General features: G+C 50.4%; 57 protein-coding genes and 2 pseudogenes. 37 read left to right on the top strand and 22 right to left on the bottom strand.

All coding sequences use genetic code 11. The features are described from left to right. The first annotated feature begins 1402 nt into the window (after positions 1–1402). Positions 1403–1843: a hypothetical protein gene (locus tag AC1XDK_RS25665; RefSeq protein WP_483352865.1), complete on the top strand. Its 441-nt coding sequence runs from the start codon at positions 1403–1405 to the stop codon at positions 1841–1843. 451 nt (positions 1844–2294) lie between these two features. Here the strand turns inward: AC1XDK_RS25665 and AC1XDK_RS25660 are convergent, their stop codons facing one another. Both AC1XDK_RS25660 and AC1XDK_RS25655 read right to left on the bottom strand, forming a co-directional pair. Then, positions 2295–2864 (bottom strand): SprT-like domain-containing protein, encoded by a 570-nt coding sequence (locus AC1XDK_RS25660; protein WP_483352864.1) that lies wholly within the window; start codon positions 2862–2864, stop codon positions 2295–2297. 24 nt (positions 2865–2888) lie between these two features. After that, on the bottom strand, positions 2889–3278 hold the full coding sequence (locus AC1XDK_RS25655; RefSeq protein ID WP_483352863.1) for an SWIM zinc finger family protein: 390 nt from the start codon (positions 3276–3278) through the stop codon (positions 2889–2891). A 223-nt stretch (positions 3279–3501) separates the two neighbouring features. Here AC1XDK_RS25655 and AC1XDK_RS25650 point away from each other — a divergent pair, with 223 nt between their 5' ends. From AC1XDK_RS25650 to AC1XDK_RS25630, 5 genes are all read left to right on the top strand, one after another. Continuing rightward, complete coding sequence (locus AC1XDK_RS25650) at positions 3502–3696, top strand: hypothetical protein (RefSeq protein WP_483352862.1); 195 nt, start codon at positions 3502–3504, stop codon at positions 3694–3696. A gap of 163 nt (positions 3697–3859) precedes the next feature. After that, entirely contained in the window at positions 3860–4198 is a 339-nt protein-coding gene (locus AC1XDK_RS25645) for a hypothetical protein (RefSeq protein ID WP_483352861.1), read from the top strand. Positions 4199–4347: 149 nt separating this feature from the next. After that, positions 4348–5253: a S8 family peptidase gene (locus tag AC1XDK_RS25640; protein WP_483352860.1), complete on the top strand. Its 906-nt coding sequence runs from the start codon at positions 4348–4350 to the stop codon at positions 5251–5253. Between the two features lie 133 nt (positions 5254–5386). Continuing rightward, positions 5387–6391, top strand: coding sequence for a DUF8098 family protein (locus AC1XDK_RS25635; RefSeq protein ID WP_483352859.1), 1005 nt, complete (start codon positions 5387–5389; stop codon positions 6389–6391). Then, positions 6391–7050 (top strand): hypothetical protein, encoded by a 660-nt coding sequence (locus AC1XDK_RS25630; RefSeq protein WP_483352858.1) that lies wholly within the window; start codon positions 6391–6393, stop codon positions 7048–7050. Before AC1XDK_RS25635 ends, AC1XDK_RS25630 begins: the two co-directional genes overlap by 1 nt. Before the next feature lie 276 nt (positions 7051–7326). Here AC1XDK_RS25630 and AC1XDK_RS25625 read toward each other — a convergent pair whose 3' ends face one another. Next, positions 7327–7629 (bottom strand): DUF3892 domain-containing protein, encoded by a 303-nt coding sequence (locus AC1XDK_RS25625; protein WP_483352857.1) that lies wholly within the window; start codon positions 7627–7629, stop codon positions 7327–7329. A 153-nt stretch (positions 7630–7782) separates the two neighbouring features. On the opposite strand from AC1XDK_RS25625, the gene AC1XDK_RS25620 reads away from it, so the two are divergent. Beyond that, on the top strand, positions 7783–8019 hold the full coding sequence (locus AC1XDK_RS25620) for a DUF2188 domain-containing protein (protein WP_483352856.1): 237 nt from the start codon (positions 7783–7785) through the stop codon (positions 8017–8019). Between the two features lie 85 nt (positions 8020–8104). Here AC1XDK_RS25620 and AC1XDK_RS25615 read toward each other — a convergent pair whose 3' ends face one another. Then, entirely contained in the window at positions 8105–12211 is a 4107-nt protein-coding gene (locus AC1XDK_RS25615; protein ID WP_483352855.1) for an Eco57I restriction-modification methylase domain-containing protein, read from the bottom strand. Positions 12212–12303: 92 nt separating this feature from the next. Here AC1XDK_RS25615 and AC1XDK_RS25610 point away from each other — a divergent pair, with 92 nt between their 5' ends. Together AC1XDK_RS25610 and AC1XDK_RS25605 are read left to right on the top strand one after the other, a co-directional pair. Then, entirely contained in the window at positions 12304–12576 is a 273-nt protein-coding gene (locus AC1XDK_RS25610) for an HNH endonuclease (protein ID WP_483352854.1), read from the top strand. Positions 12577–12579: 3 nt separating this feature from the next. Further along, complete coding sequence (locus tag AC1XDK_RS25605; protein ID WP_483352853.1) at positions 12580–12855, top strand: NUDIX domain-containing protein; 276 nt, start codon at positions 12580–12582, stop codon at positions 12853–12855. Here AC1XDK_RS25605 and AC1XDK_RS25600 read toward each other — a convergent pair. The 4 genes from AC1XDK_RS25600 to AC1XDK_RS25585 form a co-directional block, all read right to left on the bottom strand. After that, positions 12763–14112, bottom strand: coding sequence for a DUF6414 family protein (locus AC1XDK_RS25600; RefSeq protein WP_483352852.1), 1350 nt, complete (start codon positions 14110–14112; stop codon positions 12763–12765). The two genes, AC1XDK_RS25605 and AC1XDK_RS25600, sit on opposite strands and share 93 nt — an antisense overlap. A 3-nt stretch (positions 14113–14115) precedes the next feature. Then, positions 14116–15333 carry an ATP-binding protein gene (locus tag AC1XDK_RS25595; protein WP_483352851.1) on the bottom strand — a complete coding sequence of 406 codons (1218 nt, stop codon included), beginning with the start codon at positions 15331–15333 and terminating at the stop codon, positions 14116–14118. Positions 15334–15509: 176 nt separating this feature from the next. Beyond that, positions 15510–15911, bottom strand: a complete 402-nt coding sequence (locus tag AC1XDK_RS25590) for a GIY-YIG nuclease family protein (protein ID WP_483352850.1) — start codon at positions 15909–15911, stop codon at positions 15510–15512. Positions 15912–16380: 469 nt separating this feature from the next. Then, positions 16381–17292, bottom strand: a complete 912-nt coding sequence (locus tag AC1XDK_RS25585) for a hypothetical protein (RefSeq protein ID WP_483352849.1) — start codon at positions 17290–17292, stop codon at positions 16381–16383. Between the two features lie 745 nt (positions 17293–18037). On the opposite strand from AC1XDK_RS25585, the gene AC1XDK_RS25580 reads away from it, so the two are divergent. Genes AC1XDK_RS25580 through AC1XDK_RS25560 form a run of 5 tightly spaced genes read left to right on the top strand, consistent with a single transcriptional unit; the run spans position 18038 to position 20468 of the window. Beyond that, complete coding sequence (locus tag AC1XDK_RS25580) at positions 18038–18529, top strand: hypothetical protein (RefSeq protein ID WP_483352848.1); 492 nt, start codon at positions 18038–18040, stop codon at positions 18527–18529. A 56-nt stretch (positions 18530–18585) separates the two neighbouring features. Further along, positions 18586–18966 carry a hypothetical protein gene (locus tag AC1XDK_RS25575; protein ID WP_483352847.1) on the top strand — a complete coding sequence of 127 codons (381 nt, stop codon included), beginning with the start codon at positions 18586–18588 and terminating at the stop codon, positions 18964–18966. After that, positions 18963–19295: a hypothetical protein gene (locus AC1XDK_RS25570; protein ID WP_483352846.1), complete on the top strand. Its 333-nt coding sequence runs from the start codon at positions 18963–18965 to the stop codon at positions 19293–19295. The genes AC1XDK_RS25575 and AC1XDK_RS25570 overlap by 4 nt, the downstream gene beginning before the upstream one ends. Further along, positions 19292–19681 (top strand): hypothetical protein, encoded by a 390-nt coding sequence (locus AC1XDK_RS25565; RefSeq protein ID WP_483352845.1) that lies wholly within the window; start codon positions 19292–19294, stop codon positions 19679–19681. The genes AC1XDK_RS25570 and AC1XDK_RS25565 overlap by 4 nt, the downstream gene beginning before the upstream one ends. Beyond that, the gene (locus AC1XDK_RS25560) at positions 19674–20468 is read left to right on the top strand and encodes a hypothetical protein (protein ID WP_483352844.1); all 795 of its coding nucleotides are present in this window, start codon (positions 19674–19676) and stop codon (positions 20466–20468) included. The genes AC1XDK_RS25565 and AC1XDK_RS25560 overlap by 8 nt, the downstream gene beginning before the upstream one ends. A 591-nt stretch (positions 20469–21059) precedes the next feature. On the opposite strand, the gene AC1XDK_RS25555 is transcribed toward AC1XDK_RS25560, so the two are convergent. Further along, complete coding sequence (locus AC1XDK_RS25555) at positions 21060–21671, bottom strand: response regulator receiver protein (protein WP_483352843.1); 612 nt, start codon at positions 21669–21671, stop codon at positions 21060–21062. A gap of 303 nt (positions 21672–21974) precedes the next feature. Between AC1XDK_RS25555 and AC1XDK_RS25550 the strand changes: the two are divergent. Further along, a pseudogene (locus tag AC1XDK_RS25550) lies at positions 21975–22145 on the top strand (TFIIB-type zinc ribbon-containing protein); the annotation flags it as partial. Between the two features lie 243 nt (positions 22146–22388). On the opposite strand, the gene AC1XDK_RS25545 reads toward AC1XDK_RS25550, so the two are convergent. Continuing rightward, the gene (locus AC1XDK_RS25545; RefSeq protein WP_483352842.1) at positions 22389–23549 is read right to left on the bottom strand and encodes a Fic family protein; all 1161 of its coding nucleotides are present in this window, start codon (positions 23547–23549) and stop codon (positions 22389–22391) included. 373 nt (positions 23550–23922) lie between these two features. Here AC1XDK_RS25545 and AC1XDK_RS25540 point away from each other — a divergent pair, with 373 nt between their 5' ends. From AC1XDK_RS25540 to AC1XDK_RS25515, 6 genes are all read left to right on the top strand, one after another. Further along, the gene (locus tag AC1XDK_RS25540) at positions 23923–24360 is read left to right on the top strand and encodes an SWIM zinc finger family protein (RefSeq protein ID WP_483352841.1); all 438 of its coding nucleotides are present in this window, start codon (positions 23923–23925) and stop codon (positions 24358–24360) included. Positions 24361–24489: 129 nt separating this feature from the next. Continuing rightward, entirely contained in the window at positions 24490–24981 is a 492-nt protein-coding gene (locus tag AC1XDK_RS25535) for a DUF7995 family protein (RefSeq protein ID WP_483352840.1), read from the top strand. A gap of 66 nt (positions 24982–25047) precedes the next feature. Further along, a complete protein-coding gene (locus tag AC1XDK_RS25530; RefSeq protein ID WP_458190042.1) occupies positions 25048–25326 on the top strand; it encodes a ribbon-helix-helix domain-containing protein in 279 nt (92 codons plus the stop codon). Beyond that, a complete protein-coding gene (locus AC1XDK_RS25525) occupies positions 25319–25582 on the top strand; it encodes a type II toxin-antitoxin system RelE family toxin (protein ID WP_483352839.1) in 264 nt (87 codons plus the stop codon). Before AC1XDK_RS25530 ends, AC1XDK_RS25525 begins: the two co-directional genes overlap by 8 nt. A gap of 146 nt (positions 25583–25728) precedes the next feature. Next, complete coding sequence (locus AC1XDK_RS25520) at positions 25729–26010, top strand: DUF7389 domain-containing protein (RefSeq protein WP_483352838.1); 282 nt, start codon at positions 25729–25731, stop codon at positions 26008–26010. A gap of 37 nt (positions 26011–26047) precedes the next feature. Beyond that, positions 26048–26707, top strand: a complete 660-nt coding sequence (locus tag AC1XDK_RS25515; RefSeq protein ID WP_483352837.1) for a helix-turn-helix domain-containing protein — start codon at positions 26048–26050, stop codon at positions 26705–26707. A gap of 30 nt (positions 26708–26737) precedes the next feature. Here the strand turns inward: AC1XDK_RS25515 and AC1XDK_RS25510 are convergent, their stop codons facing one another. Together AC1XDK_RS25510 and AC1XDK_RS25505 are read right to left on the bottom strand one after the other, a co-directional pair. Then, on the bottom strand, positions 26738–27250 hold the full coding sequence (locus AC1XDK_RS25510) for a DUF8154 family protein (RefSeq protein ID WP_483352836.1): 513 nt from the start codon (positions 27248–27250) through the stop codon (positions 26738–26740). Then, positions 27243–27938: a nucleotidyltransferase domain-containing protein gene (locus tag AC1XDK_RS25505; protein WP_483352835.1), complete on the bottom strand. Its 696-nt coding sequence runs from the start codon at positions 27936–27938 to the stop codon at positions 27243–27245. The genes AC1XDK_RS25510 and AC1XDK_RS25505 overlap by 8 nt, the downstream gene beginning before the upstream one ends. Positions 27939–28258: 320 nt before the next feature. Here AC1XDK_RS25505 and AC1XDK_RS25500 point away from each other — a divergent pair, with 320 nt between their 5' ends. Both AC1XDK_RS25500 and AC1XDK_RS25495 read left to right on the top strand, forming a co-directional pair. Then, complete coding sequence (locus AC1XDK_RS25500) at positions 28259–29194, top strand: ImmA/IrrE family metallo-endopeptidase (protein ID WP_483352834.1); 936 nt, start codon at positions 28259–28261, stop codon at positions 29192–29194. Between the two features lie 516 nt (positions 29195–29710). Further along, positions 29711–29806, top strand: a pseudogene (locus AC1XDK_RS25495) (DNA-binding protein); the annotation flags it as partial. A gap of 264 nt (positions 29807–30070) precedes the next feature. Here the strand turns inward: AC1XDK_RS25495 and AC1XDK_RS25490 are convergent. Continuing rightward, a complete protein-coding gene (locus tag AC1XDK_RS25490) occupies positions 30071–30469 on the bottom strand; it encodes a sacsin N-terminal ATP-binding-like domain-containing protein (RefSeq protein ID WP_483352833.1) in 399 nt (132 codons plus the stop codon). Positions 30470–31071: 602 nt separating this feature from the next. On the opposite strand from AC1XDK_RS25490, the gene AC1XDK_RS25485 reads away from it, so the two are divergent. The 5 genes from AC1XDK_RS25485 (at position 31072) to AC1XDK_RS25465 (ending at position 37063) form a co-directional block, all read left to right on the top strand. After that, positions 31072–32379, top strand: a complete 1308-nt coding sequence (locus AC1XDK_RS25485; RefSeq protein WP_483352832.1) for a Cdc6/Cdc18 family protein — start codon at positions 31072–31074, stop codon at positions 32377–32379. Between the two features lie 197 nt (positions 32380–32576). Continuing rightward, complete coding sequence (locus tag AC1XDK_RS25480; RefSeq protein ID WP_483352831.1) at positions 32577–32903, top strand: DUF6788 family protein; 327 nt, start codon at positions 32577–32579, stop codon at positions 32901–32903. Positions 32904–33761: 858 nt separating this feature from the next. Then, positions 33762–35087, top strand: coding sequence for an orc1/cdc6 family replication initiation protein (locus AC1XDK_RS25475; RefSeq protein ID WP_483352830.1), 1326 nt, complete (start codon positions 33762–33764; stop codon positions 35085–35087). A gap of 637 nt (positions 35088–35724) precedes the next feature. Continuing rightward, a complete protein-coding gene (locus tag AC1XDK_RS25470; RefSeq protein ID WP_483352829.1) occupies positions 35725–36597 on the top strand; it encodes a ParA family protein in 873 nt (290 codons plus the stop codon). Continuing rightward, entirely contained in the window at positions 36590–37063 is a 474-nt protein-coding gene (locus AC1XDK_RS25465) for a DUF7970 domain-containing protein (protein ID WP_483352828.1), read from the top strand. The genes AC1XDK_RS25470 and AC1XDK_RS25465 overlap by 8 nt, the downstream gene beginning before the upstream one ends. A 115-nt stretch (positions 37064–37178) precedes the next feature. On the opposite strand, the gene AC1XDK_RS25460 is transcribed toward AC1XDK_RS25465, so the two are convergent. From AC1XDK_RS25460 to AC1XDK_RS25445, 4 genes are all read right to left on the bottom strand, one after another. Beyond that, positions 37179–37577 (bottom strand): HEPN domain-containing protein, encoded by a 399-nt coding sequence (locus AC1XDK_RS25460; RefSeq protein ID WP_483352827.1) that lies wholly within the window; start codon positions 37575–37577, stop codon positions 37179–37181. Beyond that, positions 37570–37935 carry a nucleotidyltransferase domain-containing protein gene (locus tag AC1XDK_RS25455; protein WP_483352826.1) on the bottom strand — a complete coding sequence of 122 codons (366 nt, stop codon included), beginning with the start codon at positions 37933–37935 and terminating at the stop codon, positions 37570–37572. Before AC1XDK_RS25455 ends, AC1XDK_RS25460 begins: the two co-directional genes overlap by 8 nt. Before the next feature lie 119 nt (positions 37936–38054). Next, positions 38055–39884, bottom strand: coding sequence for an MBL fold metallo-hydrolase (locus AC1XDK_RS25450; protein ID WP_483352825.1), 1830 nt, complete (start codon positions 39882–39884; stop codon positions 38055–38057). Continuing rightward, positions 39881–40768: a hypothetical protein gene (locus tag AC1XDK_RS25445; protein WP_483352824.1), complete on the bottom strand. Its 888-nt coding sequence runs from the start codon at positions 40766–40768 to the stop codon at positions 39881–39883. The genes AC1XDK_RS25450 and AC1XDK_RS25445 overlap by 4 nt, the downstream gene beginning before the upstream one ends. Positions 40769–40982: 214 nt before the next feature. Between AC1XDK_RS25445 and AC1XDK_RS25440 the strand changes: the two genes are divergently transcribed. Continuing rightward, the gene (locus tag AC1XDK_RS25440; RefSeq protein ID WP_483352823.1) at positions 40983–41123 is read left to right on the top strand and encodes a hypothetical protein; all 141 of its coding nucleotides are present in this window, start codon (positions 40983–40985) and stop codon (positions 41121–41123) included. 341 nt (positions 41124–41464) lie between these two features. Here the strand turns inward: AC1XDK_RS25440 and AC1XDK_RS25435 are convergent, their stop codons facing one another. Beyond that, positions 41465–42529, bottom strand: a complete 1065-nt coding sequence (locus AC1XDK_RS25435; RefSeq protein WP_483352822.1) for an inorganic phosphate transporter — start codon at positions 42527–42529, stop codon at positions 41465–41467. Between the two features lie 339 nt (positions 42530–42868). On the opposite strand from AC1XDK_RS25435, the gene AC1XDK_RS25430 reads away from it, so the two are divergent. The 4 genes from AC1XDK_RS25430 to AC1XDK_RS25415 all read left to right on the top strand — a co-directional run bounded on the left by AC1XDK_RS25430 (position 42869) and on the right by AC1XDK_RS25415 (position 45868). Continuing rightward, positions 42869–43918, top strand: coding sequence for a TSUP family transporter (locus AC1XDK_RS25430; RefSeq protein ID WP_483352821.1), 1050 nt, complete (start codon positions 42869–42871; stop codon positions 43916–43918). A 63-nt stretch (positions 43919–43981) separates the two neighbouring features. Continuing rightward, positions 43982–44434, top strand: coding sequence for a universal stress protein (locus AC1XDK_RS25425; RefSeq protein ID WP_483352820.1), 453 nt, complete (start codon positions 43982–43984; stop codon positions 44432–44434). Between the two features lie 115 nt (positions 44435–44549). Continuing rightward, on the top strand, positions 44550–45593 hold the full coding sequence (locus AC1XDK_RS25420; protein ID WP_483352819.1) for a TSUP family transporter: 1044 nt from the start codon (positions 44550–44552) through the stop codon (positions 45591–45593). 92 nt (positions 45594–45685) lie between these two features. Then, a complete protein-coding gene (locus AC1XDK_RS25415; protein ID WP_483352818.1) occupies positions 45686–45868 on the top strand; it encodes a hypothetical protein in 183 nt (60 codons plus the stop codon). A 135-nt stretch (positions 45869–46003) separates the two neighbouring features. Here AC1XDK_RS25415 and AC1XDK_RS25410 read toward each other — a convergent pair whose 3' ends face one another. Next, positions 46004–47029, bottom strand: a complete 1026-nt coding sequence (locus tag AC1XDK_RS25410; protein WP_483352817.1) for a TSUP family transporter — start codon at positions 47027–47029, stop codon at positions 46004–46006. Positions 47030–47543: 514 nt separating this feature from the next. Between AC1XDK_RS25410 and AC1XDK_RS25405 the strand changes: the two genes are divergently transcribed. Continuing rightward, positions 47544–47741: a hypothetical protein gene (locus AC1XDK_RS25405; protein ID WP_483352816.1), complete on the top strand. Its 198-nt coding sequence runs from the start codon at positions 47544–47546 to the stop codon at positions 47739–47741. A 248-nt stretch (positions 47742–47989) separates the two neighbouring features. Here AC1XDK_RS25405 and AC1XDK_RS25400 read toward each other — a convergent pair whose 3' ends face one another. After that, positions 47990–49105 carry a glutamate-cysteine ligase family protein gene (locus tag AC1XDK_RS25400; RefSeq protein WP_483352815.1) on the bottom strand — a complete coding sequence of 372 codons (1116 nt, stop codon included), beginning with the start codon at positions 49103–49105 and terminating at the stop codon, positions 47990–47992. A 291-nt stretch (positions 49106–49396) separates the two neighbouring features. Here AC1XDK_RS25400 and AC1XDK_RS25395 point away from each other — a divergent pair, with 291 nt between their 5' ends. Both AC1XDK_RS25395 and AC1XDK_RS25390 read left to right on the top strand, forming a co-directional pair. Then, positions 49397–50458: an inorganic phosphate transporter gene (locus AC1XDK_RS25395; RefSeq protein ID WP_483352814.1), complete on the top strand. Its 1062-nt coding sequence runs from the start codon at positions 49397–49399 to the stop codon at positions 50456–50458. Between the two features lie 861 nt (positions 50459–51319). Beyond that, positions 51320–51769, top strand: a complete 450-nt coding sequence (locus AC1XDK_RS25390; protein ID WP_483352813.1) for a universal stress protein — start codon at positions 51320–51322, stop codon at positions 51767–51769. 190 nt (positions 51770–51959) lie between these two features. On the opposite strand, the gene AC1XDK_RS25385 is transcribed toward AC1XDK_RS25390, so the two are convergent. Beyond that, complete coding sequence (locus AC1XDK_RS25385) at positions 51960–52835, bottom strand: universal stress protein (protein WP_483352812.1); 876 nt, start codon at positions 52833–52835, stop codon at positions 51960–51962. A 26-nt stretch (positions 52836–52861) separates the two neighbouring features. Further along, positions 52862–54787 carry an SLC13 family permease gene (locus AC1XDK_RS25380; RefSeq protein ID WP_483352811.1) on the bottom strand — a complete coding sequence of 642 codons (1926 nt, stop codon included), beginning with the start codon at positions 54785–54787 and terminating at the stop codon, positions 52862–52864. Positions 54788–55019: 232 nt separating this feature from the next. On the opposite strand from AC1XDK_RS25380, the gene AC1XDK_RS25375 reads away from it, so the two are divergent. Next, positions 55020–56063: an inorganic phosphate transporter gene (locus AC1XDK_RS25375; RefSeq protein WP_483352810.1), complete on the top strand. Its 1044-nt coding sequence runs from the start codon at positions 55020–55022 to the stop codon at positions 56061–56063. The last annotated feature ends 193 nt before the right edge of the window (positions 56064–56256 follow it).

The following is a 56256-nucleotide window of genomic DNA, read 5'->3' as shown; positions in this document are numbered from 1 at the left end:
CCGGCCCAAGCCCCGCCGCCCCACCCTCCGCTCCGTGCTCGCTACGCTGTGCGCGCAGCCACGACCGACGTAATAGTTCGTTGCGTTCTGCACTAGCGGGTGATAGTCAAATCCGGTGAATGCTGAACGACTGTCGAGTGTGCTGCGATGAGTTGTAAGGGTGCTGGTTTAGACACTCACGGTCAACACAAGGATGGCGGGACGATCGTCATGGACTTGGTAGGGATTGAGGCGCCACAGTCAGCCGAGAGCACGAATCCAGCGGCGTTTAAGTGTGTGCCGTCGTCCCAGTAGGGCCGTCAGTTGCTCAGCCAGAATGACGTGGATAGGGGCACCCACAGGTGGAGAGCCGAAGAAAAGACGCGGTGGTCACATTACACTAAAACAAGGTGAGTGTGAACAGGGGGACAGTCCAACCGAGGACACACGAGGAGAGGAACCAAGAGTGAGACCGTGGGACGGTCAGGCCATGTCGGACCCAGAAGAAACAGAGAAAAACGAGAAGGGGGACAGTCCAGTAATGTAACCAACGGAGCAAGCAATGGAATGGGCTGACTGAAAGCAGGACGATAGCAGAGACGACGACTGCAAACTGAGGAGCGGCGGCGAACAAGGACCGAGAGCGCTGGCGTCCAGGACTACACGAAGACCGAAGCAACCATACCAGGTGAGAAGCGGCGAATCACAGCTTGAGCAGCACGACCAGCAACGACAGAGCCGGCAGTGCGAGTAAAACCACTCCGGAATTCTTCCAAATCATCGCGAGCAGCGGGACTCCGGACACCGAGTGACGACCACGAGAAGTAGGTGGAGCGACCATGCAGGACAGTCACTGGGTGTGACGACGTCAGACGGTCTACCTCTGGCGAGGATAGGCCCGACAAGATGCTGTGCGTCTAGCGTGAGGGTGCCAACCCAAACACCCGACGAGCGACACACGTCCACTAACAGCGTGATGCAGTGCCAGCACCAGCATGTCGCGTCTAGGTCCTGGTCAGCATAATCTGGGTGCCGAACCAGAGCGCCCCACTGGGGTGCCAGTGTGTGCGACACACCAGAGTTTCAGTGAGCACAACAGCGCAAGGCAGACTGACGACAGCGGCCAGCACCGTACTCCAGCACGTTGGACTGTCCACGAGCAACAGGTTACTGTGCACACCAGCCAACACTCAACAGGGGACTGTCAGCATTGGCAGCAACACGGCCAGGATTCCAGCATGATCCGGGGGGACTGTCCAAGACCACGTCAGGCGGGTGTGTGACGTATTTCTAATAGTATAGTGACATGTAACAGTGTGGTGTAATTTCCCATGTTTCAATCACAAAACTTATTCTGATTGAATTATATCCTAGTGTCATGAATCGACGACAATTCTTAGGCGCGACAATGGTAACGAGTGGTATGGCACTTTCTGGTTGCATAGGTGAGTCAGAAGCAACGTCATTGGAGCAGGCACCTGAATCCGCTCTCAAGATGTCCGTGACAAAGGATACTGCGTCTGAGCAAGTAATGGAAGGTTCTGGGCATCTCGAAGAAGGTGAGTTTGCAGGGAACAATTTTTGGGCAAAAACCGGTTTCAGGCTTGAATGGGAACTTGAGGTTACAGAGGGTGGTCCGATTGACGTGTGGGTGATGACGCAAGACCAGCTAAAGCCGTTCAGAAAACAGGGAGAAGTATCCTACTTCCGTGGAGTGAGTAAATCAGAGGTAAAGTCTGGAAAGGCGTCTGGTGTAATGCAGCCAGATAAGGATATGATTATCTTCGAGAACTCGGGTGCTTTCAAGACTGAACCGAAGGGTCCAGTAGATTTTGACGCGACGATACGCATGTCGTTTCAGTAAAATGTCTCTATCGAACTGACACAAACGGACGTCGTTTCTATGTCTGTAAGTCGAGGTACGACCACAAGGCAGAAAGGAAATAACCTACGTGATCGAAACGCAGCATCCCCACGTCATTCACTCCTTAGGCTCCGACTCTATTGAATCTCTGGCAGGCGTTTATCGGCGACGTGATGGTTTCACGCTGCTGGTGGGTGTGTTTTGATTCATTGGGATCTGACGCTATCGTCCCGGATTTCCCCCTTCGCTCGACCCCATTCCTATGCACTCTGTTCTGGATCGGTGAGAGGGTCATTACAGGGAATATTCAGCGTTAGTATAGGCTACTAACCAGAGTCGATCCTATATTCGAAGCAAAAACGATGGAAATGACTTACGCAGTAGCGATCAGTCCGCGAAAATCTTCCTCATATCTATCCCTTATCGCGAGAACTACTTAAACGAGACTTAGTTAGTGGCCGTCGGCCTCCTTGACGCGAATTGCACCGCCGCACTTGCTACAGCTGTGCTGCTCGGGATTACGTACCGTCTTAGACCGGCGATAGCGGGCAATCCGACCACCGCAGTCCTCGCACACCAGCCACCACTTTGGCGTGGTGAAGCGTTTGCAATGCTGCGAGGTATCAAGGGCGTCCGTCCACTGGGCGAACGTTGTGCCGTGATCCGCGTCGCCAAACTTGTGGTACTGCCATGCGTGAATGAGTTCGTGGCGCACCGTCGAACTAAATTGCTCCCACCCGTGTTGTTGGTAAGCCGTCCAAGTGAGCGCAATCGTGATCGCTTCTGTTGCAGGGTCGTACTTCGTAACGCCCGCCTGTCGTTGCGCTCGGTGTGAGACCTCCCAGTCGATCGTTTCGACCGGCAGCTCTGGGAAGTACTCGGCGGCGACGTTCGTTGCGTGCTGTCGTGCTCGGTCGAGCAGGGCCGTCGGTGTCTCCGGTGTATCGTCGGTCGGAGCGTTCGAGCTTTCCGTGAGCGTTCGCTGGTCGGTAATATCTGTGAATGTCAATTGGCGTGCCATGGATAAAAAGAGCTGAAGCGGTGGTTAGTTCGGCAGTTCTTTCCGTCCGGTTCTTACGCACGGCCAGCACGGGAAGTCACCGAGACCCTCACAGTCGCAGTCGTCTGGTTTGGTCTCGTTGTCGTCCTCGGAGGGGAACGCATCGAGCGTCCCGTCGTCAGTTGCGTTTTCGACGGCGGCCATGTGCTTGCAGAAAGCATTGCGGTGGACGTGATGCGGGCAAGTGCAGGCCATCAATTCCTCAGTCACGTCGTCGATAGAGACTGTGTACTGGTGGCCTGCGGGATTCTCGTGGCTCTCGTTGGTGACGTCGATGAGTCCGGGGGCATCGACGTCGAAGGAAAACTGTTCGGTCTGTGCGCGTGTCTGTGCCGTCTCGTCAGCTTCAAGTTCACTAGGCGATTTCGTTGACATGGTCTTCTGGCTTGAATTTCGGAAGACCGGTGCCGGGTGTTAGAGCACCCGGCGCGTTTCTACACACGCCCGAGGGCACCGTTCTTCCTACGCTAAACTATGCACTAGTGCATAGTAAAACTACCGACTTTGCATTAGTGCATAGGGTTAAAGTAGGCAGAGGTGCATAGATTGAACTATGTTGAATCAGAAACCGCAAGCAATGAGTCGATATCGAGCGATAATGACGGAGACCGATCGAGAGCACATTAGTGGTGAAAGCGACCCCTCGAACCAACAGCGCGATCAGGCCGTCTATCGCGTGAGTAAGCGAATTACTGAAGAACTCCCGAAGGATATTGCTGTGCTAGCCGAGCATCGTCCCGACAAACTCAAAGAACTCCGGAAGATTGTTTGCGAAGAGAGTGAGCAAGAATGAGGGGTTTTAACCAGGAGTAGCAGGACTCATCGTCAATTCCGTGAAATCAGAACGAGCATTGAGCGAAGAGTATTCAGATTTATTCGTCACTTTCAGGCATACTGTTCTCCACCAGTAACATTGGTCAGTAGCCATCTTCGCCACGAGGAGGCACAGAGTAGCTATGATATCAGGGTCGGTATCAGACAAAAATCTCATTAGGGAGGACACCAACAGTGTGCTTGTGATGGAGCGATACATCGATACCAAAGTCCAGCGCATTATTCGTAGACCTACAGAGGGCTCGCTGGTCAATCTCCTAGTCGGTGTATCAGAAGAGGGTTCACTCGAAGACACTAGAGAAGAGATCGAAGATTTGGGTCCGGAAGAGATTACGGAACTAGCATTCGGGACGCTTGTAGTTGAAATCCGCGAGACAGCTGTTGAGTCTCTATCAAAGATAGATTCCCTGGAATCAGTCGAAGTTGAAGGGGAAATAGAGACACTAACAGCGGGAAACTGACAATTCCCTCACGGTTCGATAGCTTCCATGCGTTTCGGGATGAGTTTCTATCGTCTTACTTGTCTCATCTGAATCCATATCCCTCCGAAAGCCGAGGGAACCTCATCAATGTTGGAGTGATTGATTCTATCTATAGGCCACCCGAGTGGATGAGCAGCCTTGATTTGTATACTATGGATAATTATATCCATTCTAAAGATCCAGATACTACTTCTCACGGGACATCTGTAGTAAATATTCTCTCAACCTATACTCCCAAGAGTCTGTTCGGATTCTACCGAGTGGTGATTGATAATAAAGAGAATCCTAGTTATTCTGCAATACGGACAAGAAACCTTCTGAATGCAATTGAAGATGCGATGGAGGATGCTCATGTCCTAAACTTGTCCCTGGGGACTTTACACGAGGATTGCAACCAGAGGTGCAGGATATGCACGTACGCTCGAAAAGCAGTCGAGAGCGGCACTATTGTCGTAGCTGCGATGGGGAATATACACCGGGAAGATGAGAAGAACGACGAGAATGAAGATTGTGCCGATCAGTCGGTATACTGTCCGGCGCTCGCTGATGAAGTAATTACGGTCGGTGGCTACGTACCTAAGTGCCAATCGAATGTCATGGATTCAGAAGACAGCAGCCAGCTATGGGCTACTTATGAAGATGACCCAATAGGACCATTCTGTGGAGGATTTGGATGCTCTGAAGAAGCAGCCTGTGAAGAACACCTCTCGGAGTATTGGTGGGAAGGGAATGTTGAACCAGAGGGAAGCAAACCCGACATTCTTGCACCCGTTCTCTATCCAATTGACCGTGGTGAAGAACCGCCATATCTTAAAGGTACAAGCTTTGCAGCACCAATAGTATCCGGTGTGATTGCAGCTATTTTGAGTGACCTTTTTTCGGTTGGGTTGAACCCTTCTCCAGAGAAGGTGCAAGAGGCCATTCGAACTACCTCAATCGAAACAATCGAAAACAGCGATACGGGCAAAATCAACATGAAGGACACTATGGAATACCTATCTAAATCGCTCTCACCCTCGAACACCATCCGATAACAGAAAAGATGTCTAAGACACACCACAGATAAAATCGACCTAAACACAAATAGAGAGCCTGTTGACCGGGGGCTTTTGGGCACACTGTGGTGAAAGACAAAGCATATGATTGTCCGCCAACACACATCTAACAATGACCTCTCCATCTAACAACCGCGACTTTGAGGAGGAGAGGGATCTACGTACGAACATACACATCGCCCTTGACCTCGCGCTTAATAGTGTCCTCGACGACTACAACCGAGAGATAACTGCAGTCGAGGAAGAGAAGCTAACCTACTTTGCGATTAAAGAATTCGATCTCGATCTCACTTACAGTTGGTACTTGGCAGGGACAAATACGATGGTTGGGAGTTCTCCTGTTACTAAATCGAGTATGAACAAACAATTCGGTTCTGCAACCCCAAATACGCCACTAACGGACGAACTGTCCAAACTCCGCCGCTTTTTCAAGACCGAGACATTCTTTGACGACTATACACTCAGCAGCGTCTGGTTTACGAACAAGTTCGACTTCCTCCACGATTTCTACGAAAGCTACGCACCAGAACCGTACCGCGATCTCTATTTGGCGTCTATCGAACTGCGTGAGAAGCTCTGGAACGTAGACGAACTTCTTCATACAGAATTCACTAACGCTACACTCGGTGACTTCGGTGGTGGAGGGAACAACGCAATGCTGGATCCTACAGACGAAGAAGAAATCAGGTATATCGTCTCGGATCTTCACTTAGAGTTGGCGGGTCAGAGTGAATTAAGTCCAACAGTAGAAGCAGTTTCGGCCGGGACAGACCTGATCGAACAGGTCCTATACCATCTTACGACACTCGAATCAACCACTAAAGAACAACGACGTGTCTTGAGCGAACTCCACGATTTCTATTATTATTACGTCTGGCGTTACCCTGCGTTGGCAACCTCAGTGAAAACAGCAGATGGCCCCCACGCGGAAAGCCTCAGACAGGATCACATCTTGAAGTTTGATTCGTTCGAAGATGAGTTAGTTGACGAGCTTGAGAAGGTCACGGACTGGTGCTATCAGACAAACCTCCTTCCAAACACGGATACCCTCTCGTCCGGAGACAGTTCAAGCGAAAAATATTTCCAGACACTCGCTAGAGACGTAATCGATAGTTGATGACTTCGGCTGACCCGGTCAATCTCGATACATCCGTCCTCCTGAATTACGTCTACGTTTGCTTACCGGGCGAAATAGAAGCAGATCGCGGTAGTAAGGACCTGCTGGAGGAATCAGACAGAACTCGGGTCATTGGTGGGAAGGTCAAGGGCGAGTTTACCAATCGGTGTGACCGACGGCACGAGCTGTACGTTGATCTTTTGGACTGGCTACGCGATAATCCGGAGGAGAGCATCTATGAGTACGATATCGCGTCAAGGGACATCCCATCTAGTCCTAGTGATCGTGATCATATACGGCTGAGTATCCAGTTCGAGTGGGACGGCGAGAGTCGCCGCAAGCAACTCTCTGATTTCCGGCGGATAACACAGGATATCACGACGCTGATGCGGGAGATTTTACGCTCCTGCTTGGGGGAGATCTACCCCCAGTTCTCGAACAGAGATCTCAAGTCCGAGCTACAAGGGCACGATCTCAAGCACGACAAGGACGTCGTAGTAGATGCCGTCGAGATCAATCAACGAGACTCGATTGACCTACTGGTTTCTACTGACTCTGACATCACCTCTGAGGAACAAATCGGAGCGATCAACGAGGCAATTTGTGAGGTAGAAGGCTCAGATCTCTCACTTCAGATTGCAACTCCTTCAGAAGCGTAACAGGCCTCTGATCGAGGGGGAAAGTAGTTCATGGTGCGGCGGTTTCTTCAGTCCATCGAAGACAACGTCCATGACCTCGATATTCCTCTTCTACATCATCAGAAAACACGCAACATTCGCGGTCAGTAGACAGAGGAAACGACTGACGACGAGATTCTCATTGTGATCAAGGAGTCCGGATTCTCCACTGTAACCGCTTCGTGAGTGGCGGAGACGCTTGAGGTTGACCGACAATCCCATAATCGGCAGCTTGAAGCATTGTATGAAAGCAGGAGGCTACTTCCAGTTACACTCTCGCAAGTCGTCTAGGTTGTTGTCAATCTGGTCGTCGGGGTTGGTACGAATTGTGCCATATCCACAGCCACAATCATATTTCTCTACTTCCGCTGTTTTCCCAGTGGTCGAACTTTGTGTGTAGAAGGTGTCTCCGTTGTCAATCTTTGTTCGGACTTCATCTACACCCCATTTACCGTTTGCCCCATCTGGATCTTCGCCCGTTCCGACGATAGTAATATGAGCCGCGTCGTGTGAGGCACCAGCTGGTTCTTGATTGGTACAGACAATTCGGTAGCGAGTCATGATAGAAGATAATCTCCATCATAAATAAATAATATATAAGAATTCTGTTTTGAATTCATATCTAATAATTGTTTTTGTTGTCATACTAAATAACTATCGACAATAATCAAAGAGCAAATAATATGTTCTCAGGAGACCAATGATATTCCGCAGATGGCGAAAAACAAAGACGTACATACTGTTCCTAAAAAGAACGGAAAGGGGTGGGTCAACAAAGTTGATGGAAAAGTCGTTAGCAAACACAACAAGAAGGCTACCGCGAAGAAAAAAGGACGGAAAATAGCGAAGACCAACAAATCTGAACACCGTATTCACAACAAGGATGGGAAGATCGGGGAATCCAATTCCTACGGCAACGATCCAAACCCACCGAAAGACAAGAACCGGTAGCTCTGTAGAGATCTACTTCTTGAACCCGGTGTTTGTGTGAATCACTGTCCACATCGTGACTCCCACTATGATCGTTGTGAAGATTTTACTCCCCAACCGCTTCTTCAACGATTTCAATTTCCTCGTCGGTTAGCCCATACAGTTCATAGACGATGTCATCGATGAGGTCATCAGTACGCTCAATCTTTGATTCTAGTTCCTCCGCACGGGCTTTCGTCTCAGAATAGCTCTCTAATCCGTCGCGAACATCTGCAAGCCGTGGCAACGTCAATCCGCGGAGACGATCGATTAGTGAGTTCGTCTTCGTTGCCGTCTCGCGGAAGCCTGCAAATCCACTTGCCTCTTCGACAGCAAAGGGGACAAACGCCTCAATTAGGTCTGCTTCTGCAGGTGAGAGATCTGTAATCCTGAGAGCCGGTTGCGCCTCAGTTTCAGTATATCCCCATTGATCCGTCTCGTGAGCGTCATCATCGGGCTTGTAGCGTGCGGTCAAACGCACTTCGACAGTTGAAGCAGATTCACGGTAGACCTCAGCACGACCGACTCGGAGATTTGGCCTCTGCTCAGTTGTTTCCTGAAGGATGGACTCCGCCGCGTTCTTCGGTGGTTGCGTAAAGCCAACATCAGCGAGAGTAGGACCCTCATCGTATGTGCCGAGGTGGTCGAGGAGCGAGATGTTAAGGTTGGCTCGCTTGGATTTTGTAGTCAACATAGTATCCACATATCTGTCGATTTTTTCTGACTTGATATCCGGCACTAGTAGCTTGGAAAGGAATCCGGTTGTATATGCCCTATAACCACCCCTCTTCGGGGGGGCTATCCCTTTATACATGAATTCAAGAAGGTTAGAATTCATCAAACCAGTTAAGGTTTCTAGAGATATATTTGCATCATCTTCCACTTTCATACTTTTTGCTTTAGTGTTGAAGAAATGAGGATTGCCCCCTGTATCTATAGTAAAATTACTCCCGTCAGAAATCATAGGGAGTAAGATTTTCGGATTCTCATAAATTCTATATTCGCGTTTTCTCCACAATTCATACCATTCATATCCAGAGTTAATTAGATACGTGCGTTCCTCAAGTGTATCTCGGTTGTCTAAAAGATAGGAATATGTACGTGGATACGAATCTTCCAATTCAGTTTCGGGGATCAATTCATCTCCGACGTACGGCCATATTACAAAGAGATCCGTTTCCGGAGGTTGGTATCGTTTGATATGCTTTCCTTTAAGAAGTGGTTTCAAAAGATCTGTATCCAGATCTTCTTCTTGAACTTGTGCTCTTGAAACGTAAAAAACCTCATCGCGTCCGGAATGAATTCCTTCAGTAATTGAATCCGTAATTGTCCCTAATTCTACAAAATTGTCTGGGATTTTATTAATTATCTCGACAACCTCTGCAGGGACGATTTCCCAAGGATCAGAACCTAACGCAGAGTTGTTTAATGAATACTGATCATATTTATCACTTTTTGAAGCAAATTCTTTAGTGCTATTTGGAATTTTCACCGGGAATTGATCTATTCCATGTTTTGTATCGATGGTGATTATGCATACATAATTAGTAGCTGACTCAAATACTGAAAGATCAGAGAAATCGACTATCTCACGAATATAAGCTTGCTGCTCAGAAATGAATTTTCGGAGTCCAACTCCGTATTCACGTCGGAAAAACATGGACGGTTCAATATAGCTTACTGATCCTGCTGCAATTGAAAGCGCTCTTTCAGTCATTGGTAGGTATATGTCCCAACGCCCAGTAGTGGAGGAGTAGCTATTTTCCAGATAGTTCTTCTGATCTTTTGGAAGATATTTAGAATTAACATAAGGTGGATTCCCAATTACTGTATCAAATCCTTCCTCCGCACGTTTTTCACCGTCTTCCCCAAAGAACACTTCTGGATACTCTAGCTCCCAATGGAAGAAGTTCTCCTTATGGGCCATAGCCTGTGCAGATTCAAACCAATCCTGACTTCTAATCTCATTCCATCTGTCGGTATTTTCAATTGTATCGGCCATTTCCTCATATACACCTTCCGGCACGTCTAATCCAAAGCGTTCGGCAGTATGGACATTCGCCAATTCGAATAGTCGTTCGTATAGAGGATCATCGCGGATCTTATCATACAAATCCTCCATCGACTTAATGTCCTCAAGTTTCTCGTTGTCGATAGCGAGTAAATCCTGCATCAACTCCATAACGTGTTCAAGCGTTCTACGACGAACCCGCGCGGCCGCTTGCATGAGGGTAAGCTGTCCCCCTTCCTTCTCAACATCATCCGAGAGCACTTCTGTGATGTCCGATCCGACCAACGAATTGCCTGTTTTGAGGTGGTGATCAAGGAATGCGAGAGGCTTGTCGGCCGCAAGTGTCTCCAACCACATCGACAATTTCGCTAACTCAACGGCCATCCCATTCACGTCAACGCCGTAGATACACTCCTTGGCAATTTGCCGTCGAAGATCCTGCTCATCGTAGCTTTGGATCTCTTGCTCACGAACGACTTCCATCACTTGCTCAGTCAAGTAGCCCGTTGCCTTCGTGAGGAAGTGTCCCGATCCCATTGCAGGATCAAGCACTTTCAGGTCTAATACGGACTGCCAGAATTGAGCGAAGTACTCACGGTCGCTTGGTTTCAGTCCATCCTTTCGCAATTCCCCGTCGATATCCACTAGCAGTGGGTCAATTGTTTCTTCGACAATATACGCTACCACATAGTCAGGCGTATAGTATGCTCCAGTGGCCTTTCGCTCGCCATCATCATTAACGACGTACAGCTCCCCTGTATTGACTGTCTCGACAGCCTCTGCAACACTCACTTCTGTCGCAGGCTTCCATACCTGACCACCATCCTCGGCAACTGCAGCATACTGTTCAGGAGCAATGCGGAACTCGTGTTCGAGGAGTCCTTCGTAGATAGTTCCAAGATGCCGTGTATCGAGATCGGCGTAGTCAGCAAGCACGAACCCTGCACCGTCGTCGGCAAGCGTTGTCCCTAGTCGATACACAACTTCAGCGATGTAGCGGTCAGATACCTCATTCCTAGCGAGAAATTCGTGTGTATCGCTGTCGAATAGCCCGCCATTATAGGGTGGTATTCCCAGAGACTTCTCGCCTCTATCGATAAGACGGAAAAGGTCCTCCAATCGTCCCCACATCGATGTCGAGTACTCGCTATAATCTTCGAAAGAACCTCCAGAAGTGATGTCGTCATGGATCTCCTGCCGGATCTCGTCAAGGCTGAAATTCTCTTTGAACTCCGTTCGCTTCCGTGGTTCATCAGGACTGATCAGATGCCGAGACTCGGCGTATAATACGAACATCAGTCGGTACAGTAGGACAAGCGACTGCTCTTTCAGCTCCTCACGAGCAGCTGCATCTGTTGGATCGATGGAAAGGTCGTTGGTTTCGATGAATCCTTCACCGAGTACTCGAAGCGCAGTGAAGACGTTATCCTGAAGATCCTCCCCGAGTTCTTGAGCAGCAGTCTCGGATTCATTCCAAACCGTCTCAAGGAACGACGTCCCCGACACTTCCTGAAATGCTTCGGGACGGAAGAAGAGATAGAAGTACTTGAATTTCTCCAAGTTCCCAGACTCAAGCAGCTCTGGAAGATTGACTTCATAGTACGTCTCGGTCGCGTAGTCTTTCGTTCCGTACAGCCGCCATGTTTTCCCATCGGTGAGAATGCCCCATTGTAGTTGCTCAGGCGTGTGTTCGAGGTAGTATTTGATCTGGTGAGAAGCGTCGCGGTACGACCGTGTCTCGGAGAATCGCTTCGTGAAATCAGCATCCCATCGCTTTGCTTCGAGCACTGCGGAGGCGAGCCCGTACATTGCTTCGACTTCCCCATCACGCTTTCGGAGACTCGCATCTCGGCGTACTTCGTCGGACTCGAAGAGCAGTCGGTCGTTATAGCCCTCTTTGTCGGGGAGTGTTGTCTCGGCGAGAGTACCGAAGCCAAGGATATCGAGTACGTCGTCAATCCAGGAGGTGAGCAACTCGTCTTCTTTATACGAAGCGACGAGACCCCCTTCTAGTTCCCAAAGGTGCTGGAGTTCTTCGAATGCGGCTTTGGCATCTTCGTTGCAGTCCCATGCATCGAGATCGTCTACGCGTTCGTCGAGATAGTAGCTGGAAAAGAGATTCGAATTGCGGTAGGTCGTCGATCCAAGTGTCGCCTGACTCATTTGTTACCCAATACCCGTTATCCTATCATCAAGAATGTATGGGATTAGGGCGGACGGCTGTAGTCTATCACAGATACTAGCGGAGAGATAGAGTGAGAGAATACGCACTCGCCTGGGCAGACGGGACGTGCCAAGGCTGTGATCAGCCGGCACCATTCGAGACTTTGAGCGGGAACCCCTATTTGGAAGTCCACCATGTCCACCGACTCAGTGATGGTGGTCCTGATGATCCTGAATCAGTGATTGCGCTTTGTCCGAATTGCCATCGACGAGCCCACAATGGAGCAGATAAAGACAAGTTCAATCAGCAACTTATCGAACAGCTCGAAGCCAAGCATGAGGGTAGGGAAGTCGAGAGTGCCTAAACAATGGCTGATATCGTGGATGTTGCACAGTTAGTGATACGCACTGAAGTGGATGACAGCTACCAGTACTTGCTTGCTCGGCGAACCGAAGATGGGTACTGGAAATTTATCGGAGGGAAGCGAGAAAACGATGAGTCGGTTCGCGAGGCAGCAAAGCGAGAATTGGATGAAGAACTTGTATCCGTCTCACCAATATATAGATATGAAATTGACATCAAGAAACCAGTCTGCATTCGAGTCTACACTGGGTTTGGTTTCTTCCTCGGACTCACGGACTAAAATGTCGGTTCTGATTTGTCGTTCCTCTTCATCAGATGTGACCTCGTGGTCCCGTTGCACCAATATTGATTTTGCTCGCATGAGCATAGCCTCTCGTAAATCGATATCCAGTGGACCAGCTTCGACCTCCTCAAGGACCTCATCAAGTATATCTATTTTTTCCTCACTTGGTAAACTCTCCGTTACTCTGTCAAGGTATTGTTCTACTTCTTCTCGAACCAATTCCTGATTCTCTTCCTTAGAATCGCTCGGTGACTCATCATTAGTCCCCAGACGGAACACCTCCGGGAGTTTCTGAATAGATTCGCTTGTTTCCGATGAGATACCCTCTATTACGTCCATCAGTTTCAGTGGCACCCATTCATTCGAGACTTTAACATCTTGTACCCGGCAGTATGCAGTATATTCACTCTCTTCAAACAAGAACCGTGAGGAATCTTCCCATAGTTTGTTTTCTTCTACGAATCCAACGATATTGATGTTCTCATATTCAATCCCAGCCGTATCTAACGTAGATTTTTTGTAGATATGTGCCTCCTCGTCTTTATGAACAAGTCCATAGTTCTGTACATGGCCAACGATAGGAACAAGGCCTGTTAGGAACTTATCGATTAGTTCTATTAATTTCTCAAAGTCGTCCACAGAAAAATCTTCATCCTCCATCTCCGCTGAGACTTCAGACCAGTTCGGCAGGGATTCAAATATATCATAAAATAAGTCGAGTGCTTTGTATATCTTATAAATATCATGAGACCCCAGTTCAACATCTAATTCTATCAGGTTACCCCGTTCCAGGTTCTGTGTCTGAACATGCAGCCCATCAAGCGAGTATATCGACTCAGTCGCCTTATTGGGTGAGTTCGCAATAACCGCATCTTCAGAACCTATCTGGTCTGAAATCATCAAATCGTCTTTGCGAAGGTCGTATAGTTCAGTAAAATTCGATTGAATTACGTAGCGCCGAACTACCTCCGATGATTTCTCCTGTGTCGCGCTAAGATTGCTACTGAGACCGGCGTTCGCGGCCCCACCTTTTGTAGAGAGATTACCAGTGATACTGCTTGAGATTTGGCTCCGCTTTAGTGTACTCTGTTGCTCAGTGACACCGCCAGTTGTCGATGCAATAAGACTGATGACAGCAGTTTCATCTAAGTAAACAAATTCACGGAGGGGTGGTTCGTTTACTAATCCAAGCCATAGTTTGACTCTTCGAATTAAACTGTTAATCCTCAGTGAGGTCCATTTCAAAATCCCCATAGGTTATTGTCTACTTTCCCCCATTTGTTCACTTATCCTTTCATGTCCTTTTCTCATATCTAAGTATTCGATTTCTGTTCTGCCTTCTTCGACACAAATAATCCCGGCTTCGTTCAATAGTTCCTTCAGGTGTGCCCCAGTCCAATTCGCCGTAAGTTGTACAATCTCGTCAATATCTTCTGTCGTGATAGATGTCGAAAGTTCAAATTGACCGTTGTCCTCTCTTGTAAGTGCCGAAATTATCGCCTTTCGACCACCTGGATCAGGTTTCGGGAACTCCACCTCCCAACTGAATCTTCCCGGGCGAAGTAACGCCTCATCAATTTCGTCGCGCTGATTAGTTGCGGCAATAAGGAACACACCATGTTCTTCTTTGTCGAATCCGTCAATAACCGATAACAATTGTGCAACGAGACGTTGACTGAAGTCTTGCCTCCCTTCGCCTCCCCGGTCAGCAGCGATACTATCAATCTCATCGAAGAAAATAATAGCCGGACTCCGCTCAGATGCGTCTTTGAATAGGTCACGAATTAGCTTTTCTGTGTCCCCAACCCATGTACTGATTATCTCTGGACCACGGACACGATAAAACGTTGCATCAAGCTGAGAAGCCAAGATACGAGCGAAGTGTGTCTTTCCTGTACCTGGCGGGCCATAGAAAAGCGCACCCATCTGTATTTCAACCCCGACATTAACTAGGGATTCTCGTTCTGTGAGCAGTAATCCTGTCCGTCGAATCAGGTGTTCATGCTGCTTTGTGAGTCCGCCAAAATCATCGAAATCGAGGCTTTCTCTATCTTCAGACGACTGTCGGAAGCCGTCAATTGCCTCGCTCGTATCTCGTTCAAGTGGGTCATCAGATATAGAATACTGAGCGAGAACGGACACAATCGTGAACGCGTCACTTAATTCGACAGTCCATCCTTCGTCAATATTTATATTTAGCGGATTGCTTACCTTCCGCATTACTCCGTTGATATTAGCGATAATACTATCTGAGTGGATTTCTTCAACAATTCCTATACTGTTCCCGGTCTCATACCCTGTCCTCGAAACTAGATTAATGAACTCTATCGTGTCAGAGTCAACCGTAATTATATCACCTACCTGAAGGTCGTCCCTGGGATTTACAACCTCAAGCTTGCTTCCATTGGGTAGAATCGTAATCACTGCTCCATTGTCTGAAACATGCCATACTGTTGTACTGAGTGGAGGACCCATAGAGTGTGTATATTTCTATGTATCTGACTGAAACAACCTATATGTTGCGGGACGGAATTTTACAATTCGATTAAACCACCGGTTATGAATACTTTATCTTTCCAATCATCAAATATAACAATTAAATGTGAAGTCCCGGGATGTAATATAAATTATATGAACATATATAAGAAAAATTATTCAATATATTTCGGATGAACAGAAGGATTGAGAAAGTAGCCTTGTGTTTCCCAAAGATGGTTCCCTGTGGCTATCTCGGCGGTTTTCGCATCACCTTTGGTTTCATACCATTCGATATGTTGGATGCGGGAGGGTCGAAAGAGTCGTGTGAATTTCGCACCGCGACCGTTCGGGTCAAAGTGTTCGTCAAGACGACGATAAGGGTTCTTGGTGTAGCCGACATAGACAACCGGAGAATTCGATAGCGCATAGGCGGAAAGGAATTTGTCCGAGAACTCGTCAGTGTTATCCTTGATTCGTTTTTGTACTTCTTGAGTTGGAGGTTGTTCGCACTGTAGGATGTAGACAGCGTATGGTTTCGGAAGTTTGTAGATTGGCGGCACATCTTCGTTAGCCATCCCGAAAATCCAGAAATTGTCATCGTACGCTGAGCGTTTCGGGGCGGTACCTCGCATCCGATGGTATTGCTCAATGTGGGAACTAACGACTCGTAGAACGTTGGGCGAGACTGCAGTAGGTCCGGCGTTATGAGAGTACGGAGGCTCAACGCTCATCAATACATTTCAGAGACGTACAAATTTAAGCTCTACGGCAAATACTAAACCAAGGCCACCAATGTTGCACGTCGAAAAGATGGCGGCTAAAAATAGGCTCGTAAATCGCGAATTGCCGCTGTCTCAGTGTCTGAGATGCCAAGGATGGTCTTCTAATATATAACACAATATCCTTGGCCGACAAGTTAGTCATGTCACTGGTGTAGACGAAATACGGGGTGGTAGTGGTCTGAATGACGGGGCCCTCTGGGAAGTAAACGTGACTGACAATCTTATAGAATAGAGTAGGCATCAGGAATATTCAACTGCGAGGTCAGTCATCACTACGCTCGATACCCTCTACCCGAGTTAGAAGGAGCAAGAAGACTGTGTGGCTGAGTGCTAATGAGACCACCTGATAGTCCTCAGCATCAAATGGATTCGGCTGATGAGGTCCTCGCGCGTCTTCGTGGAAGTAGTGATGAAGTTGATGGCGAAGTGTCGTAATCAATCGAAGGTACCCATCAGCTGTCTGTTCTTTTTCGTAGAAGTCAAAGAACTCCGCTAACTCGCTCATCTTCTCATCAGGGAAGTCTTCAAGAGTTGTGTTCGCAATCGCTGTAAGCTCGTCTGAGTTGATGTAACGGTCCTCTACATTCTTCCAATTTCCCTCGGCGAAGAGACCCTCTAGCACAAAGTAAAACTCGATAATTGCGCTGATATAGTCAAAGTTCCTGTGGCGATTTTGGCCCCTTCGATAGAAGGCAAGGGGAACTTTAAGCCGCTCCACTACATCCCAATCATACGAAGACAAGTCGAATCTCCAATTACATGGCTGACGTGGGTACGACCGTGAAAGTTCAAATTCTGTTGCATACACCTCATCCTCTTCTTCCTCTGTCTCTGGAATGTATTCGGTCTTCGCATTCTCCCAGTGTACTTTATTAACCCCCTTGAGGCCGAATAATGACTCCAGTATCTGGAGCGTATTTTTCGCCTCGTCGTTGAGGCTCTCGTATCCGCTTATTTCCATATGGTGGGTACCGTCAGCTTGCACCTCAATCGCATTTGTGAACGTGCGTTTCTCTTCGTCCGTGAGCGCGCGTTCGATGGAGACACTTTCCAACCTTTGCTCGCCATTCTTTGTGCCGAAATGCAACTTTGCAGTGAAATTATTGATGGAGAAAGTGGTCATCTCAGAACTTAGGACTACCCCGTCTACCTCAGCAACGTATCGAATAATCATAGTCTAAATCAAGAATGGTGACTAATACGTTTACCGCCGCTGGAAGTGGTCGTAGATTGCAGTCTGTTGATTCCTAATCGTGGTGGGGCGGGATGAGCGCTACAGGATTTGAATTCTACAGAAATTGATCCGAAAATAAGGACCGCAGGCTAAAACAATTGATTTGCTTCCGTCGCCTCCAGTGTTTCCGTGCTTCTATCTTTAAATATTAACTCAAACAGCACTACACCTGATTCTCCATCCATTCTCGCCCTTTGTTAGTGATTTCATAGAGAGCAGTTTCTTCATGTCGATATTGGATAAGATCATAAGCACGGAGCCATCGTAACCGTTCTCCAATGTAGTTTTCGTGTTTTTCTATGTGGGACGCTAATGATCCCCGTGTTTCACGACCGCCAGCTAATAAGTCAAGAATGGCAAGATCTGTCTTGTTAAGATCGTCGGAAGAGTCCATAAAGACATTATTTATTGGCATCGCTATTCATCGTTGGGTATCCAACCCTCTGATATACAGAATCTAGATTGCAGTGTTCCATCAGAACCTTCGCATAGGAAACTTTGAGGTACAAAGTTTTATTTGTAGAGAATACCATAGTAGTAACTGAGAAGCGCGGAACGCCTTGTAGAAAGGCCGGTGCTGGAACACCGACCGCGCTTCTGAACGCCACAGAAGCATGACTAGCAATACCCCTGCCGTAGAAAAACGCATCGACTACCAACCATCCCATATCGGAGGCCACCACTAATGGCGTCCTTCGATGAGAAACCCAACGGCGGCGCTCTCTCACTCAAGGCTCAATTCGGCGAGACCACCTTCCACCCTGTCAAACGCCTCGAACCCACACCCGATACCGCTGCCCAAGACCCCGACCAACCCACGCCCACTACCGACGAGCCAATCACCCGCGCATACCTCGTCGAACTCCGCGTGGGCTTTCAAACCCGAACCAAGACCACCAGCCAAGCGCCCTACCTGTACTGCATCTACGCCACGCCGGACTGCCAGCGATTCTTCGAACGCCGCCTTCCGATCGAGTACGACGAAGAGGGCTTCCAGATTCCCGAGGACACCGACACCTACCGCTCGGTCACTACCACCAAAACGGGCAATCCACAGCTCCCTTCGACACCACCGGGTGAAACCCACGCGGAAACCCGCACACACTACCAGCGTATCCTCGAACGCTGTTACGACATCGACGCCACCCACACCACCACAACAGAGGTGCACGCGTAGATGTCCCCCACCGAACGCCCTTTCGAGAGAGCGACAGCCATCGGCGGTGATGGGCGATGACCCGCACGTCCACCTCGATCACCGCCGAGGAGATCGAGAACACATTCGAACGCTGTCCCCACTGTGGAACCTACGCGGTGCAAATCACCGACTCCCACTACTGTGACAGCCGATTCACCAGCAACCTCACCGACGTCGAACGCGACCAGCGCATCGCCGCCGACCCCTATCCTGCCGATGAGACGGTCGCAATCGTCGATCAATTTGTCGGCGACGCCTTCGCCTATCACGAACTCGATACGGACAATCACACACTCTGTACGCTGCAGACCGACAACCCACTCGCCTATTGCACTCGTGCAGAGGCCCAAGACGATCAGTACGCACCGTGCCAGCTCTGTCAGCGTCTTCGTCAGAAACGGGAGGCCGACCAATGACCGATCAGCGGTCGGTCCTCGCGCTAGAGTGTACGGATCCGATTCAGATCCACACCCAAACACGCACACTCACGGGCATCATCTATCAGTGTGAGCATTCGGAGCCCACACTCTCCTGCCGGGGACCAGAACCCGGTGAGCACGTCCTGTACGTCGCCACGCCATCGAACGATCTGTACCGGTTGCAGTACAGCTACTACGACGAGTACGAGCATACCGAGTCCAAGCTCGATCAGTACGGACGCACCCCCTCCGGGAAGTACGCGTGGCTGCGCACCTATGCGACTGTCGAGTGCATCGTCAACCCAACGGGAGGTGAGCAGGCGTGAGCAATGCACCACGACCGTTGAACCCTCGCGATGCCGACGCACTCGTTACACACCTCTCACCGAGTGATCACGTTCGTATCACGACCACAGAGTTGCCACGGACGATCCTCACCGTCAAAGCGACGAACGCACCGACACGCTGTGGACCGCATCTCGTCTTGACGGCTTCACCGATTACGACGACGGCACAGGACGAACTGCAGCAAACTACCTTCCACTGCACCAGTCAGCCCGATTCTGCCATGACTGTTCTTGAGTACACCCACATGCCCAGCGGCACGACCACCCGTTGTATTGGTTCGCTCACTACCATCGCCCACCTGCCGCGGCTCTCCACGCCAGCAGAGGACACTGCGGCCACAGTGGAGGTGCCTGCCAATGAGTGACCCCACCACGTCCGGAGCGTCCACTCTCGAAAACGTCTCGATCGGTGACCTCGCCATGCACGTTCAGTCGCTCAGTGATCGTGTTGACGACCTCGAAACGGAAGTCACCGAAAAAGACGAGCGGATCGACAATCTCGAACAGCGAGTCGATGAACTCGAAGACTATCGCGAAGAGGCGACCAAAGAACGTGCTCAGGACCGACAGCAGCTCGGTAGTCTCGAAGAGACGATCGAGTCCGTGGAATCGGATATCGACGACCTCACCGACGTAGAGGAGAAGAACAGTCGGGTGCGAGCGTCGGTGTCGCGTATAATCAACCTCGTTCGGGACTACGAGACTGAAGAGAGTGTTGACGACGACTCGCCGAACCTCGCTGCGGAAGCAACCAATGCAGGTCGTCAGCTCTTCGAGACGATCCAGCGTTCGGAACAAAACACCGAACTCGTTAACTTCCGCGAGAAGCGCGCCGAGAGCCAGCAGGTCGAAGACAAGTATCTCGATGTCCTCGAGCATGCGAAGAACGTCGCCAAGACGAACGATGTGATGGTCGCACGGTTGGGCTATCGGGAAGTCGCAACACACTACGGCTGTGCGTACAAGAACGACGGCTATCGGGTGATGGAGGAGATGGCCGAGCGTGTGCCCGGCGTGACCTACAAGGAGTCACGAACGCTGTGTGTGGACGATGCAATGGGCGTTGGTGGCCATCATATCGAGATCACGTTCGCTCACCCCGACTTAGCTGGATGGATGCGCGCCCACGAAGCCAACGCGGGAGGGATCTAACCACGGAGGGAGCGGATTATAGCGTTGTAATCACGGGGGTTCGTCGAACCCCCGCTTGAACCACACCACCACACGAGATTCACACCGCACTGCCGGTGACACATGGTGGTAGTAATCGGTTGGTTACGGTGGAGTGCGTCTTTTTCTGCGTCATTTTCTGCGAAATGGAGGGGGTCGCGTTCGCGATCCGCCTCTATTACAACGGTGTAATCTAGCCCTCGAGAGGAGAGACGAGACTAGACCGATTGCCGACGCAATAACTGGCTGTGCATCCAGACTTGAGGAAAGTCGCTGTAGCGAGTAGTGCGGGTCACAATTTTCTGCTACAACGAGATGGACACACAGCAGCCTTGTGTAGGATTGTATAGCACATAAATACTGGTGGACTCGCGTGAGATCACCCCTCTCAGTGTTCACATTGGTAGAGATGACAAGCAACGGTGACAGGAACTACGGCTCAAATCGACGAAGGTGACCCCATCGGTAGGAGTATCGAAAGCAATACTGAGTTAGTATCCAATACTAACGCTGTAGCCTGTCTGTTCGTCCGATCAAGAGCATCGTTCCACTAGGCAACGAAGATTGGAGGAGCTAGTTCTTCCCAGGAGATGCATCGAGTGCATCATCAAGACCACTCTTCACTGCCTCACGGATGGACTGATCAGTTTCTGGGCCAGCAAGTGCGTCTTCGAATCGCTGTTGATACCGATGATCGACTGCTTCAGCAGCCTGTTCGGCATCGAGTATCCGCCGATATCTCCCAACGGTGCTCTTGCTCGTATCGAGTGCCTCAGCGATCTTTGCAGTCGATGTCTCAGTATCAAGGAGATCTCGAAGTTCGTCTAGGTCGACCGGAGCGTCAAAATCCGTCTCGCGAAATAATTGAAGATGGATTCGTGCTCGTGTGACAGTCTTATCGCGACTTGCATTCCCTATTTCGCGTGCGATCGCGGTATCCGAGTAGTCCTCGTAGAACAGTCGAACCAGCGTTATGAGCTCATCAGTCTCAAGCGATGTTCGGAATCCATACTTTTGCTTCATCTCCTGAATGATGGCACGCAGGGATTCGTTGGGCACGGAATTGCTCGCAAGTGTTCCGGGGGTCTCCTGTTGATCTTCGGTAACTGTGTGATCACCAGCAACATCGAGAAAAATCTCCCGTAGTCGGTCAGTTTTTTCCTGATTAATATCTGTTTCTGCCATTCCAGCCTAGAAAACTAGTCACCGAACCCGTATCAACCCATCGAACATGGTCTGAGTAGACGGGGTGATTGACATCCTCCCCGCACTCAAGCGCGAGGATTCCCGCGAGTTGGGATATCAGGATCCGTGGTTTACAACCCATTCTCATGGGGCGAAACGGATCTCACCGCGTCGAACAAAAATTCTGAGAGTTCGAGGTACAGAGTAACTCTCGCTGAGATTCAACCGCAGGGAATTTTTTTTTTCGCCCCCTAAGGGGTGCGGGGCGTTCCAGACTGGGCGTCTCGATGAGGAATGGTTTCGATGATACACAGCAACAGCTACGCGACCGGCTTCGATGAGGACGTACCGAGCGAACTACCCAACCAGTGTTCCAGATGTGGCGGCCGGGTCACCACGAACATGATCGAAACAGTCTGTGAGGACTGTGGGCTTGTTATCGACGACCAGCGGTCTGTTCAGGGAGCGAAATTTGCATGAAAGATCTCTTGACACAGCTTCTTGGCCGGTCACAAAGCACCGTCATTGCCGAGTGTCGCCAGTGTGGCATGGTGGTTGAGGTCAAGGCGACCAGCTGTTCCCACTGCGGCCACGATGGGATCGCAGTCTATCGATTCGATTGATTACGGAGGGTATGAAGGAAAGCTGACCACATGGGTTGAAGGTCGATTGGAGTTACTCATTTTGGCGGAATTGATGATTCCATTTCCCCACGAATCAGGGGTTGTACGGTTCGACGATTGCAAGAACGTCTGGCGCTTCGTAGCGTCGATTCCGTTGCTGGCCGGTCGTCTCGCGGAGAATATTATCATCCCATAACTTTCGGATCGCCTGATTGATAGCTGGTTGTGATCGACCAAGAGCCGAGACTGCCTGTGGTTCAGTGAGGTATGGGTGTTCGATAGTAAAATCGATGACCTCGCGAATAACCGCTCCCTCTGCTTGGTACTGCTCTCGGTAGCGGTCTCGAAGGGCTAGCAGTTCACGAGCGACTGTGTATGCCTCACGTCCTTGCTCGGCAATCGCGTGGACGAAGAACGAAATCCATTCAGTCCAGGCACCGTTTCGGCTCACTGCAAGGAGGTTATCGAGGTATGCATTACGGTTGGCGTTGAAGTACGACGACGGATAGAGGTAGGGGCCGGGCAACAGATCCCATTTGTAGAGCGCCAACATCACGAGAAGTCGACCGAGACGGCCATTCCCGTCCCGAAACGGGTGAATCGTCTCGAATTGATAGTGAATAAGGGCCAGGTCTACCAACGGTGCGTACCTGGGTCCTGATCGAATATACTGAAGGAGACTGCGCAACGCGTATGGGATACTTGCAGGCGGTGCTGGCACGAAGCGTACATCACTAAGCGGAGTTCCCGGCTGATCAATTCCCACGAGATCGTCCCGAAACTCTCCGGGATTTTTCTGTTCACCTCGAGCACCCTGAAGGAGAATTTCATGCAACCGGCACAATAAATCTCGATCCAATTCAGCTCCTTCTCGAAGTGCCTGAATACCAGTGGTTATCGCCTCGACATAATTTTGTGCTTCCGCTATGTCTGCCCGTTCGGTCGCTGTCTGGCCGGGGTCCTCACCGGCTTCGCGTCGATACAGATCCGAAAGTGTGAGACGTGTCGTCGTCTCGATATTCGAGGAGTCGACGGCTTCACGATGAATGAGTGGACTGAGGATAACTTCAGGAGAGTCAAGCCACGTATCCAAATCAGAGAGCTGTCCAACGGCATACATTGCATCCCCGTTCTCTGTAAGCAGCTCGTGTGTTGCATCGAGGTCGGGGGGTAACGGATCAGGACTAAACGCAAAGATGCCGTCAACCATCTCGACCTCACCAGGAGGATTCGCAACAAAGTCTTCAGGTCGCATTGTTATCTAATACACGTCCCCAGCCAAATATAGATAACGAAATGGAGAATGAGTTATCTATAGAGAGGTGATCCCAGCTACAAGATAAGCACTTGCGAGTACGATTATGCAAATCGTCATCGAACTCGCCAGTATATCGGAGATCAACGATACCATTTTGGTGTAGAGTATTCGGGATCAAGTGGTTCGAGAATCGGAGATTCTCGTCATCACGGAAATCGTTGATTTCCGAACGACCCTAAGTCACTCGCCCTACTCCGCCTGTAGAAGACGAATTTTCAGTTCTTCGGCAACTTACGGTCGCGAATACCGATGGGAGTTTATTTGCCCCCGAGGGGTGCGGGGCACAGCAGCTGTGCCTCGTGGAGCAAGTATGTCCAGTACAAACGTCCTATCTCACCTGACGTTCACCAAGCGAGTTGCAAAGCGCGCCCAGTACGAAGCCCTCGAATTTTCACTCACAACGAGGGGTGTTCGTGTTCGAAATACCAGTCACGCAAAACCAGCCGATCATGAATATCTCGTCACCGTTCGCGATGGGATACCCATCGCCTGTGAGTGTCCTGCTGATGCACGGTACGACGGTGCATGCAAACATCGGGTTGGCGTCGCAATTCGAACGCCACTCCTGCAAGCGGCGACAGACCACTCCCTCGTTGCAGACGGCGGGACACAGATCGAGAAGGAAGCTGAAAACCATGTAGAAAACAGCGACAGTGACCAGCCAGCGGACTGTGACTGTGATGAACTGGGTGGTTTTCCGTGTTGGCCCTGTGTGCGATCCGGTCGGCGCGATCTCCCGGAAGAGTAGCGCGAATCCCGTGTGAATCTGCGCTTCTTGCAGGAGGATTTTATTGGCGCCGGCGATGGGTGCCGGCGTACAGATGAAGTGTTGTGTGATAGAGTCGTGTCGAACCAATGCGTCGGCGAGGTGACTGATATGCACCAGGTAATTTACGCACTTGTGGAAGCATCGACTGAAGAGACTGCACTTGCATGCGGAAGATCAGCGTTTGACCGATTGGTTGGCGCTGGTCCCGACAATGCTGCCATCTTTGATTACTATGTGATGTTCGATGACGAGCGGTCGTCCGTCGCAGGCAAGGCTCGGTGGGGCGAACTTCCAGTCGTCGCACCAATTGACTCCGGCGATGGAGCGGAACTCCTCGAGCGTGGCTGGGAGGCTACTAGGCAGGAGTTCGAACGGAATCTCGAACGAGTGAGAACGGCAGTCAACGAGTTCAGTGACGATGAACTCATGCACGACAAAGATCTCGCCCGCCACGCCTGTTACAATCTCGGGGCGTATCGTGGCCCGTCGCTCTACCTATACACCGAATTTGGGGACGCAATTCGTAATCGTGAACACCTTGAGCATGTGCTCGATGCCGACGAGCAACTGTGGATCATTCCAGCGGATGTCCACTACTGACCATATGGATGGATCACTGTGTCAGAAACCGAAGCATCTTTTTGTGATACGCACGTATCACACGATATGAGCACAGACACCGATTCAGGATCAGACGGGGAGATGGAGAAAATCAACGTTCGGGTTCCACAGGCGTTGCTCGTCCAGATCGACGAGGTCTGGGAAGAGCGCGGCTATGCAAACAAGTCCGAATTCATCCGCGACGCACTTCGTGACGCAGTCAATCCGCCAACACAGTTGTCCGAGGAAGCTCTGCAACACCTCGCTGAAAGCCGTGAACAACGAGAGCGTGATGAAACGGTGTCGCACGATGATGTGAAGGACCGTCTCGGGATCGATGACTGAGATCGAATGGACACCGAAAGCGCTCGAACTTCTCGAGGGACTCGAAACCGAACCACAAGAGCGGTTAGTCAAGAAACTTGACGAAGCAAAAGATTGGACATCCCATCGGTTGGAGAAGCTTACCGGCTATCCGTACTACAAACTGCGTGCCGGTGACTATCGGGCCATAATAACGTGGAATCGGAACGACGATGTTCTTATCGTCGAAGCCGTTGGTCATCGACGGAACATCTACGATCGTCATCTTCCGCCGTGACATCCTTCGTCCTGAAGGACGAGGCTTGAGCGCCCTGTACCGCCGAACGTAAACGAAGCAACATCCCTTCCCCAGAGTCGGGTGAGGAGAACGTTTTTCGCCCCCTGAAGGGTGCGGGGGAAGACAGAGACCCTCGTGGAGTACACATGACTGAGTCCAACCCAGTACCTGAGACAGACGTCGAATCGAATCCAAATTGCGAGTCATCAACCGAGACGGAGTACGTCGAACGGACTGACGTCGGCGTCTCATTCACGGTGAAACTCACGCGTGGCACCGATACCCGCGATCAGGACACAATCACGGCCAAAGTAAAGGCGACAACGCTAGAGGAGGCGCGAGAAGACATGGAGGCGCTTCGAGCGTACGTTCACGAGGTTGCCGATGACGTGCGGCAGATCCAGCCAACAGATCCACACGAAGAGTGATTCTTTTGGGTGTTGCACAGAATTGTGTAACTATAGGATGTACGAAGTATGTGGTGAGAAGGAACTCAAGGTCATCCTCGCGCTTGACCATGGAGATTCCATCTCCGGCGTCGCACGAAAAATCGACGAGAATCGGGAGACGATTCGTCGTGTCGTGAACCGCATTGAGGAATCTGGGTACGTCGCGTACGATAATGGCCTCCATCTCGTCGATCAGACGATTCGAGACGTCGGTCTCGAGTTTTTGACTGCGACAGCAGATATCTCGCCACCGTCAATCTCAGAAGCGTATGTTCTCCCGCAGTTCGCGGGTATGAATTATGCATTCACTGCCATCGATGCGGTCTATGTCTGGACCCGTGGTGGCTACCAAGTTGCTCGCGACCCAGAGGACTATCCGCTGTTCATCACCGTCCACGAGTCCGAAGTCGACGCCTGGACGGAATTTTTCGATCGATTCGGAATCCCGACTGCGAAGGAACGCCAGCCCGCCGATGACCTCAACGGCGCCATCCAGGTCGTCCTCGAACCACGGTCACAGATTGAGGCCGAGATGGTCGACGGACGACCCGTCATCTCACTCCAGGAAACAGTGGCGTTCGCAAACGAGTACTACGCGACCTTCGAATCAGCACTTGACATGCTCGGACGGATGTACGACGACATCGACACTGACGTGGCCTACCGGATGGACTGACTGGGATTCCCCCAGGCTCATTATGGACGTTTAACTATTGCAGCAGCACTCGTATGACTGCTGGCTGAAATTTTTCACATGGTCATGGATCGTGACAGCAAGACCGAACATCATTCCAGCTTGCTCAGCGGTTGCAACTGTATCGCGATAATACGCTGCTGATCGGTTATCAATATAGAGCGTCTTGAGACGGCGGGCCGTCTCCTCGGAGCAAACACCGAGCGCCGCGGCTCGATCGTAGGCTCGCGTATGGTTCTGAAAGTTGTCGATCGAGTCGTTCGACGCAGACAGGGCATAGAATTCAAGGGTCCGTTCGATGGCGGCGAACGACATCTCAATGACGCTGGTGTGGTAGCCGTCATGCTCACGGAGGGTGCGACACGCATCGAGGAGTCGGCACGCCTTTCGGAGCTGTATAACCGGCGGCTGATTCGCCTCCGGATCGAGGTTTTCTTCGTATTCGGGTGCGCCGGTCGTGTAGCCGCCGAATGCATCCTCAGCTCGATCGAGCGCGTCGAGAACCGACGATGAATCCTCAGGCATTGGTCAACACCTCCTCCTTGAGATTCCGGAGTGCCTCGCTCTCGTGGAGCGTGATGGCATCCGTAAAAATATCTGTAAGGCGGTCGGCATAACCGTGGGCCGACTCAATTGACTCAACCATCACTTGGAACTCGTATCGCTCCCCGTCGAATCGTTCCTGTCCAAGTTCCATTGCGATCTCATTCGCCCGATGCTGCTCGCCGCGTGAATCTTCCACCAACACCCACAGATCGATATCGCTCTGCCTGTCCGCCTGTCCTCGGGCGACACTCCCGAAAACGAGGACGCCTCGGATGTCGTCCAGTTCAGCGTGGAGTCGGTCGAGTGCCGTTCGGATAGGCTCGTGAAACTCCGACTGTGGAATCCGAAGAACTGGATCATCCGGCTTGTTCACTCTGGTCCGATTGATACCGACAGGACGCCGATTGCCCTCGGCCTCTGCGGTCACGAGGCCGTTGTCCTCAAGAACATCGACGGCGCTTTTGATAGAGTACGTCGAGTGTTCGGTGAGCCGGCTCAATTCCCGAATCGTGAACGTCTCGTACGGGTTGTCGAGGAGCAGGCGGAGGATATCGTTCGTGGCTTTATGCCGGAATAACTCCGGATTGGGTGCCGGAATTGGAAGCTGAATAGCTCCCCCCTCATTCGACCTCGTGGTCTCGTCGTCCGAGCCATTCTGTTTTGCCATACCTAACACGTTTGCTCTAACAATACAGTATTTAAAGTATCTTGCGATGGACTACCGGGCCGTTGAATCGGAAGTGAACGACGGGATTTCACAGAAAATACAGCGCGGATGCCTCGAGGCTTGACCTCGGGGAGGAAGCGCGTCGATACACGACACAAACCACACACATCGGCAGGCTCACTCCCAAATGGTTAAGTAAACCCGACGTACGTCTGTGCTGAAGAAGCGATCGAAGCCCGATGTATCTCGTTCGGACACAGCAGTTTTTTGGCCCCGAAAGGGTGCGGGGCAGTCCGAAGTGGAGTGCCCAGTACGAACTCATGGCGACGAGTGACTTCTCAGCGGTGTCGTTCGACGAGTACGACACCCGACGTGACGAGATGCACAGCACGATCGAACACTGGATTGACGATCTCACCGCTTTGACTGACGAGGCAAAAGCGAGTCAGCAATTCCAGGAGTGGCTAGATGTCCAGTCCAAATTCCATGACTACTCCCATCGGAACACGCTCTTGATCACGCTTCAATGTCCAAACGCGACGAAGGTCGCTGGGTACAACACGTGGCGATCTGAGTTCGAACGCCACGTGAAGGAAGGCGAGAACGGAATCTGGATCTGGGCACCCATCATCACGAAGCAGTGTCCCGAATGTGAGAATTCACCCACCTACCACGAGCAAAGCGACTGTGAATATGATGAGACACCACCTGAAGCGTGGTCGAAAGGACTCGTCGGATTCAAACCCACAGCTGTTTTCGATGTGTCTCAGACGGAGGGTGAACCGCTTCCCGAATTGGAAACCGCAGCAACGGGCAATGCTGAAAATCTCGTGCCCACCCTCCAAGATGCAGCCGATGAGCTCAATGTGACGGTTCGTATCGTCGACGCTGATGACTGGAAACACGGCAAGGCGAAGGGGATCTGTAAGCAGCGGAGTCTGTACGACCTCCAGCCAATTGTGGAAGCAAAAGATCGTGCAAATCAGGCGGATCTCGCTGTGACGCTGATCCACGAATACGCGCACGCACTGCTTCACTTCGATGTTGAGGATAAGTGTGAGCGATCGAAACGCGAAGTTGAGGCAGAAGCTGTCGCGTACATCGTTGGTCGATACGTTGGGTTGGACACGAGTGGCTCAGCATTCTACCTCGCAGCATGGCAGGACGATGATGCAGATGCGATTCAAGATCGGCTTGGACGAATCCGGACGACGGCAGCGACAATTATCGAGATAGTCGAACAGAGAAGGGAGTGAGTTTGGACCCGTCGAATTCGAGTACTGAATGTGACCTTGCCATCGACGCATCCTTGCTATTCAGGCCGGTAATCCGTCAGCCGGATCTTTCCTTCGACTTCGTAGATGTGGCCCCGTATGTAGAGTCGTTCGATGATATCTTCGGCAGCAGGCTGCTCGAGCTCCTCACGATCTTTGAGGGTTGCGTACGCTTGTTCGTACGTGAGTTCTCCGTCACTCGGCAGTGCGTTTGCGAGTGTCTCGAGCGATTCTTGCGCAAGTGGTGTGAGTGGCGATCGCCGATTCGAAATCATCGATACAACCAAAGACAGGAACTACCGATGTAAAGCCTTGGGACAAAATGGCACCACTCGCCTCATTAGTGGTTTAATGAGGTAAGGGATATACACGACGTGGCGGGATGGGAAGGGGCACAGGAGCCACGGCGCATACTGGGGGACGAGCTGTGAATCCGGTGTGTTGCAAGGAGGGGATTCAGGGAGGGTCGGAGTACAGGCAGAAATTGGAAAGGTGTCAGCTGCGAAGAACTGGAACAGTAGGCGCGTCTCGGTGGCTCTGATCGGCTGGACCACGATCCATTTTCCCGAGCGGGGACGGTGGTGGGAAGCGTAACTAGCGTACACGGCCTTCTTTTTGCGTGCTGGACCGACCCAGACCCCACCTCCCCACCCTCCGCTCCGTGCTCACCTTCGTTGCGCGCGCAGCCGCAACCTCGGAGACAAGATCGGGCCTGCTTTGAGAGACAGTAATTACTTGAATTCTACCTCGGTCCGATTGTCAAACAGCACGGGTTCAGTATCGAGAGGATCTGCCACTCCGCCAATCAGACAATCGAAACAGTACATTGCTGTAAGCGTCTCTCCGTGAACACCTTCCTCAAAGAACCCTCCTTCTTGAGCAGCCTGTTGCTCGGCCCACTGCCCCTCCGTCATTGTGACCGATAGTGGCTTCATCACCGGCGTGGTCACCTTTTGTGGTCTGCGTGAGCGTCGTGATCGCGTCCAAGTCTGCAGCATCAAACGGCCGGCCGGTATTGGCGACGAGTAGACAGCCTCTGCGCAGTTCGAACCGAATCTCGCGTGACTCGTCACTGCTATCCGGCATCTCGTCGTCCGCATTCTGCAGGAGTTCGAACACGAATCGTCGACTGTAGTCTGCACTGTCTGCCGCCTCCAGTTTGAAATCCTTACTCACTAACGGCGGCTCGTTCGCATACGTTCCTAACTTCGTCTCTCGAATGTCCTGCAGGCTGTGGATAGCCCGTTGTTCCGTCATTATCTTTATTCAAACACGTCACACGCATAATGCTTGAGGAACCGTCAAACCGACACCCAAGGGTGCTCTCTCCGAGTACAAACCGAAGAAGGTGTAATCTCGCGCCAAATAAGGGAATCACCACCGAATTCTCGGGTTACCGTTTGTAGAGATTGTAGATTTTTCTCGATTGTATAGACGTTTTGCTCGGGTAACAAAGCCCCCTCTCACACAGCAGTTTTCCGGAGTTATCCACACGAAAGCGAGGAAGAAACAGACGGTCGTATTTCTCTAACAGCGGTTTTCCGGAGTTAATCGCCAGACATAACGACTTTCGCTTCGACTCAAGATACTGCTACTATTACTATCTATTATAACTGTATTGGTAGTAGTAGTAATCGCCGCTATAATTTCACAGTAAAAGTCGCAGACGTGGTTGTGTCTGACAGCGGTTTTCCTGAGTTTAGTGTCTCTAATTAGACTAGTGTTTATAAGTGATTTAGAGACTACCTCGTGATTGCTCCTTATCGACAAAGAACGGGAACTCAGGAAATCCGCTGTGTGAGAGGGGTGAAAATCACCTAACTCAGGAAACTCAGGAAACTCGGGAAAGTTTGATGTAGGTGCATACATCAATACATACTCACATGGATGATATTGATTCAATCTTCGCCGATGATGTTGAGCTGATCAAGAACGCCGATGTGCTCGAAGAAGACTACACACCCGAGCAAATCATTTGTCGAGACGATGTCCTCGACCAGTACACCAGCGTTTTCAAACCGATTTACAAAGGACGCCCTCCACAGAACGCTTTCTTGTACGGTGATACAGGTGTCGGAAAGACCGCTGCGACGAAATATCTTCGAGAAAATCTTGAGCACGATATTGAACGGAAGAACGAACAACTTCCCGAAGGTGAGCAAACCACTCTCAACGTCATCTGGATTAACTGCGAGAATTTCACCACGGGCGACCACAAAACCTCATCATATCAGGTCGCCGTTGGGATCGTGAACCGACTTCGCGATACGGGCAACCGAATCACGGGGACTGGATACGCTCCCCAGGACGTCTATGACATTATGTACGAGGAACTGGATACGCTCGATGGAACCGTCCTCGTGATTTTAGACGAAGTCGACAAAATCGGGAACGACGATACCCTTCTCTACGAACTCCCTCGCTCCCGAGACATTGGTTACGTCGAAAACGTCCGGGTTGGTGTCATCGGTATCAGTAACGATTACACGTTCCGAAAGAACCTCTCTCCGAAGGTGAAAGACAGCCTGTGTGAAACTGAAATCAAATTCCCTGCATACGATGCTCAAGAACTCGGTGAGATTCTTAGTGCTCGTGCGGAACTCGCTCTCTACGATAACGCCTACAATCAGGAGACGATTACTTTGTGTTCCGCACTCGCCTATCAAGAGGCGTCAGGAAGTGCTCGGCGGGCAATTCGACTCCTCCGGCGATCGGCAGAAATCGCCGAGGAGAATGGATCCGAGCAGATCGAGGAGGGTCATATTCGACAGGCCGACAAGGATTTGGAGTATGGAAATATCGTTGAATCGATAGTTGACCAAGACGATGAAAAACTCTATATTCTCAAAGCACTCGCCCTGCTCGATACTGCAGGACTTACGCCAGCTCGCACACGCACCATTCACTCTGCGTACGCCCGAGTGGTTCGTGCTTACAACAATGAGAGTGGGAAGGATCCGCTCACCCAACGTGGAATGTTCAACCATCTCTCTAAGTTAGTGATGTTCGGCTTTGTGAATACGATCGACCACAACAAGGGTGTGGGTGGCGGGCAGTGGAACGAACACGAGTTCAGCGATGACGTCGATCCGCAGAAGATACGGGATGCCTTCGAGGATCGCGACCTTCAGTGGCTGAATATCGATGTTCGTGGCATCAAAGACTAACTCAGGAAAACCGCTGTGTGGGTGCACTATTACTCCCTCGATTATCTTCTCAAATCTGCCTATGTTCGCTTCCAAGTTGTAATGAACGAATTCTCGACAAATTCAGTACTGAGATGAGTAGTGTCTTGGTTCTCGTCACTGTTTAACCAACAATACTAAGAGCAAGGCATCTGTGTTGGTTAATAGAATTACGCCCGATGTCCTATTCGCCACCCACTCCACCACAGGACCTCCCAACCGATCTCGTCAATACACTCAATGGTTGCTCACCGGATCTCCTCCGTCATGTCACCCAATATGCCGAGGAACTGGCTGAGTATCGCGAGCGCGAAAAGCGGCTGAACGAGCAAGAGGAGGACGAAGACCACAGCGAGAAACAGCCGGCGGATCTTCCTGACGATGTCCCCTCAAAAGCCACTATCACGGTGAAAGAAATCAACGATAACCGCTACTACTACTGGCAGTGGCGGGAGGGAGAGCGTATCAAATCAAAATACAAAGGGCCAGTTAATTCGGACGAGTAGGTGAATAGACGCACCCCTATCGACTTGTTCACCGAAACCACCGCATACGGAGAGTCACCTCTATCGATTTGTTCATTGGAGAGGAATCCAGGGGCGGCTACTATAGCGTCAATGAAGAGAAAATGCCGAAATTGAGAATAGCAGCTCTCCAGACGTGATAGGCGAATATATCCTGACGGTGATCCACAGGACCACACTCACACCCCTATCGATTTGTTCTGGTGAAAAAGGCGGAGGGAGGAGGTCAATTACAGGGAATCCACGAGAGGATAGCTTACCAGAAATCGTCCTTTGATAACCTCGGCATTTATATATCCAAATAGTACCGTATTCGGCTGACTGCAGGCATATGGAACAAATCGATAGAGGTGAGACGATAGGAATAGAACCTGGAAAACAGAAGAGGCGACAAACAGCTGCACGTCCCTGTTCTCTGTCTTGCGATTCTATTGGACCCTCTTTTAAGTAGCCGTTTGTCGGGAAATGGGCAGAGGGGACATAATTAGAACAAATCGATAGAGGTGTGTTCTTCTAGCTAGCTCTAGACTAGTACTAGAAAGAAAAGAAGAAAATAAAGAAGATGATTCTCAGTTCTGTGCTAATCGTGCCGTAGATGCAACGTCGGTCCATTCGAGGATTCGACCACCCTCCCCTCCTTTGTGGTTAGAACAAATCGATAGGGGTGAGAGGGTGTCCTGAACTTATCGTGAATCGATCCAGGCGAAGACTCTTTAACAAATCGTCGGAGGTCAAGGAAGGCAGTAGTGTAACCTCCCGATATCCTGTTTCTGAGCGTCATACCGGCAGAAAAGAAATCGACAGGGGAAACTTTTAGTATCCTGATAGAGTGGGTCAAGTATGCCCACAGACCCTGGTCCCGAGGAAACCCCTCAGTCTACGGGTTCTATCAAAGATCTCATCCTCGAGCAGGAGGAAGCTGCGAGTCTCATCAAGAACCGTTCCCTGCTCGAACCGAACGAGATCGTCGATGAGGAACGGATTGTCGGCCGTGATACCCAGCTTACCGATATCACTCAGCACCTTCGCGTCGCGATTAGTAACGAGCGGCCACCGAACCTCTTCCTCTATGGACCGTCTGGGACCGGGAAATCGCTCATCATCAATGCCGTCTGCCAGAACATCGTTGAACTCTGCGAAAGTCGGGATATCCGGTTCGGCGTCATCCAGATGAACTGCCAGAACGTGGGGACCCTCGGTGCAGCTGTTTACGAGCTTGCCCGAAAGGTGGCAAGCGACATCGGAACGACTGTCGACGTTCCAGAACACGGCATTCCAACCAAGAAAAAATGGCGCGAACTCTACCGTCTTATTAACGAACACTACGATACGGTCGTGGTCATCCTGGATGAACTCGATATGCTCGTCGGTCGTCGCGATAAGGATGAGCCAGCCTTTTCCCGGCTTCTCTATCAGCTCTCTCGTGCCGGAAGCACCGATGAAATCAGCGCTCAGGTCTCCGTGACCGCCATTACTAACGATACGAAAATGATGGAGAGTGTCGGTAGTCGTGCTCTCAGTTCATTTACCCCCGAGGATGTCCACTTCAGCGACTACGACGCCAACCAGCTCCGGGAAATCCTCCAGGCCCGTGAAGATGCTTTTCACGAGGATGCACTCAGTGACGACGCCATTCCGCTCGCAGCAGCATTCGCCGCACAAACCAATGGGGACGCACGGAAGGCGATCGATCTGATGCGAACAGCGGGGTCGATTGCAGAAAAAACAGGTGCCGACAAAGTCCTGGAAGAACACGTTCGAGAAGCCCAAGATAAGGTTGAACAGAACCGCGTCTTAGAGGTAACCCGTGGGATTAGCACGCAGAAGAAGCTCTGTCTCTTCGCGACTGCGGCTGTGGCACGTGAAACTGGAACTGGTGCAGCGAAAAGCCCGATTGGGTACCGAGTGTATCAGTATCTTACGGGCACTCTCGGTTCGGATCAGTATCACCAAGAGACGTACGTGAATAAGATGAAGGAACTCACGACGTATTCGTTGGTCGAGACAGAGCGGAAGAGCCAAGGGCCACACTCGGGCAGCTACCTCGAGTTCACGTTTGGTGAAAACCCGGAGACCATCCTCGAAACACTCCGGGAAGATTCGCGTCTAGACGACGTCCATGATGACGAGCTCCGTTCTATTGTGAACGCACAGCTCAAGCAGTAACCTGTTCTTCGAACAAATCGATAAGGGTGTGGTTGTCATCGATGACTCAGCTCCACCGCTGACAAGAACAAGTCGATAGGGGTGTGTCTATCCGGTTTGGTGGACTTTCACACAACAAATCGATAGAGGTGACCCTCCGGGATCTCGAGCCTCCGATATTCTAGGAGAGCAGTCGCAACCGAATGGATTTTATGAACCATTTACAATACCCACACAATCTGAACAGCATACAAAATCTATATTATGTACATTGTGTAGATTTCGTCGAAACTGTAGGATGAGTTTGTTGTGGACGTTGTGTACAAAATGTGTTGTTTGTCTGTCTATCTGGGAATTCTTCGTAATTCACGCTATCCGGGCAACACCAATAATTCACATTATGCAGATTGTGTGAATCGCCCTGAGAATGAAACCTGTCTCTGTTGTACAGGTTGCGTACAGAATTTAGATTTTGTACGCAATCTATATGATGTGCCAACTCCGTCTGACGCAGAATTAAGGCAGATGAACCACATTGAGCATGTATGAGCGCAACAAAACGTACATTACCCGTGATATCTACACCACATCCAAAACTAACACAATGTAGGATATCTACAAAATGTACAAAATCCTCTTCTCGTGGGAGTGCTGACCGATGAGTACTGGAGAGTTCGAGGGGCTCCCCGGCGTAGCGGTCTCGCTCCTGAAGGGGGGTGTAGGAAAGTCGACGATCGCGCTCAATATCGCTGATCGCCTCGCTGCCCGAGGTCATGAGACGGCTCTGATCGATCTCGATAAGGATGGGCATATGACGACCCAGTTGGGCTATGACGATGCGTACGACCGGGAAGCAAACCTCGGCGATGCACTTATTGACGGTGAAGATCCTCGCGAGTTGCTGATTGAGACGGAATTCGGCGTGAGCCTCCTTCCGTCGAGTGACGAATTGGAGAACGTGGAGACGAGATTGAAGGACGAACGGTTCGCGGACGTGAAGCTCCGGCGGAATGTCGTCGAACCGCTCATTGAGAACGGGTTTGATTATGTTGTCATCGATGCCGCGGGTGGCCGAGGCAAGCTTTCTGACAACGCGCTCATCGCTGTCCAAAGTGTGATTGTCCCCCTCATTCCGCGGGCGGGTTCGATCAATGGACTGAACAAGATGATCGGCCGTCAGATCTCTCCTATCCGAGAGAACATCGGCTTGGACATCCTCGCCGTCACGCCAAACATGATCCGAGAAACAATGGGGCAGCACAATGAGCATCGCACACTCGTCGAGAATCTCAATCGGGAATTTGGATCATTCGTTCCCGAGTATGCACGGATCGATCCAGAAATCTTCGATGCACTCGATGACCCGGCGCGGAGCGTCGATGACATCCCGAAGCCTGGAATCCGCGAACGGACGGCTATTTCTCGGGCCTTCAAGCAAGGAATGCCGGTTTCGGCATTCGACGAGGACTGCGATCAGATTCCGAAGTTCGACCACTTGGCGGATCTCGTGGAGGATCACACCCATGCCTAATGAAGACGACCAGTTCGGCGACATCGCTGCACAGCTCAAACAAACAGAAGCAGGGGAAGAAGCGGCCGACGATGAAGATGTCGCTCCAGAAGCAAACATCCAATCTCGTGCCGAGGAGAGTGAACAGGAAGTGGATGATGAGTCTGAATCAACGCAGAACCCGGGTAACTCGGATAAGGATGAACCGGCTTTTTCCTTTGATGAGACCGATATGCATGGATTCTATGTCCGTGATGAGACGTGGGATGGCGTTACTCGAATGCGGTCGTCAGTGATGGCTGCCTGCTCGATGTTCGATGTTTCTGAGTTCGAAGGGCGGGAGTTTCAAGATGCGTGCCTACAGGTCGTTGCAAACCACGGTGACGAGGTTGCTCTCCAGATCCTTGGCGAGCGGGATATCGAAGCGGATGAGGAGCGGGTTCAGGAAGTCATCGAGATGCTGAGCGGTCGAGCCGAAACTGACTAATTCGGCCGTTCAAACATCATCTCCGCTATCTCTGTAATCTACATTCGGTGGGTTATGTGCATAATGTGAGCTATGTAACTGTCGAACTCGTCAATGCGAACGTCGTCTGACCTCGTTAGCTGGTGGTGGTACAAAGAGCTTCCATCTCGGAGACAAGCTGTTGGGTTCGTGAATGGAGTGCGTTGACATCCTCATCGAGTTCGTCATAGCCATAGTCGGCTTGCTGCCGAAGCTCGGAGAGTTGACTGAAGAATCGACCATCCCGCCGTTCAGCGTCCCCAGCAGCAATGATTTCCGACCCGAACAAGGAGAGCACACCGCCGTGAGACGTGGGCTCGAACCCGCGGTCGTAGAGGGCCGCTTGAACGGAATGGAATGCGGCGTAGTAGAGACGGTTAATCACCGCGGCGTCTGAGAGCCCGGCTTCTTGTGCTTTTGTAGCATCGTTGAGTGCCTGTCGCGCCTGCTGGAGCTCCTGTTCAACGGTGGGATCCGTGTCGTTGGCGTCAGGCATACGAACGCCCCTCGGTGACGACGTTACGGATGAACGGGTTCCCCTCTCGTTGGTGGCGATCGAACGTGGTTTCGGAGAGAATGTGGAGTTCGACGGCGGGGCCGTATTCGATTATCACGTCGAGGGCGATATCACGAAGTGAGTCGGCGATGGCGTCGCGGTCAGTATCGTTAGCGAGAACGATGAGAACGTCGACGTCACTTGCGCGTCCGTGGGTTTCCCCTCGAACAGTCGAGCCGAAGACGTACAGCTCAGCGATTTCGTCGCTGTGCTGGGACCGTGCCCGGTCAACAAACGCCTCCGCTGCATTGGCATGGGCATCGGCCGGCAGCGGTTCGTGCGCAGTCTCCTTCCCCATATGGTCGGATACGGGTTTCAGGGTGATTTATATTTCCCCTTTCGCATCGTGCAGAGCGCAACGGGTCCTGACGAGGTCGTCCTCCCATCCGACAAAAATTAAGAAATAATTACTGCCCTTTAGTCATCTGCTTGTATTGGTTGATCTCTATTTTCGAGTTCATCACGTACAATACGCCGAATATCTTGTTCACTCCACCCATCATCGAGTCGTGCCGAAGCCACATCGGCTGACATCGACGACAATAGCTCGTAGATATGCTCAAACTGCTCTGAAATCGACTCATACGACTCGTCTTGGCTATTCTCTTGCGTTAGCGCCGGAGTATCTACTGTAATGCCTTGAGTCACTGGTATCGGTGTCAACAGTCGACTCCGCGTTACCGTCTCAGCACTCTCAACGTTATCGATGAGATGATTCGCAAACCGCTCCTGTGCATAGCTTGGTCCGTGAATCAATGAAATTGCAGACGGATTCACATCCCTGACAAAGGATAGTAGTCCGTGTTGTGCCGCATGGGCACTCAACCCATCAACTGGAGTCACCCATTCGGTCGGAATCATCGCTCGTATAACCATCCCATTATCAGCTTGTGCCCACACAACATTCCCGTCGTTTTCGGGCCAATCTGTCCCGAAAGGCTCTGTATCCATTATCATCGTTGCTGACGCCTCTTCGGCTTTAATCGCGTTGTGGAGCTTTCGTCCGCCTGTTCCTTTCGCTTGATATCCTGTAAGGAAGACGTTTGCACTCTCGTATCGTGCAGCAAATTCGGCGAGATACCGTGGTGAGTGGCCACCAGTGAGCATCCCACTAGGAGAGATGATCAATGGAATATTCTCACCAGTCTCCGGGTCGAAGTTGTCGAGAATCCGTTTCCGATCGCTATCCGAGTTCGGCATCACGGTATTCTCTGGAAGGAAGGGTTGGCGGTCCTGTGCGTTTTCTACCCTGTTTGGAATCGATTCATCGAAGTAAGTGGTATCTTGAGTATGCGCGTGGTACAGGTTTGTTGCCTCTTGTGCCATGCCATCCACTACAAGGACGATTTCGTCTTGGATATGGCTCGGCAGTGTGTGAAGCCGTTCTTTGAACAATAGCAGCAACGTTTGTGCCCTTCCAACGCTGAACGTTGGAATCAATACTGGCTCACGGTTCTTTAACCCACGTTCTACCGCATTATAGACGGATGTCCGTGCATCCTTCATCGACGTGTGGCTATGTTTCTCGCCGTATGTCGATTCAACCAGTAACAGGTCGGCTTCCGGTGGTGGATCGATCGCTGGTAAATGTGTGCTTCTGCCGCCAACGTCGCCGCTGAACACCACACGATATCCATTGGTTTCGAATGAAAGCCATGCACTCCCCAGGAGGTGAGCTGCATTCCCCATTGTGAATCGCAATGGGTCTATCTCTGAGACATGAGTATAGTCCGCTGCACGTCCAGACTCATAGTCTACGGGAGTAAATCTCTCGTAGACGCGACGAATATCTTCTTCGGCGAAGTGTTGTTCCCTTCCGGGACGCTGTGCCTCTCGACGATGAATCTTCAGCGAGTCCTCAAGAAGCGTCTGTGCGATTTGAGCGGTCGGACGTGTCGCCACGATAGTTGCGTCTTCATCGAGTAATCCTCGATTCTCGAGAACGGGAAGTGCTCCACAGTGGTCGATGTGTGCATGCGTTAGAAACACGCCATCAATTTGCTCCTTTTGCAGCCCACGGAAATCTGGAAATTGCCCACCCGTTCCCTGGTTCAACCCTGCATCGATAAGCAGTGTACTATGTTCGGTTTCCAGTTGGTAGCAGCTCCGGCCGACTTCCATACCACCACCGCGGGGGACTACGACCATTGGTGTGTTCTTGTCTACTGTCACCTCTGCGTGCTCGAGAGGGCAGAATTCATCATCTATGTCTGCAGGCAACCATGGCATCTCTGGGTCATAGTTCACGATTGCAACACCTCTTTCGCGTGGAAAACAGTGTGTTCTCGTTCCTCTCCTGCGAACTTCACCGTCAACACGAGATCCCCAGTTTCCTCACTGATTGATGGGATGAGTTCTTCAAGCGAGTCCAATACGAGGCTCAAAGGACGGTTTCGGTCACCAGCGACGTTCAATTCGTCAAGTTGGTACACTGCAGGAGTCAAGCTAAGATCGTTGTTCTTTTCCGCATCTGTTTCTGTATAATACTGCGCTCGACCACCCGAGACGCTCGTTGTCCGCCCATGGCGAGAGGGTTTTGCCTGCACCTGTTTAATACGCGTCAATCGTGTTGGTGTTCGTGTTTCTCCAGGGAGTGCTTCCTCAATACTATCTCGTACATCAGTCGCAGACAGTGACCGTTCTTTCGCAAACCTCACCATCGCCATTTCTCCGTTGCGTTCATACAGATCGGGCTTCGCGACCAAATCTCCGGTCGATGAATCTGTGGTCAAGAAGTGACTCGGTATCTGAACGACATCGAGTTCTTGGAGCGCCAATGTCTCGGTGTTGACTATGGGGTATTCTTCTTCGAGATGTGCGAGTTCTTCGGTGAGTTTCTCACGAAATTCAGTTTCCGACCATGCAATGGTCTTATCAGGAACTCGCTCCGCAGGATTATCGAAGTAGACTGTTTGTTCTGGAATGTAGGGTGCGGTCGGTTGATGAACATTCACAGGAAACGACGGCGATTGATACGTACTATCTGTAGTATCGGCACCTCGTGCTCGAGGGAGACCGAGCTTGAGGCGCATTGGGAACACGTTCGACGGCAGTGTATCCAATACAGACAGTGGATCATGATCGGTGAGTAATGCGGCTTGTGTTGATGCTGTCGCAAGTTGACTTGCCATATGTCTGTGGACACTCTTCTGCGAAATATGGTGAATCTCGATAATTCGTCTGCAATTCGCATCGAGTATTATTCGCAATTTCCGACGTAGATATTACAAACTTTTCCATCCCCGAAACTATTTTTGGATAAGGACAAGATTGAGACCAATTGTATATGACTTCCTAGGAGTAATAGCTCTCACTTTTCCCACTGTGTTTGCGAGGTAGAAAAAAGTGGGAGTACAGTTCTGGCGTGATTACGGTTCACTTTCGGGCGTTAATTACGACAGTGTAATCCTGGCGGGAATCACCATGGAGAAACGGGAGACGATTGGACGGTCATCGTCCGAGGAGACGAGCGAGAAAGCCGCGTGAATCGTCCTCTCTGTCCGAGGGGTTTCGCACTTTTAATTTTCCTTGAGCCTCGTTATATCGCGCCTTTGCACTGTCCCGCTCCTCACGCACCCGCCCAAGATCACGCTCCAACTGTTCAACCTGTGCCTCTAATCGAATCTTCTCCTCACAATCTTCACGAAGCTCGTCGATCACTTGGGGAATTCACTCGTTCAGGATAAAAAAGAGGTAATCAGTCTAATACGATTGTGGTGAACCTTGACCTACAGTGGTTTCATATCGGTTCTCACCGAAATTTCTCTGCCAGGAAATCGGATTCGATGGTTTAGTTCGATCGCAGTTCGCAAAAATCTCGAATCTTCTCACACAGTGAGTAGCCCAATCATTACTGCCGCTTTAAAACAGATAAACGACAGTACGGATGCGACAACTGGTGAGAGAAACCATGTCGTTACAACGTGTCGGGTTGTTTCTTCGCTAAAGAGATCTCCTGGATTCTCATATTTCGACGAGCCACCATCGGATTGAGGTTTACTTGTTGATCGAAGTTGGTGCATGAGATCAACATGGCGAGATGCCCGACCCCATCCCAATCCAATAACGCATGTGATCGCTGTAATCGCTAAACTGGCTGGAATACCTGCCCAACTAAGCAGCGTGATGATCGTTGCAGCGATGATTTCGACGATAAGGGCCCCTTCCAAGGAGAGAACTGTCAGTTCATTGCCGACGGTTTCCATCGTCTTTGGACCAATCAGAAACGCACCAATGGCCATCGTCCCAGCTCCGAGTATAATTCCAGGCGTCATATCGAGAACGCCTGCGCCGACGAGTGGTGCAATTGCGTTTGCGACGTTTGACGCACCTGCAGAGAAGCCCATGTAACATGCGATCCCAATAACGGCCACTTTTCCTGCAATCGACCGTCCGCCTTCACCTTCAAGGTCGAGTCGTTCCTCGATTTGAGGGTAGAAGTAGCGCCCGATAACAGCAGCAACCCAAAACGCGACAACAGGCGAAATAAGCCACCACGTCACAACGCTCGCAACGGTATGCCAGTTGAGCACGCCAAATGCCGCACCCATACCTGCAACAGCTCCGACTGCCGTCTCGCTCGTGCTCACTGAAACTTCACGCAAGTTTCCGAGCAAGATGCCAAAGCCAGTAAAAAGGAGAACACCAATTGCCGCTGGCAGCGTGAAATACTGACTTGGCACGAACCCGTGCCCAAGCGTATCGACCACATGCCGTCCGACGACAAAACCTCCAATCACGACGAAAATAGACATAAGTGCTGCAGCTTTTCGTGGAGAAAGAACGCCGCTTCCGACTGAGGGACCAAACGATTCACCAATTGATGAACCGCCTGTATTGATGCCAGCAAAGGCAGAAACGAGTAATCCAATCCCGAGAAGTGCACTAATCATTGATTTGTCTCTCCCTTATCTTGCAGTAGCGATTTATTCATTACTCCTTGTGGTGGTTTCTCCTAATACATAAATATTCTTCTCCAACTATCAGAAGACGTTCTGACAAGGTAATTGAAATGCACTTAGACACCACTGTATAACTTATGGACGGTTTATTTTTAATTTATAATGGACGATTCCTCGTCAGCGCACCACTAGATTAGTGAAAATCAATAAATATCCTGGAAAAGTCGTCAAATGATCACCTATTCAGAAAGGATTTTTAAATACACAATGATGATATAGGTGGGAGGCGTATAGAGGGCATAGCTTCCCCCCGTGGGAGGTGGGTTTTCAATGGGTTCTAAAAAAGAGCACACTGTGGAGAAAGAGGCTGCATACACCGAACACGATATCGCAGAATTAGAAGCAGAACTGGTCGATATCGAACCCGTCGACATCGGAACGGAAGCACAGCGCCTCGACGTTGGAAAGTCGCTCACAGAGCGAATGCGCCTCCCTCACTCGACGATTCGTCGACTCAGCTATCTCGGGCTCATCTATATTCTTGGGTTGGCCATCATGGTGCCGTTTTTCGGCACATCAGCGGAAACCCTGCTGTTGCCACTCGTCCCGACGGTTATCGCACTCGCCTTCACGTTCGAGCTCATGGACTCTTCGGCAGGAATGGGCTTTGGCACCGCATTAGCGCCTGTCTTGTTCATTCTTGGCTACAGCCCCTTAGAGGTGACTCCGGTTCTCCTCATTTCGGAGTCGATCACCGGTGTGGTATCGGGGGCTGTTCACCATGAATTGAAGAACGCCTCATTCTCGTTCCGACCGTTGAACGATGAGACGAAACTGATGCTCATCATGGGCGGAGTAGGAGCTATCGCGAGTGTCGTATCGATCGTTCTCACGTACTTTGCGCTTTCGCTCCCCGAGTCCTATATTGAAACGTATGTTTCACTCCTCGTTCTCGCGATGGGGCTGATTGGACTAATTCGAGCACGAATCGTGACGACAATTGAATACAAGCCGCGACGCCTTGTTAGCTTTGCAGCACTCGCTGGGATCAACAAGGGTATCGGTGGGGGTGGCTATGGACCAGTTGTCACGCTCGGTCAGATCCTCTCGGGCGTGTACGAAAAGAGCGCGACGGCGATCGCTTCATTGGCAGAAAGCATTGTTTCCATTGTCGGCGTGATTACCTTCTTTGCCCTCTCAACGCAGGGCGTTGGCGTTGATCTCATTCTTTTGCCGTCGATCTTCGCAGGTGGATTTCTCGCCTCGATTGGTGCACCATATCTCGTCCGTGTCATCCCGAATCGCGTCTGGCGTTACGTCATTCCGCTATACGCATTTACGATTGGCGTGCTTGGACTGACGATTGGACTTGATATCTAACTACTCGGTACACGCGTTTACGAATGTGAATAGAACATGACACAACTTGGACACTCACAAACCATGTACGATACCATCCTGATTCCAACAGACGGAAGCAAACACGCGAACATTGCAACTGATCATGCGATAGTGCTTGCAAACCAATTCGATGCAACACTGCACGTACTCTCTGTCATCGATACGCGCCACCTGGGAATTACCACACCCTCCGAAATCGATGTTGAGCAGCTTCGATCATCATATCGAAAGGAGAGTGAAGCAGCTGTTGACGAAGCAGTACACAAAGCCACTGAAGCAGGTGTCCAAACAATCGCCGAGATCCGAATCGGAGTTCCTCATCGGACAATTGCGGAGTATGTTGAGGATCACGATGTTGATCTTGTCGTAATGGGTACTCACGGACAAACCCACCTAAGCCGATCGCTGCTTGGAAGTGTTGCAGATCAAGTTCTCAAAACCTCCGCAGCACCCGTTCTTGTGGTCCGTTCGGATATATTCCTTTCCGATGAGTAGCTTACCATAGCCGTTCAATAGCACTCTATAAGTTATGAGAATAGTATGTACTACTATTCTATAGCCACAGGAAAATATATGTGTATGGGGGTAGCATCGATAGTGGAGGTCACGTATGGCTGATTCAAATACTACAAACAGTGGGGCACAGTCCTCAAGACGGGCAAGGGGAGAAACGACGAGTAAAAGTTCACATAACCAGGTAGGGGCGACTGCACGGGCACTCGATGAGTTACCGTTTACCGACCGAATGCGAATCGACCAGAGTACTATCAAAAAACTCCTGATCTTTGCCGGTGGGTATACGGCACTTTTGTGGGTGCTCACCCAGTTGAGTAGTATTCCAGCCCCGAACTCACCCTCTGCAATGGGCTACTTTGTTCCGGCAGTCGTTCTCCTGGCCTTTGTCTTCGAAACAATGGATTCGGCCGCAGGCATGGGATTCGGCACCGCACTCGGACCACTTCTACTCGCGCTCGGGTACGGCCCACTGGCTGTTGCACCTGCGCTTCTTCTCTCCGAGGCGCTAACCGGACTCATCGCGGGCGGGATGCACAACGAGTTCAAAAATGCTGAATTTGCGATTGCATGGCCACCAAACCCAGCGACAAAGCTTGTTGGACTTATCGCAGGAACCGGTATCGTCGCAATTACCTTTTCTGTGATTCTCACGTATTTGGCCCTAGATTTACCCAGTTCTGTCATCAAAACCTACGTTGCGTTACTCGTTATTGTGATGGGTCTCGCGGGGCTAGCGCGTCAGTATTTCCAGCCGGCCGCACAATATAGACCAAAACGGATGCTGATCTTCGCTGCGCTTGCAGGCTTCAACAAGGGTATTGGTGGTGGTGGCTATGGGCCCGTCGTTACTCTTGGTGAAATGTACTCAGGCGTGTATGAGAAAAGTGCCGCTGCTATTACATCAATGGCAGAAGGTTTAGTGTCGATAGCGGGTATTATCACGTTCTTCGCCATCGAGATGGCAGGTGCGAATCTTAATTTCGTTCTCCTCCCATCACTGCTTGCTGGGAGCCTAATTGCAGGTATCACGGCACCCTATATGGTTCGAGTCGTTCCTAACCGTATCTTTAGATACATAATTCCGACGTACGCCTTTCTCGTCGGAATTTTTGCTTTTACCAAGCTCTACCTCCTCTAACCACTCACACACAATTATGGATCAATACATGACTACACAATTGAACGGACACACGAATTTCCACTGTGATTATAATCGCATGCGGAGAGAACATGGTTCGACGTAAGAAGCTCAACCCAAGTGGTGGCAAGGATAGTAATGGAAACTATCGCAACGCACATCTCCATCTTCATATCGATGAGATCGGGGTTGCGGGTATGAGCATTGGTGATGAGGTGTTCGTTCAGGTCCGCGATGACGAAATTGTCATACGAAAAGCGGATGACAATTTCTAACATAGATTATTCCATTAGTCAAGTATGAGAATAACAGCTTCATTTCCTACGTGCTTGCACGAAGTTTGAGATAGTTATTACCTGTCCTCTTTGATCGTTTGTGATCCCTGGATAGTCTGGTACCCGAGTAGAAATTCATAATTCTACATCGATAAAGAACGCTGTCATTCCAATAATGAAGGCGTAGATGGGAATAGCATACCGCCAAAACGAATTCGGGAGTATGCGAACGAAATAGGGTGCAATAATGGCTGCAAGTACGCTTCCTAACAATATCGGGCTCAGTAGCGGCAAGGCAGGAAATCGACTGAGGAGTACTACGAGCGTGAAAAACCCGACAAAGGAAACGATCCCTTCCGCGAATGAGGTAAGGGCAACCGCGCTCTTGTCATAGATTCCGGATAATATCTGTCCTAGCGTTAGTACTGGACCATACCCGCCTCCACCGACCCCCTTGTTGAAGCCAGCGAGTACTCCAAAGAGAACGACTCGGTTTCGCTGATAGCCGATCGTGGCTCCCATGCGGGCACGGGTAATTCCAAATATTCCCAGAACTAATACGAGAAAGACTATATAATACCGGAGTACCACACCTGGGATTTGGAGCGCAAAGAAGACCAACACTGACGAGATAACTGCTGCAGCGCTTCCAATTCCCGCAAGTACAATTAGTAGCTGAGTCGCCTCATTGCGAGGTCGTATACTCAACTGCACATTTTCAAGCTCGTTGTGAATGAAACCAGCTAGTATTCCCGTGATCCCTTCGGAGAGGAGGATGACTAAAATAACTTGTGCTGGATCATAACCATATAGCAGTAGCAATGGACCGACTGCCGTCCCGAATCCCATACCCGTTGCTGAATCAAACAGTTCGAAAACGAACGCGCTTATGGCTATGATTGGGACGATTGCTACTGTGGCGTATGTTGAGTCAGCTCGAAGTGCAATAGCAGCAATTATGCCGTAGATCAGCAAAGTCGCAGCTAATCGTATGATTGTCCGGCGTGGAAGCGAAATCCGCTCTCTGAGTGGTTTTGAGTTTAACTCGTTGGCTTCCCTTCCGACTGGATAGTCTATATCATCAATTTGTGAATCATTCGACTCATCGAGATACTCTGAGGAGTCTGCAATGTGGTCATTAATGCCTGAATCTCCGCTCATCTCCTTTCCCCTTCTTCCCCTGTCTGCTTTTTCACGCGCTATTCAGATGACTTTGCGTCTCTACCGTGCTATATGGGTCACGCTCCCAGATAAATGGTTTGTGTGACATATCTCTGGGTTACGCATTATACAACGATATGTTCATATTCATTGATCGCTTACTCTGAGTGAGGTTTCACCTGCACGATCTCCAGTCATAATTCAATTCGAGAGTGCTCAATTAGTGTGGGACGTTACCTCAATCATCTGCATTTTCGTACTAGAGAGAAATTGCTCAAATAGTATTTTCTACCCTAATACATTCTAATATGTTATAAAATATCATTACTGATGATCAGTAAATTACTCTAGTAAAACCACAACGAATTTCATTTGTTATCTATACTATAAACTACGAAAATTCGATTCTGATACTGCTGTATGCGACTAAGACGCGCTCAAAGAACTCATTTCTACATTTTCTATTGCGATACCATTAACCAGCTTCAGCTACTAGTTTGGGTATCCATCTACGATGGTCCGAAAGAAAAAGTTGAGCCCAAGCGGCGCAAAAGATGAAGACGGCCAGTATCACAATGCCCACCTCAATCTCCACGAAGATGAGTTATCGGTGGCTGGGATGAGCTTGGGTGATAATGTATTCGTCCGTGTCAGAAACGAGAAGATAATAATACAGAAATCTGACCAGAGCGAAATTGAACACGACTTCTAACTAATTTATAGGTCTGAACCACTCATAATGGCCGTAAAAGCATAGTCAACTCATCACGGATTCACCTAAACCTATTATCGTCGATTAGTTAGTCCTAAGTTGATAATGGAGCGTCCGTTGTCTATTCTGTTCGCAGCAAGTGGTTGAATTGTTAAGTGATTTTTCGCTACCCTTTCACGCTTACAGTCTCTTCACAGTAAGGGTTGATCTGAGTGATGCTGTGGTTGTCCCATTCCATAGTCAAGCTCTCACTCGGGACTCACAACACCGTCGCTAGGCAATACGTCTGATGTATTTCGGGTATTGGTTGTGAGTAACCGCACATCATCTTCAAGTGCTGCAGCAGACTGCAATCGTAGCGTGCGTACTTCCTCATGTGAAAGTTTGTCTACTGCTGGGAATCGTTCTGCGATCGGATCGTATTTCGTGATATCGAACCCCATTGTCGTCAAGTACGTTCTCACGCTTAGCGAATCCAGGCCATCTGCAATCGCACTCGTGCTCAACTTCCGTAATTCGGCGAACGTGGGAATGCCAATACAATCGGCCCAGACACCAGCTTTGCCAATGACCACTTCCTTTTGATCTGTCTGTTGAAGCAACTCCGTCACGTCTCCGACCAGTTCAACGATTTGGCTTGGAAGTGCCGTATCAGGCGCTCGCCATTCGACAGTCGGCGACTGTTCTCTGAGACGAACTGGCGTCAGTACTGAATTTTCTGGATGAAAATGACGATCGAAATCTTCGGTGGAAATTCCCTGATCGTGTGCGATGGTTCGGAGGAGTTTGTATTCCGTCGCAATCCGGGCATTCCACTCCTCAACACTGTCGACATACACCCAGAGATCTCGATACCGCGTAAATCGTGAATTTGCACCAAGGCGATACACTGACGCCCGTGAAGAACTTGCTAGTCGCTCCCCATCGTAGTATGGTGAGGAGTTCACAAGCGCAAGTACAGGATCAAGTGCGGTCAAGAGATTCAATTGTCTAACAACGTTTCCCTTGTCGAAATGTACATGCGTCCCCGCACAGTTTTTCGCGTATCGAAGTTCGTCGCCGTACATCTGTTCAAGGAGCTCTCCCCGTTCGCTGATTATTGGTAAATCGTGTTCGGTGAGAGGTGTACCGAGTGGAACGAGATGTTTCCCATTTGCGTGAGCTGCATCGAGGACGGTTGAGAGAATATCGGCGAGTTCCTGTTGGAGCTCCGTTTTGGTCTCAACTGGTGGCACCTGTATTTCGACCAGCGATTCAACGAACTCAGGTACTACACAACCGTGTGCGTCGATGATTTCGTCTGCTGTTGTTAATTGTCCATTGTCGTCAATCACCCAGTATTCAAGTTCGATCCCTATTTTCATGCAAATCACCCCAGCAGCACATCCGAACAGTTGTGTTCTGCATCCCGTGTGACCGTACCCTGTGTCTCGATTTTTTGGAGTCAGTTCCTTTGTCGTGGGACTTACACGATAGAATGTGTGGTGCTGGTTACCTCATATACTCTCTTAGGATATAAATAACTTATGAGTGGCTATCGATTGCATATCGATAAGTTATGAAGTCAATTTTTCCTGGAATAATCAGCAGACGGCTCACCGATAACCCACAAATCATACGGAATTATAGTAGTATACCCTTTACTTTGAGGAGAAATGGATCTAACAATCCTTCTTGTCCTTGGTCTTGTCACGGCAGTATTCGTTGGGGTAAATATTGGTGGTTCCTCGACTGGAGTCGCATTTGGACCAGCTACTGGTAGTGGTGTCCTCTCGATGCGGCAGGCAGGTAGCTTAATGGCCATCTTTGTTGTGTTAGGCGGTGCAACAGTCGGGACACACGTTGTAGAAACTCTCGGCAGTGAGTTTGTTCCACCAGAACAGTTCACGCTTGGAGCGTCGATTGGCGTATTGCTGTTTACCGGACTTGGGATTCTTTTTGGGAATTTACTGAAAGTATCAGTCAGCACCAGTGAGACGGCAGTTGGCGCTGTGGTCGGTATGGGTGCAGCGTTAGGAGTTTTGGATTGGGGTGTCGTTGGGCGGGTTGTCTCATGGTGGTTCCTGTCCGCGGTAATTGCGTTCTGGGTATCAGCTGTGGTCGGGAGATACCTGTATGAGCGTATTGTCGTGCTATTGGATTTCGAAAGTGGTCGTCGAGGGACCATCGCAAAAGGACTTGTAATCGCAATTGGCTGTTATATGGCTTTCTCAGCAGGTGCGTCGAATGTCGCGAACGCAGTGGCCCCGCTAGTTGGTTCAGGTCAACTTGATATGGGTTTTGGCGTTGCTCTCGGTGGTATCGCCATCGGTATTGGTGGCTTCCTTCTGGGACCGCGAACAATGGAGACGATCGGAGAGGGTGTCACAGAGTTAACGATGGAATCCGCGCTCATTGTCGAACTAATCGCTGCTACGATTATTACTGGCCTGAGCTGGGGTGGAATTCCTGCGAGTCTTGCGATTACAGCCACGACGTGCATTATTGGCTTGGGATGGGGACGTGCGAGTCAACAGATAACGTTGGCTCAATCTCTTTCACAAGAAACGGACGAGACAGTAGTTGCTGACGGAGACTCCGAGCAGCCGAAGGTTGGTGATCTCTATGATCCGCAAATCAATAAACGAATTATCTCAGCCTGGTTCGCCACACCAACACTTGCTGGTGTATTGGCATTCGTCGTCTTTGAGATTGCTCTTCAACTTCATCTCCTATAGAACTACAATTCAATCCTGTGAACTACTCCGCCCTACCGCGCTCGGGCCTACCCGGCCCTCGCTTGTTGAGGTGGGAGCTTCCTGTTTCTGTGTCGGAACGTGCAGAAACCGTTTCCACAGCGTCCACGAGAACTCCGTTCTCGTGCGGCCCATCAGAACCGTTGGTTCTGAGGACGGTTCCAGACTCCGCAGGCGACTTCCCTTGACAGGTGGTTCGGAGTGTCCCACTCCTACCAGATGGACACTCAGCCACCACATCCGATGCACGCTTTTTGTCGCGTTTGAACAACGGACGCATTGCAGTGAGTGTCTTACTACCAATTTCGAACGCAGTGGTAGTAAGGCTATGGCGGACAGTGAAAGTGACCAAAGACGGCGCTGTATCCTCCCCCTTTCTACTCCGTTCGCTCCGTTCACTCCGTGGAGGAAGGGGGCTTAGCGCCTGCATTACAGCTAATCTTGACTGACGATATCTGAGGATCCACTTCTTGCCGGTTTCTCCGAGATCTGGTCAAACTGAAGTATTGGAACCCAAAGCATCTGGTCAAGATCTACATCTGCCGGAGGGTGGAATCGGGATAATAGTGAGCACCACAATCGACGCATTCTGCCAGCGGAAGATCGTCGGGTTCCTCGACCTGATCATTTCTTCGTGTTTGTATTTGTTCGAGCTGTCCACCGCAATTCGAACAGGGGAGATCGAACTCGGTGACCATATCCAGTTCACACTAGCTCGTCTAATTATATATAATTACTCCTGTCACACGGGGGCAACCGTGTTCTGACTTATGAAATGTTGCACACGATATTTGACTTTCTAAAAGGATATCGTTTAGAACGATTGCAATCATATATCTGACTATGGGAGAGTCCATTCTCGTTCCACTCGATGGATCACCGAAAGCAGGAAAGGCATTCGACTATGCAATCGAGTTCCCTGACGCAAAAATCACAGTCATCACCGTCATCAACCCTTTCGACATTGATCCGTTGAAACCGGGATATCAATCGCCGGTGGGAAAGGCGGGGATGCCCGCCTACTCCCAAGAATGGTATCAAAAGGCATGGGATAATGCCACTGACCTTCACGACCAAATGCGGGAGAAAGCAGAGAAGCACGATGTCTCATTTGAGTCAGTGGTAAAAATGGGAACCGCAGCAAAAGAAATCGTGAAATACGCGAAGGAGAACGATATCAACCACATCATCATGGGGACACATGGTAGTGAGGATATTGCGAATGTTTTCTTTGGTTCCGTAGCCGAGAAAGTGACTCGTCGTGCACCGATGTCGGTGACAATTATACGGTGAGAGATTGAAAATAGAGTGGGAGCGACGCTTCTTCACCGCGATTTGTTGTCTCAGATATGTTCTTTTCGTTCACTGACCGTACACTAGTTCTTCAATCTTTTTGCAAGGAGAGAATTCCGCCGTTTACGCCGGGGAGGATGTCACAGATCGCCGAATATTTTCTTTTCCAATTTGGTGAATTTTCTGCCGATCAATTACTTTTCTTTTCCCAAGCTCGAACAGTCATAATCGGCGTTTCGGCATGCCGTATCAGACGTCTGGTGACGCTGCCGAGAACGAGGCGATCCAATCCTCTCCGACCATAGGTCCCCATTACGACCAGATCAGCACCGCTCTTGTTCGCGTAGTCACGTAGTTCATCAGCGGTATTGCCAGGGATGACTTCAGTCCTCGTTTTCACATTCGATTGCAGAGCTTGCGTCGAAATAGCGCTCGTCGCATGCTTGCCTTCTCGTTCGAGAACGTCTCGAAGCAGGGGTGAACTGATGTAGCGATTTTCGATGATATACACAACATGAAGAATCGCATCGAGTGCAGCCGCAAGTTCAATGGCTTCTTTGGTTGCACGATCAGATCCTGATCGCCCATCTGTGGCAAGTAAAATGGTCTCAACCTTCGATTTGTACTGTGCATCGCTCTCTGGAACCGTCACAACTGGTACCGGTGCTGATTGAACGATTTGAGTGGTCGCACTACGGTGGAGAAAGTGGGCGAATCGACTTTCTCGGGTAGGACTTTGGACAATAACATCACAATGTTGTTCCGTCACGTAACGCATGATCTCTTCAGTGGGATCTCCTTCTCGGCGTTCTGTCTGGACGGAAAGGCCAGCGTCAGTTCCAAATGTTTGTGCTTCGTTGAACGCTGACTCGACTTCATCGGCGATTTCTTCAGCTATCGTTTCATCTGAAGGTAGGCGTTCCTCGGGAACTGGCAGTGCCTTTCGATCGAGAACATACAGCGCGTGAATCGTTGCTCCGAAGTTGGTCGCAAACGAGACCCCATACTCGAGGGCTTGCTGGCTCGCGTTGCTTCCATCAACTGGGATCAGGATATTTGTATACATGATTACTATTCCCCCGTACTAGCTGATTAGAGCCCCCAGAACGTAGCAATTCCGACGACAGTAACGGCAGAGAGTATTAGCTGGAGTGGTGCGCCGACGCGGAAATAGTCTGAAAACTTGTAGCCGCCGGGACCGTAAACGAAGAGATTCGTTTGGTAACCGACTGGCCCAAGAAACGCTGTACTTGCAGCGAATGTGACCGCAAGGACGAACGCAAACGGATTTGCACCGATTGCCGTCGCAGCCGCAGCCGCAACTGGAATCATCAGGACGACGCTCGCATTGTTGCTAATGACTTCCGTAATCAACCCTGTTGCGAGGTAGAACAACCATAGTACGAGGATGACTGGCAAGAAGTCTGCAGATGCGGCGACTGCCCTCCCCAACAACAGAGCTGCCCCTGTCTGTTCAAGCGCAATCCCGAGCGGGATGACGCCTGCCAACAGAAAGATGACGTCCCAGTCGACCGAATCATACAGTTCGTTCGGTTTGAGAACCCCTGCCATCACCATCGCAACGACGCCCGCAAGCGCAGTCACGAGGATATCTTGCTGCGCTGCAGCTAACATTGTGAACTGACCAATCCCGGTTAGGCTGGTAAGAGTCTCTCCGAGAAATGCCCACGGGATCGCAACTAAGCCCACGACACCAAACATGATAGCAACGGCATGCGGAATTTTATCCGTCCGGTAGTCTGGTTCACCTACTTCGTGTGCGAGGATGAAATCTCGATTCTGTGCAAGTCGATCGACACTGTCCGATTCGGCCTGAATCAATAACGTGTCGCCGGCACGGATAACAAGATCTTCGAGACGGTCACGGACTACCTCGCCACGACTTCGGAATGCCAATACATTCGCATCATAGCTCTGCCGGAACGTGGAACTGTCGAGTGTCTCACCAACAAGGAACGAGTTCGACGGAATCACTACTTCAACAATGGTTTGATCCGTGGCATCTTTTGGGTCGAGGTCTTCATCTGTTGAGACTGATCCACGAATAGCTAGATTGTCCAACGTCGCAAGTTGCCTGAGAGTTCTCCCACTCGCTCGAAGGAGGAGCACATCGCCGGCTTGGATTTCCTTTTTACCGAGTGGTTCGATGAACCGTTCTCCGCTACGAATTAGCTGGAGAATGTCGGCGTCGAATTCGGACTCGTCGATTGCATCCTCGACCGTCATCCCAACGACTGACGAATGCTCTCTCACAACCACCTCTGCGAGGTAGTTTTCCATGCCGTATTCCTCGACATAGTCTTCTTCTGGTGGAACACGTTCCGGGAGAAGGCGGTGGCCAATCGTCATCAAGTACAGGGCACCTGTGATCAGAACGATGATACCGAGTTTTGTGAATTCGAAGAACGAGAACGTATGGAGTGTCGGATACTCGGTTGCAAGTCGCCCTGCCGTGTTACTCGCTAAGATGTTTGTTGACGTTCCGATGAGTGTGAGCATCCCGCCGAATTGAGACGCATACGAAAGCGGAATCAAAAGCTTCGACGGTGATGTCTTCCCTTTGTGTGCCACGTCAGAAATGACAGGCACAAGTATTGCGACAACAGGTGTATTGTTGATAAACCCTGAAACCGGCCCAGTTACACCGATAGTAGCGGCCAACTGTCTATTGAGACTGTTTCCAGCGAAGGACGAGATCTTTCGACCCACGATTTGAACGATCCCAGTTCGACTAATTCCGGCACTAAGAATCAGCATCGCGAGTACGGTAACTGTTGCTTCATTCGAAAAACCAGAAATCCCCTCGGTTGAGGACACGTTTGTCCACGGTTCGAGAACGATTAGCGAGACCATGATGGCGATTGCGGTAACGTCGATAGGGAGCCATTCGGTGATGAACAGGATGATTGCACCGAGAATGATGAGAAACACGACCATCATGTCGGTGGATACTGGTGGTATACCAGCACTCTGCTGCAGCAATATGGGAAGCATCATAGATACTCATAAGTTATTGCTAACTACTATAATACTTCCGCATAGTCTCCGAAGAGCATTTCGGTCGAATATAACTATCTTAAAAGTGGATACCGGTAAGTCTGGAATAATACCTAAAGAGATATTAGATCACCTACCTATAACTTATTATGGTGTCTTCTATCGACCATGTCTTTGCTCGAAATGGCCGTCTACCAATCGCAGAAATGAATCAACCGAGGTGTGGCTCTCTATGAGTGAGGCTACGATACTGGTTGGTATTCTACTGATGATATTCGTTGGAGTGAACATCGGCGGTGCATCAACTGGCCCTGCATTCGGTCCTGCCGTTGGTAGTAGGGTGATGTCAATGCGACAAGCAGCGAGCTTGATGACACTGTCAGCGATTCTCGGTGGAGTTCTGGCTGGTTCACAAGTCGTCTCGACCCTGGGATCTGATTTTGTCCCGCCTGGACAGATTTCCTTCGAGATGATAGTCATCATGCTCTCATTCACTGGTCTCGCAATTCTCGTAGGAAATCTCCGAGGCGTACCTATCAGCACCAGTGAGGCCGCAATCAGTACTATCACGGGGGTCGGTGTCGCAATTGGTGCACTCAATTGGACCACGTTTGGCCAAGTGATGATCTGGTGGTTCATCACGCCTGTTCTTACGTTCTGGCTCGGCGCTGTCGTGGGACGTTACTTCCACGATTCGCTCGTCACTCATCTCTCTGAACGTGGTCAAATCGAAACGACTGCAATGAAAGTTGCTGTTGTTGGTCTCGCATGCTTTATGGGGTTCTCTGCTGGGGCATCAAACGTCGCAAACGCAATTGCACCGCTCGTGAGTAGCGGTGTTCTGCCGTTCCTTCCAGCCGCTGTCCTTGGTGGCATTGCAATGGGTATTGGTGCGTTTGTTTTTGGCCCCCGAACAACTGCTACTGTCGGGACGAAGATTACACATTTGACGCTTGAAGGAGCACTCGTCGCAGAACTCATCACCGCAACTACTGTCACGGTGCTTAGTATTATTGGAATTCCAATTAGCCTCGCATTCACGATGATAACCTGTCTTTTAGGATTGGGTTGGGGACGCTCGACGCGTCACCTGAGTCGCTTGCAGCAGCTCGGATTCGGTGATTCTTCAATCGATACAGATGCCGAACTCAGTATTGAGACCGTCGAACTATTTGATTCGTTTACGGCGCGGAAAATACTCGCCACGTGGTTGTTTGTGCCTGTCGCAGCTGGCATTCTTACGTTTCTACTAGTGTGGGTCGGTACCCTGCTATAGTCTGATTTAAATACGAATTAGGGAAGGATACAATTGTGTTCTGAAGTGATCTTGTCCGATGTTCCTCACTATCTCCCGTCTCAGTTAGTTGTTCTGCGACGGCTGTCGATATTCTCCTATAGTAGCCGTTAGAAATTTCTGCCCGGATAACGTTGAGTGTTCTAATGGACCATCTTGACGATATTTCCGTCGA

It is taken from the genome of Haladaptatus sp. HS23 (genome assembly GCF_056892285.1).
Note: the sequence above shows the minus strand (reverse complement) of the source record. Positions and strands in the feature narration are given on the sequence as shown.

Excerpts from the sequence above, each read along its gene's own strand:
- AC1XDK_RS25525 (WP_483352839.1), top strand. The coding sequence starts at position 25,319 with ATGACTGAGATCGAATGGACACCGAAAGCGCTCGAACTTCTCGAGGGA.
- AC1XDK_RS25650 (WP_483352862.1), top strand. The coding sequence starts at position 3,502 with ATGACGGAGACCGATCGAGAGCACATTAGTGGTGAAAGCGACCCCTCG.
- AC1XDK_RS25470 (WP_483352829.1), top strand. The coding sequence starts at position 35,725 with ATGAGTACTGGAGAGTTCGAGGGGCTCCCCGGCGTAGCGGTCTCGCTC.
- AC1XDK_RS25465 (WP_483352828.1), top strand. The coding sequence starts at position 36,590 with ATGCCTAATGAAGACGACCAGTTCGGCGACATCGCTGCACAGCTCAAA.
- AC1XDK_RS25490 (WP_483352833.1), bottom strand. The coding sequence starts at position 30,469 with ATGACGGAACAACGGGCTATCCACAGCCTGCAGGACATTCGAGAGACG.
- AC1XDK_RS25460 (WP_483352827.1), bottom strand. The coding sequence starts at position 37,577 with ATGCCTGACGCCAACGACACGGATCCCACCGTTGAACAGGAGCTCCAG.
- AC1XDK_RS25585 (WP_483352849.1), bottom strand. The coding sequence starts at position 17,292 with ATGATTATTCGATACGTTGCTGAGGTAGACGGGGTAGTCCTAAGTTCT.
- AC1XDK_RS25415 (WP_483352818.1), top strand. The coding sequence starts at position 45,686 with ATGGTTCGACGTAAGAAGCTCAACCCAAGTGGTGGCAAGGATAGTAAT.
- AC1XDK_RS25545 (WP_483352842.1), bottom strand. The coding sequence starts at position 23,549 with ATGCGACCTGAAGACTTTGTTGCGAATCCTCCTGGTGAGGTCGAGATG.
- AC1XDK_RS25605 (WP_483352853.1), top strand. The coding sequence starts at position 12,580 with ATGGCTGATATCGTGGATGTTGCACAGTTAGTGATACGCACTGAAGTG.
- AC1XDK_RS25375 (WP_483352810.1), top strand. The coding sequence starts at position 55,020 with ATGAGTGAGGCTACGATACTGGTTGGTATTCTACTGATGATATTCGTT.
- AC1XDK_RS25505 (WP_483352835.1), bottom strand. The coding sequence starts at position 27,938 with ATGGCAAAACAGAATGGCTCGGACGACGAGACCACGAGGTCGAATGAG.
- AC1XDK_RS25480 (WP_483352831.1), top strand. The coding sequence starts at position 32,577 with ATGTCCTATTCGCCACCCACTCCACCACAGGACCTCCCAACCGATCTC.
- AC1XDK_RS25595 (WP_483352851.1), bottom strand. The coding sequence starts at position 15,333 with ATGGGTCCTCCACTCAGTACAACAGTATGGCATGTTTCAGACAATGGA.
- AC1XDK_RS25380 (WP_483352811.1), bottom strand. The coding sequence starts at position 54,787 with ATGATGCTTCCCATATTGCTGCAGCAGAGTGCTGGTATACCACCAGTA.
- AC1XDK_RS25640 (WP_483352860.1), top strand. The coding sequence starts at position 4,348 with ATGAGCAGCCTTGATTTGTATACTATGGATAATTATATCCATTCTAAA.
- AC1XDK_RS25570 (WP_483352846.1), top strand. The coding sequence starts at position 18,963 with ATGACCGATCAGCGGTCGGTCCTCGCGCTAGAGTGTACGGATCCGATT.
- AC1XDK_RS25540 (WP_483352841.1), top strand. The coding sequence starts at position 23,923 with ATGTCCAGTACAAACGTCCTATCTCACCTGACGTTCACCAAGCGAGTT.
- AC1XDK_RS25445 (WP_483352824.1), bottom strand. The coding sequence starts at position 40,768 with ATGGCAAGTCAACTTGCGACAGCATCAACACAAGCCGCATTACTCACC.
- AC1XDK_RS25615 (WP_483352855.1), bottom strand. The coding sequence starts at position 12,211 with ATGAGTCAGGCGACACTTGGATCGACGACCTACCGCAATTCGAATCTC.
- AC1XDK_RS25385 (WP_483352812.1), bottom strand. The coding sequence starts at position 52,835 with ATGTATACAAATATCCTGATCCCAGTTGATGGAAGCAACGCGAGCCAG.
- AC1XDK_RS25410 (WP_483352817.1), bottom strand. The coding sequence starts at position 47,029 with ATGAGCGGAGATTCAGGCATTAATGACCACATTGCAGACTCCTCAGAG.
- AC1XDK_RS25630 (WP_483352858.1), top strand. The coding sequence starts at position 6,391 with ATGACTTCGGCTGACCCGGTCAATCTCGATACATCCGTCCTCCTGAAT.
- AC1XDK_RS25395 (WP_483352814.1), top strand. The coding sequence starts at position 49,397 with ATGGATCTAACAATCCTTCTTGTCCTTGGTCTTGTCACGGCAGTATTC.
- AC1XDK_RS25655 (WP_483352863.1), bottom strand. The coding sequence starts at position 3,278 with ATGTCAACGAAATCGCCTAGTGAACTTGAAGCTGACGAGACGGCACAG.
- AC1XDK_RS25590 (WP_483352850.1), bottom strand. The coding sequence starts at position 15,911 with ATGGCTAACGAAGATGTGCCGCCAATCTACAAACTTCCGAAACCATAC.
- AC1XDK_RS25535 (WP_483352840.1), top strand. The coding sequence starts at position 24,490 with ATGCACCAGGTAATTTACGCACTTGTGGAAGCATCGACTGAAGAGACT.
- AC1XDK_RS25400 (WP_483352815.1), bottom strand. The coding sequence starts at position 49,105 with ATGAAAATAGGGATCGAACTTGAATACTGGGTGATTGACGACAATGGA.
- AC1XDK_RS25405 (WP_483352816.1), top strand. The coding sequence starts at position 47,544 with ATGGTCCGAAAGAAAAAGTTGAGCCCAAGCGGCGCAAAAGATGAAGAC.
- AC1XDK_RS25430 (WP_483352821.1), top strand. The coding sequence starts at position 42,869 with ATGGGTTCTAAAAAAGAGCACACTGTGGAGAAAGAGGCTGCATACACC.
- AC1XDK_RS25660 (WP_483352864.1), bottom strand. The coding sequence starts at position 2,864 with ATGGCACGCCAATTGACATTCACAGATATTACCGACCAGCGAACGCTC.
- AC1XDK_RS25455 (WP_483352826.1), bottom strand. The coding sequence starts at position 37,935 with ATGGGGAAGGAGACTGCGCACGAACCGCTGCCGGCCGATGCCCATGCC.
- AC1XDK_RS25620 (WP_483352856.1), top strand. The coding sequence starts at position 7,783 with ATGGCGAAAAACAAAGACGTACATACTGTTCCTAAAAAGAACGGAAAG.
- AC1XDK_RS25645 (WP_483352861.1), top strand. The coding sequence starts at position 3,860 with ATGATATCAGGGTCGGTATCAGACAAAAATCTCATTAGGGAGGACACC.
- AC1XDK_RS25435 (WP_483352822.1), bottom strand. The coding sequence starts at position 42,529 with ATGATTAGTGCACTTCTCGGGATTGGATTACTCGTTTCTGCCTTTGCT.
- AC1XDK_RS25530 (WP_458190042.1), top strand. The coding sequence starts at position 25,048 with ATGAGCACAGACACCGATTCAGGATCAGACGGGGAGATGGAGAAAATC.
- AC1XDK_RS25510 (WP_483352836.1), bottom strand. The coding sequence starts at position 27,250 with ATGCCTGAGGATTCATCGTCGGTTCTCGACGCGCTCGATCGAGCTGAG.
- AC1XDK_RS25665 (WP_483352865.1), top strand. The coding sequence starts at position 1,403 with ATGGCACTTTCTGGTTGCATAGGTGAGTCAGAAGCAACGTCATTGGAG.
- AC1XDK_RS25625 (WP_483352857.1), bottom strand. The coding sequence starts at position 7,629 with ATGACTCGCTACCGAATTGTCTGTACCAATCAAGAACCAGCTGGTGCC.
- AC1XDK_RS25425 (WP_483352820.1), top strand. The coding sequence starts at position 43,982 with ATGTACGATACCATCCTGATTCCAACAGACGGAAGCAAACACGCGAAC.
- AC1XDK_RS25390 (WP_483352813.1), top strand. The coding sequence starts at position 51,320 with ATGGGAGAGTCCATTCTCGTTCCACTCGATGGATCACCGAAAGCAGGA.
- AC1XDK_RS25575 (WP_483352847.1), top strand. The coding sequence starts at position 18,586 with ATGACCCGCACGTCCACCTCGATCACCGCCGAGGAGATCGAGAACACA.
- AC1XDK_RS25500 (WP_483352834.1), top strand. The coding sequence starts at position 28,259 with ATGGCGACGAGTGACTTCTCAGCGGTGTCGTTCGACGAGTACGACACC.
- AC1XDK_RS25475 (WP_483352830.1), top strand. The coding sequence starts at position 33,762 with ATGCCCACAGACCCTGGTCCCGAGGAAACCCCTCAGTCTACGGGTTCT.
- AC1XDK_RS25420 (WP_483352819.1), top strand. The coding sequence starts at position 44,550 with ATGGCTGATTCAAATACTACAAACAGTGGGGCACAGTCCTCAAGACGG.
- AC1XDK_RS25555 (WP_483352843.1), bottom strand. The coding sequence starts at position 21,671 with ATGGCAGAAACAGATATTAATCAGGAAAAAACTGACCGACTACGGGAG.
- AC1XDK_RS25520 (WP_483352838.1), top strand. The coding sequence starts at position 25,729 with ATGACTGAGTCCAACCCAGTACCTGAGACAGACGTCGAATCGAATCCA.
- AC1XDK_RS25600 (WP_483352852.1), bottom strand. The coding sequence starts at position 14,112 with ATGGGGATTTTGAAATGGACCTCACTGAGGATTAACAGTTTAATTCGA.
- AC1XDK_RS25515 (WP_483352837.1), top strand. The coding sequence starts at position 26,048 with ATGTACGAAGTATGTGGTGAGAAGGAACTCAAGGTCATCCTCGCGCTT.
- AC1XDK_RS25580 (WP_483352848.1), top strand. The coding sequence starts at position 18,038 with ATGGCGTCCTTCGATGAGAAACCCAACGGCGGCGCTCTCTCACTCAAG.
- AC1XDK_RS25635 (WP_483352859.1), top strand. The coding sequence starts at position 5,387 with ATGACCTCTCCATCTAACAACCGCGACTTTGAGGAGGAGAGGGATCTA.
- AC1XDK_RS25560 (WP_483352844.1), top strand. The coding sequence starts at position 19,674 with ATGAGTGACCCCACCACGTCCGGAGCGTCCACTCTCGAAAACGTCTCG.